58 protein-coding genes (1 of these 58 cut by a window edge) are annotated in these 56,068 nt (G+C 58.8%); 22 read left to right on the forward strand and 36 right to left on the reverse strand.

What is annotated here, in order from left to right; genetic code table 11:
• The 7 genes from AC13QE_RS21885 to AC13QE_RS21915 all read right to left on the reverse strand — a co-directional run.
• Positions 1–183 (reverse strand): ACT domain-containing protein (locus AC13QE_RS21885; RefSeq protein WP_488485221.1); only part of this gene is annotated, 183 nt, incomplete at its 3' end.
• Positions 184–282: 99 nt separating this feature from the next.
• A complete protein-coding gene (glnT, locus tag AC13QE_RS21890) occupies positions 283–1,590 on the reverse strand; it encodes a type III glutamate--ammonia ligase (protein WP_488485222.1) in 1,308 nt (435 codons plus the stop codon).
• Positions 1,591–1,667: 77 nt separating this feature from the next.
• Positions 1,668–2,996, reverse strand: coding sequence for an FMN-binding glutamate synthase family protein (locus AC13QE_RS21895; protein ID WP_132720335.1), 1,329 nt, complete (start codon positions 2,994–2,996; stop codon positions 1,668–1,670).
• 15 nt (positions 2,997–3,011) lie between these two features.
• Positions 3,012–3,698 carry a GltB/FmdC/FwdC-like GXGXG domain-containing protein gene (locus AC13QE_RS21900; protein ID WP_132720334.1) on the reverse strand — a complete coding sequence of 229 codons (687 nt, stop codon included), beginning with the start codon at positions 3,696–3,698 and terminating at the stop codon, positions 3,012–3,014.
• 31 nt (positions 3,699–3,729) lie between these two features.
• Positions 3,730–4,638: a class II glutamine amidotransferase gene (locus AC13QE_RS21905; protein ID WP_488485223.1), complete on the reverse strand. Its 909-nt coding sequence runs from the start codon at positions 4,636–4,638 to the stop codon at positions 3,730–3,732.
• A gap of 92 nt (positions 4,639–4,730) precedes the next feature.
• Complete coding sequence (locus AC13QE_RS21910) at positions 4,731–5,414, reverse strand: helix-turn-helix domain-containing protein (protein WP_015343856.1); 684 nt, start codon at positions 5,412–5,414, stop codon at positions 4,731–4,733.
• A gap of 77 nt (positions 5,415–5,491) precedes the next feature.
• Positions 5,492–6,451: a GlxA family transcriptional regulator gene (locus tag AC13QE_RS21915; RefSeq protein ID WP_488485224.1), complete on the reverse strand. Its 960-nt coding sequence runs from the start codon at positions 6,449–6,451 to the stop codon at positions 5,492–5,494.
• Between the two features lie 88 nt (positions 6,452–6,539).
• Here AC13QE_RS21915 and AC13QE_RS21920 point away from each other — a divergent pair, with 88 nt between their 5' ends.
• The 4 genes from AC13QE_RS21920 to AC13QE_RS21935 are packed head-to-tail and all read left to right on the forward strand — an operon-like array spanning position 6,540 to position 11,531.
• On the forward strand, positions 6,540–7,790 hold the full coding sequence (locus AC13QE_RS21920) for a sarcosine oxidase subunit beta family protein (protein WP_488485225.1): 1,251 nt from the start codon (positions 6,540–6,542) through the stop codon (positions 7,788–7,790).
• A 12-nt stretch (positions 7,791–7,802) separates the two neighbouring features.
• The gene (locus AC13QE_RS21925; protein WP_488485226.1) at positions 7,803–8,081 is read left to right on the forward strand and encodes a sarcosine oxidase subunit delta; all 279 of its coding nucleotides are present in this window, start codon (positions 7,803–7,805) and stop codon (positions 8,079–8,081) included.
• On the forward strand, positions 8,078–11,011 hold the full coding sequence (locus tag AC13QE_RS21930; protein ID WP_488485227.1) for a sarcosine oxidase subunit alpha family protein: 2,934 nt from the start codon (positions 8,078–8,080) through the stop codon (positions 11,009–11,011). The genes AC13QE_RS21925 and AC13QE_RS21930 overlap by 4 nt, the downstream gene beginning before the upstream one ends.
• A complete protein-coding gene (locus tag AC13QE_RS21935) occupies positions 11,004–11,531 on the forward strand; it encodes a sarcosine oxidase subunit gamma (RefSeq protein WP_488485228.1) in 528 nt (175 codons plus the stop codon). Before AC13QE_RS21930 ends, AC13QE_RS21935 begins: the two co-directional genes overlap by 8 nt.
• 234 nt (positions 11,532–11,765) lie before the next feature.
• Here the strand turns inward: AC13QE_RS21935 and AC13QE_RS21940 are convergent, their stop codons facing one another.
• The 13 genes from AC13QE_RS21940 to AC13QE_RS22000 form a co-directional block, all read right to left on the reverse strand.
• Positions 11,766–12,092: a YrdB family protein gene (locus tag AC13QE_RS21940; protein WP_488485229.1), complete on the reverse strand. Its 327-nt coding sequence runs from the start codon at positions 12,090–12,092 to the stop codon at positions 11,766–11,768.
• A 146-nt stretch (positions 12,093–12,238) separates the two neighbouring features.
• A complete protein-coding gene (locus AC13QE_RS21945; RefSeq protein ID WP_488485230.1) occupies positions 12,239–12,973 on the reverse strand; it encodes a haloacid dehalogenase type II in 735 nt (244 codons plus the stop codon).
• Positions 12,974–13,087: 114 nt separating this feature from the next.
• Positions 13,088–13,837, reverse strand: a complete 750-nt coding sequence (locus AC13QE_RS21950) for a helix-turn-helix transcriptional regulator (RefSeq protein WP_488485231.1) — start codon at positions 13,835–13,837, stop codon at positions 13,088–13,090.
• Positions 13,838–14,039: 202 nt separating this feature from the next.
• Positions 14,040–14,414, reverse strand: a complete 375-nt coding sequence (locus AC13QE_RS21955; RefSeq protein ID WP_132720321.1) for a GFA family protein — start codon at positions 14,412–14,414, stop codon at positions 14,040–14,042.
• Positions 14,415–14,675: 261 nt separating this feature from the next.
• Complete coding sequence (locus AC13QE_RS21960) at positions 14,676–15,071, reverse strand: DUF1236 domain-containing protein (protein ID WP_132720320.1); 396 nt, start codon at positions 15,069–15,071, stop codon at positions 14,676–14,678.
• A 355-nt stretch (positions 15,072–15,426) separates the two neighbouring features.
• Positions 15,427–15,741, reverse strand: a complete 315-nt coding sequence (locus tag AC13QE_RS21965; RefSeq protein WP_488485232.1) for a thiamine pyrophosphate-dependent enzyme — start codon at positions 15,739–15,741, stop codon at positions 15,427–15,429.
• 179 nt (positions 15,742–15,920) lie between these two features.
• Positions 15,921–16,523, reverse strand: coding sequence for a DsbA family protein (locus AC13QE_RS21970; protein WP_488485233.1), 603 nt, complete (start codon positions 16,521–16,523; stop codon positions 15,921–15,923).
• Between the two features lie 58 nt (positions 16,524–16,581).
• Positions 16,582–17,157 carry a TetR/AcrR family transcriptional regulator gene (locus AC13QE_RS21975; protein ID WP_488485234.1) on the reverse strand — a complete coding sequence of 192 codons (576 nt, stop codon included), beginning with the start codon at positions 17,155–17,157 and terminating at the stop codon, positions 16,582–16,584.
• Between the two features lie 38 nt (positions 17,158–17,195).
• Positions 17,196–18,239: a ketopantoate reductase family protein gene (locus tag AC13QE_RS21980; protein ID WP_488485235.1), complete on the reverse strand. Its 1,044-nt coding sequence runs from the start codon at positions 18,237–18,239 to the stop codon at positions 17,196–17,198.
• Positions 18,236–19,480 carry an acyl-CoA dehydrogenase family protein gene (locus AC13QE_RS21985; protein ID WP_488485236.1) on the reverse strand — a complete coding sequence of 415 codons (1,245 nt, stop codon included), beginning with the start codon at positions 19,478–19,480 and terminating at the stop codon, positions 18,236–18,238. The genes AC13QE_RS21980 and AC13QE_RS21985 overlap by 4 nt, the downstream gene beginning before the upstream one ends.
• A 139-nt stretch (positions 19,481–19,619) precedes the next feature.
• Complete coding sequence (locus AC13QE_RS21990; protein WP_132720315.1) at positions 19,620–20,720, reverse strand: LLM class flavin-dependent oxidoreductase; 1,101 nt, start codon at positions 20,718–20,720, stop codon at positions 19,620–19,622.
• A 142-nt stretch (positions 20,721–20,862) separates the two neighbouring features.
• Positions 20,863–21,867, reverse strand: a complete 1,005-nt coding sequence (locus AC13QE_RS21995; protein ID WP_112401074.1) for an inorganic phosphate transporter — start codon at positions 21,865–21,867, stop codon at positions 20,863–20,865.
• Positions 21,867–22,484, reverse strand: a complete 618-nt coding sequence (locus AC13QE_RS22000; protein ID WP_488485383.1) for a DUF47 family protein — start codon at positions 22,482–22,484, stop codon at positions 21,867–21,869. Before AC13QE_RS22000 ends, AC13QE_RS21995 begins: the two co-directional genes overlap by 1 nt.
• Positions 22,485–22,784: 300 nt before the next feature.
• On the opposite strand from AC13QE_RS22000, the gene ku (AC13QE_RS22005) reads away from it, so the two are divergent.
• Positions 22,785–23,672, forward strand: a complete 888-nt coding sequence (gene ku, locus AC13QE_RS22005) for a non-homologous end joining protein Ku (RefSeq protein WP_488485237.1) — start codon at positions 22,785–22,787, stop codon at positions 23,670–23,672.
• A 2-nt stretch (positions 23,673–23,674) separates the two neighbouring features.
• Positions 23,675–26,251: a DNA ligase D gene (gene ligD, locus AC13QE_RS22010; RefSeq protein WP_488485238.1), complete on the forward strand. Its 2,577-nt coding sequence runs from the start codon at positions 23,675–23,677 to the stop codon at positions 26,249–26,251.
• Between the two features lie 141 nt (positions 26,252–26,392).
• Here the strand turns inward: ligD and ku (AC13QE_RS22015) are convergent, their stop codons facing one another.
• The 4 genes from ku (AC13QE_RS22015) to AC13QE_RS22030 all read right to left on the reverse strand — a co-directional run bounded on the left by ku (AC13QE_RS22015) (position 26,393) and on the right by AC13QE_RS22030 (position 30,740).
• The gene (gene ku / locus AC13QE_RS22015) at positions 26,393–27,199 is read right to left on the reverse strand and encodes a non-homologous end joining protein Ku (RefSeq protein ID WP_488485239.1); all 807 of its coding nucleotides are present in this window, start codon (positions 27,197–27,199) and stop codon (positions 26,393–26,395) included.
• A gap of 76 nt (positions 27,200–27,275) precedes the next feature.
• On the reverse strand, positions 27,276–28,883 hold the full coding sequence (locus AC13QE_RS22020; RefSeq protein ID WP_488485240.1) for a DHA2 family efflux MFS transporter permease subunit: 1,608 nt from the start codon (positions 28,881–28,883) through the stop codon (positions 27,276–27,278).
• Position 28,884: 1 nt separating this feature from the next.
• Positions 28,885–30,030, reverse strand: a complete 1,146-nt coding sequence (locus AC13QE_RS22025; protein WP_488485241.1) for an HlyD family secretion protein — start codon at positions 30,028–30,030, stop codon at positions 28,885–28,887.
• A 65-nt stretch (positions 30,031–30,095) separates the two neighbouring features.
• Complete coding sequence (locus tag AC13QE_RS22030) at positions 30,096–30,740, reverse strand: UdgX family uracil-DNA binding protein (protein ID WP_488485242.1); 645 nt, start codon at positions 30,738–30,740, stop codon at positions 30,096–30,098.
• Between the two features lie 144 nt (positions 30,741–30,884).
• Here AC13QE_RS22030 and AC13QE_RS22035 point away from each other — a divergent pair, with 144 nt between their 5' ends.
• A complete protein-coding gene (locus tag AC13QE_RS22035) occupies positions 30,885–31,238 on the forward strand; it encodes a hypothetical protein (RefSeq protein WP_488485243.1) in 354 nt (117 codons plus the stop codon).
• 226 nt (positions 31,239–31,464) lie between these two features.
• On the opposite strand, the gene AC13QE_RS22040 is transcribed toward AC13QE_RS22035, so the two are convergent.
• The 3 genes from AC13QE_RS22040 to AC13QE_RS22050 form a co-directional block, all read right to left on the reverse strand.
• A complete protein-coding gene (locus AC13QE_RS22040; protein WP_132720308.1) occupies positions 31,465–31,740 on the reverse strand; it encodes a DUF982 domain-containing protein in 276 nt (91 codons plus the stop codon).
• A gap of 229 nt (positions 31,741–31,969) precedes the next feature.
• A complete protein-coding gene (locus AC13QE_RS22045) occupies positions 31,970–32,464 on the reverse strand; it encodes a sigma-70 family RNA polymerase sigma factor (protein ID WP_488485384.1) in 495 nt (164 codons plus the stop codon).
• A gap of 228 nt (positions 32,465–32,692) precedes the next feature.
• On the reverse strand, positions 32,693–33,034 hold the full coding sequence (locus AC13QE_RS22050) for a hypothetical protein (protein WP_488485244.1): 342 nt from the start codon (positions 33,032–33,034) through the stop codon (positions 32,693–32,695).
• Between the two features lie 14 nt (positions 33,035–33,048).
• On the opposite strand from AC13QE_RS22050, the gene AC13QE_RS22055 reads away from it, so the two are divergent.
• The 3 genes from AC13QE_RS22055 to AC13QE_RS22065 all read left to right on the forward strand — a co-directional run bounded on the left by AC13QE_RS22055 (position 33,049) and on the right by AC13QE_RS22065 (position 34,726).
• Complete coding sequence (locus tag AC13QE_RS22055) at positions 33,049–33,375, forward strand: oxidoreductase (protein WP_488485245.1); 327 nt, start codon at positions 33,049–33,051, stop codon at positions 33,373–33,375.
• Entirely contained in the window at positions 33,372–33,692 is a 321-nt protein-coding gene (locus AC13QE_RS22060; RefSeq protein WP_488485385.1) for a hypothetical protein, read from the forward strand. Before AC13QE_RS22055 ends, AC13QE_RS22060 begins: the two co-directional genes overlap by 4 nt.
• 68 nt (positions 33,693–33,760) lie before the next feature.
• On the forward strand, positions 33,761–34,726 hold the full coding sequence (locus AC13QE_RS22065) for a DUF72 domain-containing protein (RefSeq protein ID WP_488485246.1): 966 nt from the start codon (positions 33,761–33,763) through the stop codon (positions 34,724–34,726).
• 10 nt (positions 34,727–34,736) lie between these two features.
• Here the strand turns inward: AC13QE_RS22065 and AC13QE_RS22070 are convergent, their stop codons facing one another.
• Positions 34,737–35,006 (reverse strand): hypothetical protein, encoded by a 270-nt coding sequence (locus tag AC13QE_RS22070; RefSeq protein WP_488485247.1) that lies wholly within the window; start codon positions 35,004–35,006, stop codon positions 34,737–34,739.
• Positions 35,007–35,338: 332 nt separating this feature from the next.
• On the opposite strand from AC13QE_RS22070, the gene AC13QE_RS22075 reads away from it, so the two are divergent.
• On the forward strand, positions 35,339–35,542 hold the full coding sequence (locus AC13QE_RS22075; RefSeq protein WP_015343887.1) for a cold-shock protein: 204 nt from the start codon (positions 35,339–35,341) through the stop codon (positions 35,540–35,542).
• Positions 35,543–35,664: 122 nt separating this feature from the next.
• Here AC13QE_RS22075 and AC13QE_RS22080 read toward each other — a convergent pair whose 3' ends face one another.
• Positions 35,665–36,963, reverse strand: a complete 1,299-nt coding sequence (locus AC13QE_RS22080) for an NRAMP family divalent metal transporter (RefSeq protein WP_488485248.1) — start codon at positions 36,961–36,963, stop codon at positions 35,665–35,667.
• 223 nt (positions 36,964–37,186) lie between these two features.
• Here AC13QE_RS22080 and AC13QE_RS22085 point away from each other — a divergent pair, with 223 nt between their 5' ends.
• Positions 37,187–37,771, forward strand: a complete 585-nt coding sequence (locus AC13QE_RS22085; protein WP_488485249.1) for a tyrosine phosphatase family protein — start codon at positions 37,187–37,189, stop codon at positions 37,769–37,771.
• A gap of 102 nt (positions 37,772–37,873) precedes the next feature.
• Here AC13QE_RS22085 and AC13QE_RS22090 read toward each other — a convergent pair whose 3' ends face one another.
• Both AC13QE_RS22090 and AC13QE_RS22095 read right to left on the reverse strand, forming a co-directional pair.
• A complete protein-coding gene (locus tag AC13QE_RS22090) occupies positions 37,874–40,948 on the reverse strand; it encodes an efflux RND transporter permease subunit (protein WP_488485250.1) in 3,075 nt (1,024 codons plus the stop codon).
• A gap of 9 nt (positions 40,949–40,957) precedes the next feature.
• A complete protein-coding gene (locus AC13QE_RS22095) occupies positions 40,958–42,079 on the reverse strand; it encodes an efflux RND transporter periplasmic adaptor subunit (protein WP_488485251.1) in 1,122 nt (373 codons plus the stop codon).
• On the opposite strand from AC13QE_RS22095, the gene AC13QE_RS22100 reads away from it, so the two are divergent.
• Positions 42,057–42,473 (forward strand): hypothetical protein, encoded by a 417-nt coding sequence (locus AC13QE_RS22100; protein WP_488485252.1) that lies wholly within the window; start codon positions 42,057–42,059, stop codon positions 42,471–42,473. The two genes, AC13QE_RS22095 and AC13QE_RS22100, sit on opposite strands and share 23 nt — an antisense overlap.
• Positions 42,474–42,592: 119 nt before the next feature.
• Here AC13QE_RS22100 and AC13QE_RS22105 read toward each other — a convergent pair whose 3' ends face one another.
• Positions 42,593–43,066, reverse strand: coding sequence for a VOC family protein (locus AC13QE_RS22105; RefSeq protein ID WP_488485253.1), 474 nt, complete (start codon positions 43,064–43,066; stop codon positions 42,593–42,595).
• Between the two features lie 215 nt (positions 43,067–43,281).
• On the opposite strand from AC13QE_RS22105, the gene AC13QE_RS22110 reads away from it, so the two are divergent.
• The 5 genes from AC13QE_RS22110 to AC13QE_RS22130 all read left to right on the forward strand — a co-directional run bounded on the left by AC13QE_RS22110 (position 43,282) and on the right by AC13QE_RS22130 (position 47,744).
• The gene (locus AC13QE_RS22110) at positions 43,282–43,818 is read left to right on the forward strand and encodes a GNAT family N-acetyltransferase (protein ID WP_488485254.1); all 537 of its coding nucleotides are present in this window, start codon (positions 43,282–43,284) and stop codon (positions 43,816–43,818) included.
• Positions 43,819–43,977: 159 nt separating this feature from the next.
• Complete coding sequence (locus AC13QE_RS22115) at positions 43,978–45,006, forward strand: ABC transporter substrate-binding protein (protein ID WP_488485255.1); 1,029 nt, start codon at positions 43,978–43,980, stop codon at positions 45,004–45,006.
• Positions 45,007–45,041: 35 nt separating this feature from the next.
• A complete protein-coding gene (locus tag AC13QE_RS22120) occupies positions 45,042–46,061 on the forward strand; it encodes a FecCD family ABC transporter permease (protein ID WP_112413131.1) in 1,020 nt (339 codons plus the stop codon).
• Positions 46,058–46,819, forward strand: a complete 762-nt coding sequence (locus AC13QE_RS22125; protein WP_488485256.1) for an ABC transporter ATP-binding protein — start codon at positions 46,058–46,060, stop codon at positions 46,817–46,819. The genes AC13QE_RS22120 and AC13QE_RS22125 overlap by 4 nt, the downstream gene beginning before the upstream one ends.
• Before the next feature lie 157 nt (positions 46,820–46,976).
• Positions 46,977–47,744 (forward strand): SDR family NAD(P)-dependent oxidoreductase, encoded by a 768-nt coding sequence (locus AC13QE_RS22130; protein ID WP_488485257.1) that lies wholly within the window; start codon positions 46,977–46,979, stop codon positions 47,742–47,744.
• Here the strand turns inward: AC13QE_RS22130 and AC13QE_RS22135 are convergent.
• From AC13QE_RS22135 to AC13QE_RS22145, 3 genes are all read right to left on the reverse strand, one after another.
• Positions 47,669–48,202 carry a PIN domain-containing protein gene (locus AC13QE_RS22135; RefSeq protein ID WP_488485386.1) on the reverse strand — a complete coding sequence of 178 codons (534 nt, stop codon included), beginning with the start codon at positions 48,200–48,202 and terminating at the stop codon, positions 47,669–47,671. The two genes, AC13QE_RS22130 and AC13QE_RS22135, sit on opposite strands and share 76 nt — an antisense overlap.
• Before the next feature lie 121 nt (positions 48,203–48,323).
• The gene (locus AC13QE_RS22140; protein ID WP_488485258.1) at positions 48,324–48,497 is read right to left on the reverse strand and encodes a type II toxin-antitoxin system Phd/YefM family antitoxin; all 174 of its coding nucleotides are present in this window, start codon (positions 48,495–48,497) and stop codon (positions 48,324–48,326) included.
• 69 nt (positions 48,498–48,566) lie between these two features.
• A complete protein-coding gene (locus AC13QE_RS22145) occupies positions 48,567–49,469 on the reverse strand; it encodes a LysR family transcriptional regulator (RefSeq protein WP_488485259.1) in 903 nt (300 codons plus the stop codon).
• A gap of 137 nt (positions 49,470–49,606) precedes the next feature.
• Here AC13QE_RS22145 and AC13QE_RS22150 point away from each other — a divergent pair, with 137 nt between their 5' ends.
• The 4 genes from AC13QE_RS22150 (at position 49,607) to AC13QE_RS22165 (ending at position 55,226) form a co-directional block, all read left to right on the forward strand.
• Positions 49,607–50,833 (forward strand): HlyD family secretion protein, encoded by a 1,227-nt coding sequence (locus AC13QE_RS22150; RefSeq protein WP_488485260.1) that lies wholly within the window; start codon positions 49,607–49,609, stop codon positions 50,831–50,833.
• A gap of 77 nt (positions 50,834–50,910) precedes the next feature.
• A complete protein-coding gene (locus tag AC13QE_RS22155) occupies positions 50,911–52,533 on the forward strand; it encodes an MDR family MFS transporter (protein WP_488485261.1) in 1,623 nt (540 codons plus the stop codon).
• Between the two features lie 48 nt (positions 52,534–52,581).
• The gene (locus AC13QE_RS22160) at positions 52,582–53,769 is read left to right on the forward strand and encodes an adenylate/guanylate cyclase domain-containing protein (RefSeq protein ID WP_488485387.1); all 1,188 of its coding nucleotides are present in this window, start codon (positions 52,582–52,584) and stop codon (positions 53,767–53,769) included.
• Between the two features lie 365 nt (positions 53,770–54,134).
• Positions 54,135–55,226 (forward strand): porin, encoded by a 1,092-nt coding sequence (locus AC13QE_RS22165; protein ID WP_488485262.1) that lies wholly within the window; start codon positions 54,135–54,137, stop codon positions 55,224–55,226.
• A gap of 176 nt (positions 55,227–55,402) precedes the next feature.
• Here AC13QE_RS22165 and AC13QE_RS22170 read toward each other — a convergent pair whose 3' ends face one another.
• Positions 55,403–56,068: the final stretch of an acetyl-CoA hydrolase/transferase family protein gene (locus AC13QE_RS22170; RefSeq protein ID WP_488485263.1), read on the reverse strand. It continues 669 nt past the right edge of the window; 666 of the gene's 1,335 nt are visible here — the last part of the coding sequence; the start codon falls outside the window, past its right edge; the stop codon is at positions 55,403–55,405.

Here is a 56,068-nt window from a genome sequence, read left to right on the forward strand (position 1 = left end):
CGCCGGGCCGCCCACGCCTTCTTCGGAGATGAAGGAGACGCGCATGAAGAACATGCCGGTATCGAGATCGTCGAACTGGCTGGAGTCGACGATGTTGCAGCCCTGCCCGGCCAGATAGTTCGAGATCGCCGCAACGATCCCACGCGTCGATTTGCACGCAACTGTCAATACATAGCTCGTCATGCTGATTTTCCTCCGCCGTCCGCGGCCAAAATTCCGCTGTTGTGCCGGGGGCTCGCGCCCCGGCACCTGAGCCCTTAAGGGCATCTTGTCGCTGCGCACTCAGATATCGAGCGTGCTGTCGCGCTCCCACTGCGTAAAGTGCGAGCAGTAGGCGTTCCATTCCTGATGCTTGAGCTTCAGATAGGCTTCGGAGAATTCCGAACCGATCGCCTGCTTCAGCCCCTCGTCCTCGTCGTAAGCCCGCAAGGCATCGAGAAGATTGAGCGGCAGGCGCGGCGCATTCTTCACCAGGTGACCCTCAGCATACATGTCGATATCGTGATGGGGGCCAGGATCGGCTTTGTTGCGCAGACCATCGAGGCCGGCGGCGATGATGACGGCCTGCAGCAGGTAAGGATTGACGGCACCATCGGGCAGGCGCAGCTCGAAGCGGCCGGGGCCCGGCACGCGCACCATGTGTGTACGGTTGTTGCCGGTCCACGTCACGGTATTGGGAGACCAGGTGGCGCCGGAGGCCGTGCGCGGCGCATTGATGCGCTTGTAGGAATTGACCGTCGGGTTGGTGATCGCTGCCAGCGACGAGGCATGTTTCATGATGCCGCCGAGGAAATGCTTGCCCTCGGCCGACAGGCCGAATTCAGCTTCCCTGTCGGCAAAGACGTTGGTCTTGCCGTCATTGCTCCACACGGAGATATGGCAATGGCAGCCATTGCCGGTGAGGCCCTTGAAGGGCTTCGGCATGAAGGTTGCTCGCAAGCCATGCTTCTCGGCGATCGACTTGACCATGAACTTGAAGAAGGAGTGCTTGTCCGCCGTCTTCAAGGCATCGTCGAATTCCCAGTTCATCTCGAACTGGCCGTTGGCGTCCTCGTGGTCGTTCTGATAGGCACCCCAGCCGAGCTCCAGCATATAGTCGCAGATCTCGGAGATGACGTCGTAGCGGCGCATGACCGCTTGCTGGTCGTAGCAGGGCTTTTCCGCTGTGTCGTATTCGTCGGAAATCTTGGAGCCATCGGCGGTGATCAGGAAGAATTCAGCCTCGACGCCGGTCTTGACCCGCTTGCCTGCGGCTTCCGCTTCTTTCACGAGCTTTGTCAGCACGTTTCGCGGCGCCTGGCCGACAAGTTCGCCCTCCATCATGCAATCCGCCGCGACCCAGGCAACGTCCTTCTTCCATGGGAGCTGGATGACGGAGGAAGCATCAGGTACGGCGAAAAGATCGGGATGGGCGGGCGTCATGTCGAGCCAGGTGGCAAAACCGGCAAAGCCGGCGCCCTCTTCCTGCATTCCGGCAATTGCCTGCGCCGGTACCAGCTTGGCACGCTGGCCGGAAAAAAGATCCGTATAACTGATCATGAAATATTTGATGCCTTTGTCCTTTGCAAAGGCAGCAAGATCCAGTGTCATTCTCGTTCCCCTTTGGATTTCTTCGAGACACTTCGATGATGCATGCAGCGGCCGGGCCTCTTAGCCCGGCCGAAATCTTAAAAGCCTCCCTTGCCCGGGTACCAATTCGTGCCGGCGAGCGGAATCTGCGCCATGGCGGCAGCTTCCATCGTCAGCGCACAGAGGTCCTCAGGTTCCAGATTGTGCAGGTGATTTTTGCCGCAGGCGCGCGCGATCGTCTGCGCCTCCAGCGTCATCACCTTGAGATAATTGGCAAGGCGTCGGCCCGCCGCAATCGGATCGAGCCGGCTTGCGAGCTCCGGATCCTGGGTCGTGATGCCTGCCGGGTCCTTGCCCTCGTGCCAGTCGTCATAGGCGCCGGCCGTCGTCCCGAGCTTCTGGTACTCTTCTTCCCACTTGGGATCGTTGTCACCGAGCGCAACCAGCGCCGCCGTGCCGATGGCAACCGCATCAGCGCCGAGTGCGAGCGCCTTCGCCACATCGGCCCCAGAGCGAATGCCGCCGGAGATGATCAGCTGCACCTTGCGGTGCATGCCGAGATCCTGCAGCGCCTGGACGGCGGGACGGATACAGGCTAGCGTCGGCATGCCGACATTCTCGATGAAGACGTCCTGGGTCGCGGCCGTGCCGCCCTGCATGCCGTCAAGCACGACGACATCGGCGCCGGCTTTGACTGCAAGAGCCGTGTCGTAATAGGGGCGTGCGCCGCCGACCTTGACGTAGATCGGCTTTTCCCAGTCGGTGATCTCGCGCAATTCCATGATCTTGATTTCGAGGTCGTCCGGCCCGGTCCAGTCCGGATGACGGCAGGCCGAGCGCTGGTCGATGCCCTTCGGCAGATTGCGCATGTTGGCGACGCGATCGGAAATCTTCTGGCCGAGCAGCATACCGCCACCGCCGGGCTTGGCCCCCTGTCCGACCACGACTTCGATCGCATCGGCCCGGCGAAGATCTTTAGGGTTCATGCCGTAGCGCGAGGGAAGATATTGGTAGACCAGCGTCTGCGAATGGCCGCGCTCCTCGTCCGTCATGCCGCCGTCGCCTGTTGTCGTCGACGTGCCGGCAAGCGTGGCGCCCCGGCCGAGCGCTTCCTTGGCGTTGCCGGAAAGCGCACCGAAGCTCATGCCGGCAATGGTGATCGGGGTCTTCAGCGTGATCGGTTTCTTGGCGAAACGGCTGCCGAGGACAACGGTCGTATCGCATTTCTCGCGATAGCCTTCGAGCGGATAGCGCGAGATCGAAGCGCCGAGAAAGAGCAGATCATCGAAATGCGGCACCTTGCGCTTAGTGCCGGCGCCGCGGATATCGTAGATGCCGGTCGCTGCCGCACGGCGGATTTCAGCGAGCGTATGATCGTCGAAAGTCGCCGACTTGCGGGGTGGCGTATATGGATTGTGGTAGCTCATGAGGTCCCCTTCGCCTTAGTACGCGTCGGCATTGTCGATATTGAAATTATAGAGCTTGCGGGCCGATCCGTAGCGCTTGAATTCCTCAGGCTTGACGCCGCGCACGCCGGCCTTCTCGAGAAGCTCGGCAAGCTTCTCCAGATGCTCCGGGCGCATCTCCTTTTCGATGCAGTCCGAACCGAGACTTTGCACTGAACCGCGGACGAAGAGCTTGGCCTCATAGAGGCTGTCACCGAGCGCATCCCCAGCGTCACCCAGCACGACCAGATGACCGGATTGCCCCATGAAGGCGGACATATGGCCGATATTACCGTAGACGACGATGTCGATGCCCTTCATCGAGATGCCGCAGCGCGACGCCGCATTGCCCTTGATGACAAGCAAGCCGCCGCGGCCGGTCGCGCCGGCATACTGGCTGGCATCGCCTTCGATGACGACGCTGCCGGACATCATGTTCTCGGCGACACCAGGACCGGCAGAGCCATGCACGGTGACGTTACCGCCATCGTTCATGCCGGCACAGTAGTAGCCAACCGAACCCCTGATATCGACAGTAACGGGCGCATCGATACCGGCGGCGACAGCATGATGGCCGCGCGGGTTGACGACTTCGAAGGCGAGATCGTTGGCGCCCGAGGGAAGGCCATGAAGGGCGCTGTTGAGTTCGCGTAGCGGCGTGACGGATAGGTCGAAAACTGGCATGTAAGATCTCTCTCGATTGCGGCGCTTCTGATCAGGCAGCCTTTTCGTGATCCCAGAAATAGACGGTCGCCGGCTCCGGCTCCCAGATGCGGGCATTTTCGATACCAGGCAGGTTGACTAGCGCCCGGTATTCCGAGCCGAAAGCGACATACTGATCGGTCTCGGCCATAACGGCCGGCTTGCAGGCGATGGGGTCGCGAACGACGCCGAAACCGGACTTGGTGCCGACGACGAAGGTGAAGAAGCCATCGAGATCGTCGACCGCGCCTTCCAATGCCGCGCCGAGATCCTTGCCCTTTGCCATTTCGGCCGTCAGATAGGCGGCCGCGACTTCGGTGTCATTTTCCGTCTCGAAGGTCATGCCGACGCGCTTCAGCTCGCGACGCAGGTTGTTGTGGTTCGAGAGCGAACCATTGTGAACCAGGCATTGATCCGAACCTGTCGAGAAGGGATGAGCGCCAAGCGTCGTGACAGCCGACTCGGTCGCCATACGGGTATGACCGATGCCATGCGTGCCGGACATGGCGGCGACGCCAAAGCGTGAGACTACATCCTTCGGCAGGCCGACTTCCTTGTAGATCTCGACGGTATCGCCGCTGCTCATGACCCGGATATTCGGGCGCAGAGCCGCCAGTGCTACTCTACCCTCGTCAAGCTTGTCCTTGGTGATGGTGATGACCGCATGCGTGCTCTTGACCGCGACGGATACCGGGACGTCCAGCGCGCGCCGGAGTTTGTATTCCAGACCGTCGAAATCCTTGGCCGGATCGGCTGACTGGACGGTTATCTTCGCCGTGTTGCCGTTATCGTTGCCGTAGATCGCAATGCCCGCGCTATCAGGTCCGCGATCGGTCATCGTGATCAGCATGGAGGACAGAAGCGCGCCAAGTTTCGGCTCCAGCGCCTTATCCTTCAAGAAGAGACCGACAATTCCGCACATGCCCAAACCCTCCGTTTTCGCATCTGCAAAATGGCTATCAGGTCTAATCCGGTTTTTCAACTCAAAAGAATAAATTTTTCTTTTTAGGCAAGTTAATCAGTCTTGCCCCGCTGTGGATAGCTGATGATCGACAGGTATTTCGCCGGCAGTTTCACCAGGACTTCTGGGCCATGCGGCGCATCCGCATCGAAGAAGAGGCTGTCGCCGGGCTGCATGGGATAGAGCTGGTCGCCATGACGGTACATCACCTCGCCCTCAAGCATATAGAGGAACTCCATGCCCTCATGCTGGAAAGTGGGGAAGACATCGGAATCGGCCGTCAGCGTAATGAGATAGGGCTCAACGATGACGCCGCTCGAATTGTTGTCGATATGGCCGAGCACATTATATTGATGGCCGGCACGCGTGCCGCGGCGTTCGAGTTCGACGCCCTGGCCAGCCTTGACGAAGACGGCGTTGCGCGGCTCTTCGTAACGACGGAAGAAAGCTGTCAGCGGCACGCCGAGTGCACGCGACAGCGATTGCAGCGTCGTCAGCGACGGCGAGATATTGCCGTTTTCGATCTTCGACAGCATGCCGAGCGAGATACCCGTCGCGGCGGCAAGATCTGTCACCGTGATGCCGAGCTTCTTGCGATAGGCGCGAACCTCATGGCCGATCGCCATCTCGAGATTGTTTTCCTTCGGCTCGCGCACCGCATGCGGATTTTGTGAGAAAGCTGACCGCCCGCCATGGGATTGGTCGTCGGCCGATATCTTGTCTGCCTTGGTTTTCATTTATGATCCTTTTTGCCGGCAGGGCTTGCTGCGGCGATCCTATCCTCCGAGTGAAATTTTCTCAACTGCGGCGAAAATCACGCCTGACGGGTGTCGCCGGGCGCAATCCCATAGAGAGAGCGATAGGCTCGGGCAAAATGCGCGCCGCTTGAAAAGCCGGTGGCGATGGCGATTTCGGAAATCGAAAGCGGGCTCTGCTCCAGGAGCCGCCGGGCATGCTGTAGGCGTATTCGCCGATACTGATCGAGGAAGGTCGAGCCGAGATGAACGGCAAACAGCCGGTCGAGATGACGCGGCGTGACCCCGGCAATCCGCGCCATGGCGGCACGATCGAGGGGCATCTCGATCGTTTCCTCCATTTTTTCGAGCACGCTCAGCAAACCCGGGTGATGGGCGCCATAGCGCTCGGCGAGCGAACCGCGTTGCGGCGCAGTCGGCTCACCCACCTCCGTATGCAGGTACCAGTCGCTGACGCGGCGAGCAAAATCGGCGCCCATGCGCTCTGATATCAAAACATGCATCATGTCGAGCGGCGCAATGCCGCCGCCGCAGGTGATGCGATTGCCGTCGATGACGAAGCGCGCTTGGCGCGGCGTAAGCGCCGGAAAGGCTTCGAGCAGGGCTGGCGCATGCTCCCAATGAATCGTGAAATCGCGCTCAGCCAAAAGCCCGGCGGCGGCAAGCAGATAGGGACCGCCGGAGATGCCACCGATGCGCACGCCGTCGCGTGCGAGCTGGCGCAGACAGGCAAGGACCGAAGGGTAATGCCAATCGCGTGGCGAGCCGCCGGCGCAGACGAAGACCGTGCCAAGACCGGATCCGCGACCTGGAAGAGGCTCGGCCGGCACCGGGACGCCGCCCGACGATACCGCCGGAGTGCCGTCCGGCGAGAAGGTCGACAATCGATAGATTTCCCGCCCGGCCAGGAGATTGGCGGCCCGCAATGGCTCGCTTGCCGAGGCAAAGGACATCAAGGCGAACCCTGGGATCAGGATGAAACCAATATTCTGGCTATTTTTGCTATCGATCGCCGTCATGTCCTTTTTTTATCGAAAAAGGTCCTAATTAGGCAAGTCGGCATTTGCCGCTCTGTCATCATGAGCGCAATTCAAACCGGATCCAACCATGCGCTATTCGGCTTTCTCTGTTTTTCTCAACGGCCTTCGCGGCAATACCGGCTGGGTCCCCGCCTGGCGCCAGCCGCAACCGAAGCCGCATTACGACGTCATCATCGTCGGTGGCGGCGGCCATGGTCTTGCAACTGCCTATTATCTCGCCAAGACCTTCGGCATCACCAATGTCGCCGTTCTGGAAAAGGGCTATCTCGGCTCTGGCAATATCGGCCGCAATACCACGATCATCCGTTCGAACTACCTGCTGCCCGGCAACAATCCCTTCTACGAGCTGTCGATGAAGCTCTGGGAGGGGCTTGAGCAGGATTTCAATTTCAACGCCATGGTCTCGCAGCGCGGCGTGCTCAATCTCTTTCATTCGGATGCGCAGCGCGATGCGTATACGCGACGCGGCAATGCCATGCGCCTGCACGGGGTCGATGCCGAATTGCTCGACCGCAAGGCCGTTCGCAAAAAGCTGCCCTTCCTGGATTTCGAAAACGCACGATTCCCGATCATGGGCGGCCTGTTGCAGCAGCGCGGCGGCACGGTGCGCCACGACGCGGTCGCCTGGGGCTATGCCCGCGGAGCCGATGGCCGTGGCGTCGATATCATCACCGGCTGTGAAGTCACAGGCATCCGCACCGACCAGGGCCGCATCACGGGTGTCGAAACCACCAAGGGCTTCATCGGCTGCGGCAAGCTGGCACTGGCGGCAGCAGGTAATTCCACCGTCGTCGCCGATATGGCGGGTCTGCGCTTGCCGATCGAAAGTCATGTTCTGCAGGCGTTCGTCTCGGAAGGCCTGAAGCCATTCATCGATTGCGTCGTCACCTTCGGCGCCGGACATTTCTATGTCTCGCAATCCGACAAGGGCGGCCTTGTCTTCGGCGGCGATATCGACGGCTACAACTCCTATGCTCAGCGCGGCAACCTCGCAACCGTCGAGCATGTCGCCGAAGCAGGCGTTGCAATGATCCCGGCGCTGACACGGGTCCGCTATCTGCGCACATGGGGCGGCGTCATGGACATGAGCATGGACGGCTCCCCGATCATCGACCGGACCCATATCGACAATCTCTATCTGAACGCCGGCTGGTGCTACGGCGGCTTCAAGGCCACGCCGGCGTCAGGCTATTGCTACGCGCATTTGATCGCCCGCAACGAGCCTCATGAAACAGCGACGCAGCTGCGCCTCGACCGATTCCGGCGTGGCTATCAGATCGATGAAAAGGGCGTCGGCGCCCAGCCGAACCTGCATTGAGGACATGACGACATGGCAAGCCTGATTTCCTGCCCTCACTGCGGCACACGTCCCAAGGAAGAATTCACCATCAAGGGGGATGCAAATCTTATCCGCCCGAAAGCCGATGCCGGCACCGAAGACTGGTATGATTACGTCTACCTGCGCAACAATCCAAAGGGACTTCATAAGGAATATTGGCACCATTCCTCGGGCTGCCGCCGCTGGCTGATCGTCGAGCGCGACACCGTCACACACAAGGTCCATAGCGTCAGCGATGCGGCGCTTACCAAGCTTGGAGGCGGCGCATGAGCAGTTATCGCCTTTCCTCCGGCGGTCGGATCGACCGCTCCAAAACCATTGCCTTCAGCTTCGACGGCAGGAGCCTGGCGGGCCATCCCGGCGACACGCTTGCGTCCGCCCTCCTCGCCAACGGCATCCAGCTTGTCGGCCGCAGCTTCAAATATCATCGCCCGCGCGGCATACTGACGGCGGGTGCCGCCGAACCCAATGCACTCGTCACGACCGGCACGGGCGGACGCACAGAAGCCAACAGCCGTGCCACGATGATCGAACTTCACGACGGGCTGATCGCCCGCAGCCAGAACCGCTGGCCTTCGCTCAATTTCGATGTCGGCGCCGTCAACGGGCTGCTCTCACCCTTCCTGAGCGCTGGCTTCTACTACAAGACCTTCATGTGGCCTGCCGCCTTCTGGGAAAAAGTCTACGAGCCGCTGATCCGCAAGGCAGCCGGCCTCGGCAAGGCGTCCTATGAGGCAGATCCCGATTCCTATGAAAAGTGCTGGGCGCATTGCGACCTGCTCGTGATCGGCGCCGGGCCTGCAGGTCTTGCCGCGGCGCTGACGGCGGGACGCGCCGGAGCGCGTGTCATTCTGGCCGACGAAGGCTTCGCTCTCGGCGGCAGTTTGCTCTTGGAGCATAGCTCGTCCCTCAAGGATATGTTGGACGAACTCGACAGCCTGCCGAACGTGCAATGCCTGCCGCGCACAACGGTTATCGGCTGGTATGACGATAACGTCTTCGGCGCGGTCGAACGCGTTCAGAAGCATGTGGCAGCGCCCGACCCGCGTCAGCCGGTCGAACGCCTGTGGCGCATCATCGCTAAGCAGGCGATCCTTGCGACCGGCGCCGAGGAGCGGCCGCTTGTCTTTGGCGGCAACGATATTCCAGGCGTGATGATGGCTGGCGCCATGCGCAGCTATCTGAACCGTCAAGCTGTCGCTCCCGGCAAGCGCACGGTCGTCTTCACGACCAACAGTTCCGGCTACCGGACCGCCGCCGACCTCGAGGCCGCGGGTGTCGAAGTGATCGCCATCCTCGATACGCGCGCCGCCGGTGAACACTGGGGCGGCAAGGCCCGGGTGCTGACCGGTGCTTGCGTCCTCGATGCGGTCGGCACCAAGCAGCTCCGCGGGGTCAAGATTGCGAGCGGTTCGGGCACTCAGGAGATCGATGCGGACGCTTTGGCCATGTCCGGCGGCTGGAGCCCGATCATCCATCTTGCCTGCCATCGCGGCGCAAGGCCGGTGTGGTCCGAACGGCATGCAGCCTTCCTCGCGCCCGAAAGACAGGCGGGTTTGCTGATTGCCGGCTCGGCATCCGGCCTTGCCTCCATGGATAGCTGCCTTGGCGACGGAGCAATCAAATCTGCCGAGGCGCTGGAAACCATCGGCTTTGGCAAGGTCGTGCCCGCCTTTGCTTTAGCAGAAGAAGAAGTACCGGCTGTTGCCGCGCGGCTCTGGCAGGTCAAAGGGAGCAAAGGCAAAGCCTTCGTCGACTACCAGAACGACGTGAACCTGAAAGATCTGGGGCTCGCCGTGCGCGAAGGTTATGGCGATGTCGAGCTCGCCAAACGCTATACGACGAACGGCATGGCGACCGACCAGGGCAAGCTTTCCAACATCAACGCCATCGGCATTCTGGCCGAGGTCCGCGGCGTCTCGCCGGCCGAAGTCGGGACCACGACGTTCCGGCCCTTCTATACGCCGGTTTCCTTCGGCGCCCTGACGGGTACTTCGCGGGCTAAGCACTTTCAACCGGCGCGCAAATCTCCCTTGCATGAATGGGCAAAGAAGAATGGCGCAGTCTTCGTCGAAACCGGCCTCTGGTACCGCTCCTCCTGGTTCCCGCGTGGCGGCGAGAAGACCTGGCGCGAAAGTGTCGATCGCGAAGTGCTGAATATCCGGAAGAATGCCGGCATCTGCGATGTCTCGACCCTCGGCAAGATCGAGATCTTCGGCAAGGATGCGGCGACCTTTCTCGACCGCATCTATTGCAACGGCTTCGCCAAGCTTTCTGTCGGCAAGGCGCGCTACGGTATCATGCTGCGCGAAGACGGCATGATCTATGACGACGGCACCACCAGCCGGTTGAGCGAAGACCATTTCTTCATGACTACGACGACGGCGCTTGCCGCCGGCGTGCTCACCCATCTGGAGTTCTGCGCCCAGACGCTCTGGCCCGAACTGGAGGTCTATTTTGCGTCGTCAACCGATCAATGGGCGCAGATGGCGGTGGCAGGCCCGAAATCCCGCGCCATCCTTTCCGAGATTGTCGATGACGATATTTCCGATAAGGCTTTCCCCTTCATGAGCGCGCGCGCGGTCTCTCTATTCGGCGGCAAGCTCAAGGGTCGGCTCTTCCGCATCTCCTTTTCCGGCGAGCTCGCCTACGAGCTTGGCGTACCCGCCGCCTATGGCGAGTTCGTTGCCGATGCCATCATGCAAGCAGGCGAGAAGCATGGTATCTGCGCCTATGGCGCCGAAGCGCTCGGTGTTCTGCGCATCGAGAAGGGCCACGTCACCCATGCAGAGATCAATGGTACGGTAGCACCAGGCGATCTTGGCTTTGCCCGCATGGTTTCGACCACGAAACCCGATTTCATCGGCAAGGCGATGCTTCAGCGCGAAGGCCTCCAGGCCGCCGATCGGCCTCGCCTCGTCGGTGTCAAACCGATAGACCCGGCAACAAGCTTCCGCACCGGCGCCCATATCCTCGCTGAAGGTGCGGTGGCGACGCTCGAAAACGATCAGGGCTATGTCACCTCGAGCGCCTTTTCCCCCAATCTCGGCCATACGATCGGGCTCGCTCTCATCAAGAATGGGCCGGAGCGTATCGGCGAGAAGATCGTCGTCTGGAATGGCCTCAGAAACGAATACACGGATGCGGTGATCTGCAGTCCCGTCTTCATCGACCCTCAGAACGAGAAACTCCATGCCTGATTTGCCGACATCGAAGCCGGTCCTCGCCGGCAAGGCCGTTCTACAAGGCGAGACCATCCGGCTTGAAGCCTTGCCCGAGGGCCATCTGCTGCATGTAATGGGCGCGACGACGAGCGAAGAGCTTGCGGCGCATCTTCCAGCAGCCGGCCTCACGGACAGCTCCGTGCGTCCGGCCGGATACCGGCAATGGTTCATCGCCGGCAACGCGCAGCTCGCCGGCTCCCAAGAGCGGGTGCTTGCGGACGCTCTGGCGGGCGGAGCTTTCATCTCCGATCAAAGCCACGGGCGCATCCGTATCCGCATCTCAGGATCGAGCGCTGCCCGGATGCTCAACAGGGGTGCTGCTGTCGACCTGCATCCAGAGAACTTCCCGGAGGGAAGCAGCGCCATGACGCTCTTCGGCCATATCTCCGTGCAGCTCACGCGCCTAGGCATAGAGGATTTCGAACTGACTGTCCTGCGCAGCTTTGCGGAATCGCTGTATGAAGAGCTCGAAACGCTGGCCGCAACCATGTCATAGCTGATCGGCACGCTGCCGTCGCCGGCAGAGCAACTCCTCAGATAAGTCTTCAAATCGTCAGCCATACGCAAACACTTCCACAAGGGTTCGCCCAACTGCTGTGTGGTGACGGGATATCGCTTATTCTTTATGCCATAAGGTGGTGTGGTATTAAGGCTTCCTACCCGAACGCTGAAGAGGACAATCATGTCAGTGCCTCTAAGGCTCATGACTGGTTGAGATACTCAGGCTCAATCATGGAATGAGCGCAAGGGCAATCCGATTGGCAGCTGCGACGACGACCAGCGCGATCGCCAGCGTTGGCCAACCGAGGTGATTCAAAATCAAGGCTGTGATCAGGAAAATGCCAGCTTCGAGAACGAGCCGGCCGGCCGGGCCAACCTCGTATCTCCGCTTCGGGGAAAGGAATTTACCCCAAAAAGTGGCAACTGCTGCGCACAGCCCAAACCCCAACAGCACTTGTGCCATGATCGGTACGGCAAGATGTGCGGCCAACGCCGCAAGCGAAGCGAGTATACAAAGCTCGAGGGCAAATCTGATGCTAAGTGCTATCGCTTTCATCTTCCCTCCCAGCTGTAGAGCTGTGTTCATTCATTTTTGAAGAAGCAAGGTCATCAAGAAGCTCTAAGGATATCTGAATAGCAGTTTTTACTCGAAGTCCCGAGCCTTTATGTGGCCACACAGCGCGCTCGGCACAGCGAGTGCCTTTACCCGATTGCGCATTCAATTGCGGCTCGGTGTGCAGCGGCAAATTCCGACAGCGAACGGAAGTGACCAGCAACTTTCGGAGGATTGTCGAGGGTTTTCGTCGCCCCTTGCCCCGCTTTACCAAATCGCCTGTCAATCCATACACTGGTCAGGTCCATTTGCACGGCCGGCGCATGGTCGTGATATAAACTCTGCGCCACATGCAAAAGCTCGCTCTTTTGAACGCCTAGATCCTGCTGCAACCGCGAGAAAAGGAAATGGAAATTCTTCGGATCCGGCTTATAGCTCCCAATGTCCTCTGCGGTGTAGACAGCATCAAAGGAAATACCGAGCTTACGGTTTGAAGCCTCAAAGCTCTTGCGATCCACATTGGAAAGCACAACCAGATGATAGTGCCGCTTCAGATAAGCGAGTGCCTCAGCAGAATCAGGGAACGCCGGCCAATCAAGCACCGAGGCGCCGAAGCGCTCATGTAGGTCAGAGTGGACAGTTAAGCCCCAGTGCCGAGCAAGCCTTGCATGCACGACCGACAAGAGCGTGACGTAGTGCAAGGACGGCGTCTCAGCCTCCTGCGCCGTTTCAATCTCCCCGTAAGCTTTCAGCGCTTCCTCGCGCCCAATTTCACGACCTCCCGTGCTCAACAACGGCTGCAGGGCGTTCCAGATGCCGCTCTCCCAGTCAATCAGCGTACCGTAGACATCAAAAGAAAGGGCCTTAAAGCAGGTCAGATCCATGTCGTTCATCCTCTCGCGCAGATTTTCGTTGCGCTACACTAGCGCTTGCTGTGCCAGAAGAGATGAGCCTGGAATCTGGAAGACTATGCCAAAGCTACGATATTTAGCCGAGCCTCAGTCCACGCGACCAGTCAGACGAAATTCGCCTGGTGAAATCCCAAGGCGACGCTTGAATATGCGGTTGAACGCAGAAACATCCTCATAACCTGCCGCGTAGGCAATTTCCGCTATAGTGTTATTGGTGGTGATCAGGCACTCCATCGCTACATCAAGCCGCCGCTCAATATCATACTGTCTCGGAGAACTGCCGAACGTCGCCCTGAACAACGCATGGAAATGGCTTTGGCTAATGCCGGCCTCGCGCGCCATAGCGCTGATATTTGTTTTGCTGCCGCCTGTTCCAAGGTCGGCCGCCAGCCGCTCTATTCTGTTCGATGCTTTTGATTTTGTCTTAGTGGCCGAGGCCGGACGGATAAGATGTAGTCCGGTTAGCGCCAACATGGCTGCATCTTGAGCGCGATGCCCATCCGCATTGACCTCTGTGCCGATCTGGCGGAAGATTCGCCAAAGCCAGAGCTCCATGCGCGAGACCAAAGGGCTACCTCTGGTCAGTAGAACCGGTGCTTGTTCCGCATCGCTTTCGTGGAGTTTGAGATCTACGACCAACAGACTGCAATCCGCACTTGGGACAAAGTCATGGTAACATCCCGTCGGGATGACAGCGACTGAGCCGCCTGCGATAATGCCCGATCCGGCGTCGATGGAGATCTTCATCGCGCCCCGCAACGGAAATAGCACCTGGACGTGGTCGTGATAATGATAGCCGCGGCTATGATACTGTCTTGTCTCGAGATTGATGTCCACGGCTCTTGCTCCCAGGCAACCCAGTCTTGCGCTTATGAATCAGCTGGGCATACCCGTTTTTCGCGCGCGATGTTAATTTTCGCGGAGTTCTGGCTCAGATCGTAGTTTTCTGCTGGTCGGTCTGAACGTATCGAAGGCGTCGAGAAGATCAAGGTTGAATTTCTGGCGGCGTCAGCGCGAAGTGGAAATTGATCAAATCACCTCATCGCCGATCCTCCTCGTGCTGTTCCGCTCCCTCGATCGGAGAAAGCCAGGGTTCCCGCCGCTTGGTCCACAGCTCATAGGTGGGGCGGAGACGCGTGGGCGCCTCGCTCAGGATTCCGAGTTTGATCTCAACCTCGTTATCACCCATGGCAAAGACGCGCGAACCGCAACGCGGGCAAAACTCCCGTCCAGCAAACTCGCTTGTCTCGCCTTCATAGTGAAATTCACTTGCCGGCCACAGGCCGAAATAAGTGAAGGCGGATCCGCTTTCCTGTCGGCAATCTGTACAGTGGCAAATGCCGATATGAAGCGGCGTTCCGCGCACCGTCAGACGCACTTGCCCGCACCGGCACGATCCGGTCGATTCCGTCATGGTATGTCCTCATCATCGCTTACATTCCTGATGGGGCCTTGCCCACGGCTGACATGATCCGTCTGCGAGCGCCGATCAGACAGCTGGTAGCCGATTTCTGCATCCTCACCGCCCTGTTGCTGGCGGGCTGCAGCAGATTTGGCGGCCGCGAGCGCACTCTCATGGTCGGGAAAGGTCTCCGATCAGACATAAGCCAATCTTCAAGAAGATAGCCTCGGTCTTTTTCTGCCTTTCCCGAGCCTTGGGGTCACCCTTTCGGCATTATTCAAGGATGCGGACAACCGTACGCGTCTTCGGTTGGACAATGATACGTTTGTGGTTCACGACCGCGTAGGCATAGGTCGGGTTGTCCGGGACCGGTGTGACGACAACTGTCTCTGGGAGCGCGCGACCAACAACGATCTGGTCCTGGACGACTGCCTCGGATGGAGGCAGGGGCTGCTCCTGAACGTAAGTGATCACTTTCTCTGGTGGTGGATCGATCGCGGTGCCGGCAATCGCACCGGCGACACCTCCGACTGCAGCGCCGACAGGGCCGCCTACTACTGCTCCGGTCACCGCACCGCCTGCGGCGCCGGTTACGGTGGAAGACTGCGCGAAGGCCGAACCGGCCAGAAGGCCGAAGGCGGCCATTGAAACGACAAGTCTCGTTTTCATAGCATTCTCCTTTGATTCCAGCTCTTGTGAGCTGAAAGGAGAATTACTGAGCCAATAGAATGTTCCTCTTCGGTTACCATCGGAAGCCATCACGAGTTAGCCGCCTGCGACAAACTTCGTGATCGGTACGGAAGAGGCAGGTGCATCGACGAAGGATGCGGTAATAGCAACGCTCCCGACTGGATCTCATGTTCTGTCATGATGCCATGCCGCCCAGGGGACTTTGTCTCAGGCAGACGGTGGTCGTTATGATCTGTCTTAGCTTCGCCCTGCCGCTTCCAACCGATGCAGCAGCTGGTCACGCTTTTCGCCCCGCATGCGCTGAGGCCCTTATTGGGGATGGTCTTGTGTGGCGCTACAGATTGTCAGCTCGCGGATTTAGTCTCACGACCTGTTCTACATCTACCGGCACCTCGACCAAGATGGATGGCTGACCGAGGCTGTAGCTTTCGCGCATGATCTCGGCCAGGTCGCTGAGATCCGGCACCAGCTTCCGGCTTGTCCAGCCACATGCGCGCGCCATTGACCCAAAGTCGATGCGGTGGAGGTCACTGTGGTAGCGGTCGGATGAATAGTCTGGAATGACCACGGGAAGGCCCTGCACCATGATGCCGAGCGCGCCGTTGTCCAGCACGAACAGAACTAACCCCAATGATCGCGCTTCGGCCAACTAATCGTAGGCCTGCTCATCGAGCTCAATTAAACAGCAACCGTTAACCCACCGAAAACGTGACAACGCCTGATAAGATGTCATTACATGCGACTGCCCTCGCCCGAGCCATCCGGGCCGAACGATGGCAGCTCTTGCCTACGCGGCTTCCATAGCAGGTCGCTTTTTTCAGCCCTGTGTCACGCCACCAGCTTTTCACCCCTGAGATGACGCTCCAGGAAGGGAAGGCTGTCCTGTCCCCAATAGAGCTCGCCTTCGTGGCGGAAGGTCGGAAGGCCGAAGACGCCCGCCTCCTTGGCAACATCGCGATTGCTGCTCCAGAGTTCGGCAATATCGGGACGAGCCGCGCGCGCCTCGAGCGCAGCGCCGTCAAAACCTGCAGCTTCGGCAATCGCCTTTCGCACATCGGCATTGCCGATATCCGCAGCGGCGCCCCAGAAAGCATGTTGCAGCGCGCGGGCGAGAGCGGTCCAATCCTGCCCATCAAGCTGGGCCGCCAAGACAAGAAAGCCCGCGGGCGTCGGATCGGACAGCGCCGACCGGTTGGTAAAGTCGAGCTGCTTGCCGCGAAGAGCCGCCCAGCGCCGGAGATCCTTCATCCAGTAAGCCCGGCGCGCGTCGGGACGATCACGCGAGTAGATCGCACCATTTTCGACGATCAGCGGAATGAGATAAGGGCGGATCTCGGCGCCCGATCGCGCCGCGAGTTCGATAAACGCGTCGAAGCCGATATAGGCCCAGGGCGATCCGATGCCGAAGAAGTAGTCGATGGTTTTGGTCATAAAGTTTTCCTCCCGACGGGATCAAATGTGAAACAGATCTAAATTGCTGGAGCGACCTTTACGCGTCACACGCGACGCCGGATGCTGTGGTCGCCATATCGAAAACGGACAGCGCGCAATCACGCGCGATCAGAACAGACCGGGGGTCGCGGCCGACAGCGACCGTAGCTAAAGCGCCTTCGTAAAGCAGAGACAGATGCGCAGCCGCCTGCTCGGTCGGACACCTCGCCGCCGACATGACGGAACGGAAGATCTCTCGCACCGCATTCTTATGCTCGCGGGCGATAGTGACGACCCGCTGGGAATCGCCATGCTCGGCGACCGCCAATGCGAAAGCGCAGCCGCGAAACTCCGGACTGTCGGCCTTTTCGAACAGGCGCTCGAAAATCATGGCGATCTGGTCACGCGGCTGCAGGGTTGCGGTCGATATGACCTCTCTCAACTGGAGAAGGACGCGTTCGTGACGTTCGGTCAGATAGGCCGCGACAAGATGATCCTTGGATGGAAAGTGCCGGTAGAGGGTGGCTTTTGCAACATCGGCTTCATCGATAATGCGATCGATGCCAACGGCGCGAATGCCCTCCCTATAGAAAAGGGTACCGGCGGTGGTCAGGATATGGTCTGAAATTTTCATTGCGTCGGTCCGGATGCCTTCACCGCACTAACTCGGAACTAGCCCGCCAGGTGCGCCTTCGGCCTCGAATGAATGGGAGTGGAGAAAGACAGGTAGTTCTCGGCAAGCTCACGCAGACTAGCGAAAGGAAGGAGCCCCGTGAAGCCACCCTGTTGCGCCGCCGATCCGGCAATTTCCTGGGCGGCACGATTATGGGGTGTCGCTATCGCATACAGACGCCCGAGAAGCACGATTTCTCCGTTCAGATAATCGACTTCGCTCGAGGCGCCGCGCGTGAAGCTCTGCCACGTCGATTGCTGACCGGGGCGAATACCGGCATTCTCGGCGATCTTCCAGTGCGCTATGCTGATCGTACGTTCCGAGGGAGATGCTAATCCATAGCCCGCGGCCTTGAGAACGGTTTCGGCCTCCTCGACAAGGGCCGCGCTGAACGTTGCTCTTTCGTCGTCCGCGCCATCGAAAAGCTCCAGCACATTTCGCACATTGTGAAGAAGCTTCGCCGCCTTCCATCGCTTGATATCGTGTGTTGCCTCGGCAATGTAATCCGACCGGCTAAGATCCGCGACGATCTTGGCAGCAGTCTCGTCCGAGCCTTGCGGATAGCGACCGATGGTGACGATCGCCACTTGCGGATCGCCCCCGACCACGACGTGGCCGACTTCCGTAAAGCGAGCTGGTGTCAGGATGCTGGCGCCGTAGACATTCGGAAATAGCCTAAAAGCCGCCGCTTCCGTCGCCAGGCCATTCTGAAACGTGACGATCGGCAGGGCGGAGGCGGTCAGTCCCTCGGTATGTTCGACTGGCCGCCAGGCCCAAAAGGCAAGAGCTTCGGCGGCATCCTGCGATTTCACCGTCAGCAGGAGGATGTCTCCCTGCCTCAACGGCGGCGGTTCAGTCGTGTCGAAGGCTTTCAGCCGGATTTGCCGGGTGCCGGCGGGCCGCTGATAGACGAGGCCATGATCGACGATATGCCTGATCTGGGCGCCGCGTCCGACAAGGGCGTAGTCTATCCCCGAAAGCTCAAACTGCGCGGCAAGGCTCGCACCGACGGCGCCCGCTCCGATGATGATATAGCGTGTCATGCTCGCCGCCCGGAAATTGCATTCAGGAGCTCCCGCGCGTCTTCTGCATGCCGGAAACTGGGGGAGACAGCTGACGCCTTTTCAACCGCGAAAAAATGAGGCGATTCCTCTGCCTTTCGGCTCCATCTGTCACATGCCGAGCGTCCGAGAATGGAAACAGACGTGTCCTCCTGGGGCGCGTGGACGAGAACCGATTGGATGTCGCGGAAATGCCGTTCGATCCCGAGATCGCCATTGAGACCGGGATTGCCGAGCGTGCGAACGGCAAGCTGAACTGCGTCGCGTATGTTGCGGGCCGCAAGAAGGCGCGCCCTGATGAGCGCTTCAGGTTCATCCAGCGAATGGTCGAGCGCATTGAACAGGATCTGTCTCGCGCCGCCCACGAGCAAGTCGATTTCACCGGCTGCGGAAATGAACCTTTCCGTTTTTGCGATCGGAACGCCGAGATTGGCGGGGATACGTTCATGACCGAAACGGATAAAAGCCTCCTGGGCAGCTTCCGCAGCTCCGAGATATATGGCGGTGAGCGCGACGTTAGCGGCGGCATGGGCACGATTGTCCTGCGTGCCGACGGAAACATCGACAAGATCGAGGACGTCCTCAAGCGGCACCTCAACATCCTTGAATTCGACGTCGTGCGAGCCGCTGGCCCGCATTCCCAGGCTCTTCCAATTCTCGATCACCTTGATGCCGGAAAGGGTCGACGGAACGACGAAAGTGCCGACGCGCTGCGGTGTCTCATCGGTACGCGCCCAGACGAGGAAATGGGTCAGGCCAAGCGCACCCGTCACGAAACGCTTGCGCCCTGTGATCACCCATCCACTGGCGGTGCGGCGCGCCAATGTGTCGGGAAGGCCGCCTCGGGCGGGAGAACCAAGCTCGGGCTCGACGCGGGCCGCGTTCAGCAGGATCGGGCGATCGCGCGCGTCGTCGAGCAAACGTCGATAAAGCGGCTCCGGCCATTTGTTGCCTGCCGCCTGTCCGAGATGGGTGAATATGGTCATCGCACTGATCAGGGCGACCGAAGGATCGCCGCGACCAAGCGCGACCAGAATGCGCCCGACATCGGCAAGACCAGCACCTTTTCCACCGAACCTTGGCGCCACGGTGCTTTCGAGCAGCCCAGCCGCATGAACGGCCTCGATGCCGACCCAGGGGAAGGTGCCGGATTCATCTGCCGCCGCAGCTGCGGCGGCAAGCTTGCGGGTCACATCCGTCAGATCGATGGTGTTAAAGGACACTTTGCATCAGCCTCTTTGAAGCGGTGAGGAGTGCCATGCGCGGACTTTGCCGCGCGATGGCCTATCTTTGCGAACACAACCCGAATGGCATTCGCCAATTCTGTTTGTCGGTGCGTGACAATGTGGGATCAGGGTGGGATCAGGCGACGGCTTGCTGCGGCGCCTCTCTTGCCGCCAAATCCGCCCTGACGAGCGGCAGAATATAGCGGCCATAATCGATGGCATCGTTCAGGTTGTCATAGCCTCGGATCGAAATCAGATCCGCGCCGAGATCGACGTAATCGAGAATGGAGTCCGCAATCGTTCTTGGCGAGCCGACCAGGGCGGTGGAGGCGCCACGCGCATTCGTCGCCGTCACCGTCGGATACCAGAGAGCCCGATCATGGACATCGCCGCGCGAGGCGATCTCAAGCAGGCGCTGCGAGCCGATATTCTGCGGAGAAGGTGCTGCGGGTGGCACCTTGCCAAGGCCCTTTGCGCGATTTTCCTTCAAAAGGTCGAGGGTGTGATGCGCCTTAGCCCAGGCAAGCTCGTCGGTCTCCGCAACGATCGGACGGAACGTCACCCAGATCCGCGGGCGATCCTTGCGCCCGGCGCGCGCTGCTTCAGCATAGATCCGGTCGATTTGCTGTTTGGTTTCCGCCAGCGGCTCACCCCATAGGCCGAAGATATCGGCAAGCGCGCCGCCGATGCGATAGGCGTCGTCCGACGATCCGCCGACCGACACCGGAATGGTGCCGTTTACCGGACGCACACGGCTGTGGAACTGCTTGAATTGATAGTAGCGGCCGTCGAAGTCAAAGGGTTCACTCGACTGCCAGACGCGTCGCAGAATGCGGATATACTCCTCCTGCCGTTCGTAGCGCTGGCGCTTGTCAAGAAAGTCACCTTCCTTGGCCTGCTCCTCATCGCTTCCGCCGGCAATGAAGTGAACCACCACACGCCCGCCGCTCAGCTGATCGAGCGTGGCGAGCGATTTTGCCGCGACCGTCGGATAGATCGTGTTCGGACGAAGGGCGATGATGATCTTGATATTCTTCGTATGCGCCGCAACCGTAGCGCCGATGGTAAAGGGGTCGAAGGACGCGCTGTCATAGGGAATGAGGGTGTAGTTGAAGCCATAATCATCGAGCGAACGGGCATAGCGCTCTAGGAATTGCGGGTCGAGCGCGGGGTTTTCCAGAGGATTGAGCTCGGTCGAGGCATTCGGAAAGGTGACGCTGATGAATTCGGTCGGCATATCGATGTCCTATGGTTTCCTTCATCGGATTTGGACAGAATGCTAGCGTGACCCTCCGGCCTCAGAAAGACAGGTCGTTCTTTTTCTACTAAATTTGTAGAATATTCGTGCTTAGGATGTCTTCAATCCTGAAGGCACAGTTCTATCCGACCCAATTCGTCATCCAATAGGTGAGTGCGGAGATAGCAGCCGCCGCCGGAAGGGTTATTACCCATGCGATGACAATATTGCCCGCCAATCCCCAGCGGACTGCGGAGACGCGCCGGGCGGCACCGACGCCGATGATAGCGCCCGTGATCGTATGGGTCGTCGAGACCGGGATGCCGAGCCATGTCGCGGCAAACAGTGTCAAAGCACCACCCGTCTCGGCGCAGAAACCCTGCATTGGGTTGAGCCTGGTAATCTTCGAACCCATCGTATGCACGATCCGCCAGCCGCCAAACAGCGTCCCGAGCGCCATCGCGGACTGACAGGACAATACGACCCAGAGGGGGACATGGAACTCCGCTCCGGTATGCCCCTGGGAATAGAGCAGAACGGCGATGATCCCCATCGTCTTCTGAGCGTCGTTTCCGCCATGACCGAGGGAATAGAGGGAGGCGGAGACAAATTGCAGCACACGGAAGGTGCTGTCGACGGCGAAGGGCGTCTGGCGAATGAATATCCAAGTCACGCACAGCACGAGGAAAAGCGCGAGAACGAAGCCCAGTAACGGAGACATGACGATGGCGCCGGCCGTCTTCAGCAAGCCCGACCAAACAATGGCGCCCATGCCGATTTTAGCCAGGCCAGCGCCGACGAGGCCACCGACCAGTGCATGCGACGAACTCGATGGAATGCCGAAAACCCAGGTCACGATGTTCCAGACGATCGCTCCCATCAGGGCGGCGAAGATGACTTGTGGCGTGACGATATTGGGATCGATGATGCCAGTGCCGAGGGTTTCGGCAACGTGAAGCCCAAAGAACAGGAAGGCGATAAAATTGAAGAATGCAGCCCATAGCACCGCATATTGCGGCCGCAGAACCCGTGTCGAGACGATGGTAGCAATGGAATTGGCGGCATCGTGCAGCCCGTTCAAAAAGTCGAAGAACAAGGCCACCGCGATGAGACCCGCCAGCAGCGGAAAAGCGAGGGTGGCCTCCATCAGACGTTCTCGATCACAATGCCGCTGATTTCATTGGCGACATCTTCGAACCGATCGACAACCTTCTCCAGCTCACCATAAATCTCGCTGCCAATGATGTAGGCCATGGGGTTCGTTGCGCCATGGCGGCGAAAGAGATCCTTCAGCCCCTGCTCATGGAGTTCATCGGAACGCTCTTCGACATGAACAATTTCTTCCGTGAGCGCGCTGAGGCGGGAGGAATTGGCACTCATACGATCGAGAAGAGGAATTGCATCAGCCACCAGTTTTGCCGCCTGAACGATCGCGCCGCCCATTTCCTGCATACCGGGATCGAAGCTATCCTGCTCGAATAGGCGGATTGTCTTGACCGTCTTGTGCATCATATCGATCGCATCGTCCATCGACATGATGAGATCCTTGATATCGCCACGGTCAAAAGGCGTGATGAAGCTGCGCCGTACCGCAAGCAAAACTTCGCGCGTGATGTCATCGGCCTCGTTCTCAAGTTCGACGATGCGTTTGCAGTGCTGCTCGGTATCTTTGCCGCTCAGCAGTTCGTTCAGGGCTTCCGCGGCGCTGACGATTGTACGGGAATGCCGCCCGAACAGATCGAAAAAGCGATCTTCCCGGGGCATCAATTTACGGAACCAGTTCACTCTCGGCGCTCCGAACGTGTGTTGTCATAAATCCGTCATAAATGATGGAGGCCACCATGAAAAGCCAATGTGCCCGCGAAACCACGGTCTTCGACAGTCTCGCAAGAGTTGGGACGTCGATAGAGGTGCCACACCGAGACCTGGGCGATACGTAAGAACCGTATAGAGCGGGTCAAAATCGCCATGCGCTTCTATCGGCTTCCCCAACAAAACAAGGACAACAGGGAACAATGACCGCCAGGTCCCGTTTGTTTCCTGTCGTCGATATGGAGTCCGCTGATGAGTGCGCGTGCGCAATGGAAAGGATATCTGAAGTTCGGGGAGGTCGGCTGCGCTGTTGCGCTCTATACGGCAGTTTCCACTTCCGAGCGGATTTCCTTTCACACGCTGAACCGCGCAACCGGCAATCGCGTCCGACGGGAATTCATAGATGCTGCGAGCGGAAAGCCGGTATCGCGCGAGGATCAGGTCAAAGGCTACGAACTCAACAAGGACGATTACATCGTTCTTGAGCCTGAGGAAATCGCCGCGGCGGTGCCGGAAAGCGACAAGGTCTTGCAGATAAAGGCCTTCATGGCATGCGACGACATTGATGACGTCTATTTCGACCGTCCGTATTATCTCGCCCCTTCCACTCCTGCGAGCGAAGAGGCATTCGCACTGATCCGCGACGGAATGCGCAAGAAGCAGGTCGCTGCCATTGCCCAAACCGTTCTGTTTCGCCGCCTGCGAACCGTCATGATCCGTGCCCACGGCAAAGGGCTGATCGCGACGGTATTGAATTTCGACTACGAGGTTCGCTCGGCAAAAGAAGCCTTCGAGGATGTGCCCGATATGAAAATCAAGGGCGAAATGCTCGATCTCGCCAAGCACATCATCACCACCAAGAAAGGCAAATTCGACCCGAGCGAATTCGACGATCGCTATGAGGCCGCGCTTGCAGAACTGGTAAAGGCCAAGATCGAGGGCAAGAAGATCCCGCAACGCAAGCCAGCAAGGGTCGCCAAGGTGACCGATCTCATGGAGGCTCTACGCCAGAGTGCCGGCATGAGTGGCCAAGGTAAGGCAAGCGCGAAGCAACCGGCCAAAAAATCGGGCGCGACCTCCCGCAAGACGGTAAAATCGCGAACAAAATCTTCTTCGCGGCCGCAACGCAAGGCGAGCTGACGATGGCATTGGAGACCTACAACCGCAAACGCGATTTCAGCAAGACCACCGAGCCGAGAGGGCGAGCCGGCAGAAAAAAGATCGCGGTATCCGGCAACAGCTACGTCATCCAGAAGCACGATGCGCGCCGGCTACACTATGATTTTCGCCTCGAATTGGACGGTGTTTTGAAGAGCTGGGCCGTGACCAAAGGGCCGAGCCTAATAGCCGGCGAAAAGCGGCTGGCGGTTCAGACCGAAGATCATCCGCTGGAGTATGGTGACTTCGAAGGCACGATTCCCAAGGGAGAATATGGCGGCGGAACCGTTATCGTCTGGGACAGCGGCTCTTGGACACCGCTTGGCGACCCCCACAAGGGCCTTGCGAAGGGACATCTGGAATTCGAGCTCCACGGAAAGAAACTCGGCGGCCGGTGGCATCTGATCCGCATGGCGGGGAAGCCACGCGAGAAACGGGAAAACTGGCTGCTGATCAAAGGCGAAGACGAGGCGGCGCGCCCGGAAGGCGCTGCCGATATTCTCGAGGAACGACCGGAATCGGCAAAAACGGGGCGTGTCATAGACGAAGTCGAGAACGAAAAGCCGGGCTGGTCCTCGAAGACGGGGAAGATCCGTCGCAGGACCGTCCGAAAGAGGGATGATGCCGCCAAGGAGGAAGCCGGCGAAACCGCAACGCAAACGGACGCAACGCCTGTTGATCCCTCGTCTTTGAAGGGCGCACGCAAGGCCGCTCTGCCATCCTTCGTCGAACCTGCTTTGGCGACATTGGTATCCAAGCCACCTTCAGGCTCCCGGTGGCTTCACGAAATCAAATTCGATGGCTATCGGCTCGAGGTCCGCATCGAGGCAGGTCGCGTCAAGCTGCTCACGCGCAGCGGCCTCGACTGGAGCCAGAAATTCGGCAAGGAGATTGTCAGCGCCTTCCGGGATCTCCCCGTCGGCACCGCAATCATCGACGGCGAGCTGGTCGTTGAGCCGGCGGCCGGCGCTTCCGATTTCTCTGCCCTGCAGGCGGATCTCAGCGAAGGCCGTAGCGACCGCTTCGTCTTCTATGCTTTCGATCTTCTCTATCTCGATGGCTACGACCTGAAGGCCTCGCCGCTGATCGGCCGCAAGGAATTGCTGCGGAAGATCATCCCGTCCGAAACCGGGATCCTTCGCTTCAGCAGTCATTTTGATGAAAATGGTGACCTGCTGTTGTCGCATGCCTGCAGGTTGAGCCTGGAAGGGATCGTATCGAAGATTGCCGATGATCCATATCGCCCCGGCCGCGGCAAGACATGGGTGAAATCAAAATGTTCCTCCCGGCAGGAATTCGTGATCGGCGGCTGGGTTCCCTCGACAACGTCGCGTAAGGCCATCGGCTCGCTGGTGCTCGGCGTCTATGAAGACGGCAAGCTCGAACATGTCGGCCGCGTCGGTACGGGGTACACGCACACTGTCGCCGAGCAGCTCTTCAAAAGGCTGGGCCGCCTGCAAGTGAAGGAAAATCCTTTCGCAACCAAGCTGACCGCGGAAGAACATCGCGGTGTCCGCTTCGTACGGCCTGAACTGGTTGCGGAAGTCGAATTTCGCGCCTGGACGGCAGACGGCCATTTGCGCCACGCATCCTTCCGCGGATTGCGAGAGGACAAGAATCCGCTCGAGATTGTTCGCGAAACACCGAAATCCACGAAGGAGTCCGCGGCTGAGAAGCCCGCGCGCAGCAGCGTATCCTTGACCCACGGCGATCGCCTCTATTGGCCTGACGAAGGTGTTACGAAGGCGGGGCTTGCGGATTATTATACCGAGGTCTGGCGCTATATGGGGCCTTTCGTCGTTGGCCGGCCGCTCGCGCTGGTACGCTGTCCCAATGGTATTGCCGGCCAGCATTTTTTCCAGAAGCATGCCTGGAAGGGCATGAACAGGAACATCGCCTTGGCGAAAGACCCCCAGGATGAAGAACCCTACGTCAGCATCGATGACCTGAATGGCCTGATCGGCCTCGTGCAGGCGGCAGTCCTCGAAATCCATCCCTGGGGATCGATGATCGGCAATTGGGAAAAGCCTGACATGATCATCATGGACCTCGATCCAGGTCCCGGCGTCGCCTGGAGCAAGGTCATCGCCGCCGCGGAAGAAACGGCTGAGCGGCTGAGGCAGACGGGGCTCGTTCCTTTCGTGAAGACCTCCGGCGGAAAAGGGCTACACATCGTCTGCCCACTAGTAGCCAAAGCGGAGTGGCCTGCCGTCAAGGCCTTTACCAAAGGTATCGCCGACGCCATGGCCGCCGACAGCCCAGATCGCTATGTTTCCACCATCACCAAGTCGAAACGCCGAGGTAAGATCCTGATCGATTATCTGAGAAATCAACGCGGCTCGACTGCCGTCGCGCCTTACTCCACCCGCGCACGGCCGGGCGCCGCGGTCTCGATGCCTTTATCATGGGAGGAGTTGAGCCCTGCAATAGGGCCGGACTATTTCACCGTGCTCAATGTGCCGACGCGGCTTGCCGCGCTTCGTTCGGATCCCTGGGCGGACTTCCGGAAAGCCGCCGAACCTTTGCGCGAGGAGTCCGCGAAGGCCAAGCGTAAGTCTTGACGAACAAATTTCTTCCTGACAGCGAAAACCAGCAGGTGACTAGCGCAGTTCCAGGAAAAGTGCGAAGCGGTTTTGCGTCCGGAACTGCGTAAAAACAAGAAGATAGAGCGCTTTCGCGATTCGAAGAAAAGCGGAAATGCTCTAGCGTCTCCTTGCGCCCTTTTCCTGCGAAAGGCTCTTGCGAAGGGCATCCATGATGCTGATGACGTTGCTGGGTGCTGCGGCTTCTTCCACCTTTGCCTTGGCGGGCCGCCTGCGCCCTTTCTTCTTGGCGGCGATGATATCGAGCAGCTTTTCCTGAACTGGGTCCGAAACCATCGCCGGGTCCCACGATTTCGTTCGTTCATCTATCAGCTCGCCCACCAGCTTCATCAGCTTGCCGTCCACCGGCTCTGATCCGATATTTCCAAAATAGTTCCGTTCATCACGCACCTCGTCGCCGAAGCGCAGGGTCCAAAGGACGATCCCCTTACCTCTGGGCTCGAGCATGACGGCACGTTCGCGGCGATACATGACGAGCCGGGATATGCCGACCATGCGGCTCGCGGCCATCGCATCGCGGATGACGCAGTAGGCCTCCTCTCCGACAGTATCGTCGGGCGTGAGGTAATGCGGCGTATCAAACCAGATCCATTCGATGCTGTCGCGCGGCACGAACATCTCGATGTCGATCGTCCGGGTGCTTTCAAGGCCGACCGCATCGAGTTCCTCATCCTCAAGCATGACATAGTCATTCTCCCCGCGCTCATAGCCCTTCACTTCATCGTCCTCATCCACCGCCTTGCCCGTGACGGAATCGACGTATTGGCTGACGATGCGATTGCCTGTCTTTCTATTGAGCGTGTGGAAACGAACCTTTTCATTATCACTTGTCGCCGGCGCCATGGCGACCGGGCAAGTCACCAGCGACAGCTTGAGATAGCCTTTCCAGAAAGAACGTGGAGCCATAATTTTCTCTCCAATAGGAAGAGAACGATCTCCGGCATTTCCTGGTTCCCTGGCATGATGCTATTGCGGCCGAGACTCAATGCATGCCACCGCCGCCGCCCTCCTTGAGATCGACATTGCTGAGGATCAAGGCGAGTGGAATGGCGCAGAGCACGATCAGCATCAACACATGGAATACATCGATATAGGCCAGGAAGCTCGCCTGGGTCTGCACCTGCTGGCCGACCCAGGCGGTCGCCTGCGCCTTCGCATCCGCCATGGTCGCTCCCTTCTCGGCAAAATAGCGTGTCATGGTTTGCAGCGCGTCGTGATAGGCGGGTGAAGATGGCGTGATGTGCTCGACGAGCCGGCTCTGGTGCCACTGCTCGCGATGGGCAAGCACATTCGACGCAATGCAGACGCCGATCGAACCGCCAATATTTCGGGCGGCATTGATCATGGCGGATGCCTGATTGGTTTGCTCCGGTCTCAGACCGTAATAGGAAGCCGAGGTGATCGGAATGAAGATCAGCGGTAGGCCAAGTCCTATATAGAGGCGCGACCAGACAAAGAAACTGAAGTTCAATCCCGGATAAAGCCTGGTCAATTGCCACATGGATGCCGCAATGATCGCCGCACCGACCGCAATCAGATATTTCGGTTGAATCACGGAATTGACGCGTCCGGCAACGAACATCATGACCATGGTAACAAGACCACCCGGGGACAATGCCAGCCCCGCCCATGTCGCGGTATATCCGTAGTTCTGCTGTACGACTTCGGGAATGAACTGCGTCGTTGCGATCAGGATCGCCCCGACCGCCATCATGACGATGAAACAGGAGCCGAATTGTCGTGTGCCGAGCAGCCAGCCATCGATGATCGGATTGGCCTTCGTCAGAACCCATGGAATGGCAAGAAGAAAAGATAGCAGGCAGATCGTCACCGTCAGGATGATGAAGTTGGAACCGAACCAATCATCGGTTTGCCCTCGATCGAGCGTAAGCTCCAGAGAACCGAGAAATGTCGCAACCAGCAGAAAGCCGACAATGTCGAAGCGCACGCCCTTGCGCCGAAACTCCTCGCGCATCTGCTTCGTCTTCGGCGTTTCCTTGAGCAGGGCATAAACGAGGATGAAGGCGAAGACGCCGACGGGACCGTTGATGAGAAAACACCAGTGCCAGGAAAGATTGTCCGAGAGATAGCCGCCCAGGGTCGGGCCGATGACCGGCGCGACGACCACGGCGACGCCGAAAAGCGCAAAAGCCTGCCCGCGCTTTGCCGGCGGGAAGGCATCCGCCAGGATCGCCTGCGATGTCGGCACCATGCCGCCGCCGGCAAAACCCTGGATCACCCGAAAGATCAGCAACGTCTCGAGGTTCCAGGACAACCCGCACAGGATGGAAGCGATGGTGAACGTTGCGAGGCACAGAAGATAAAACCGCCGTCGGCCGAACCGTTCCGCAAAGTAGCTGCTGGCAACGAGCACGATGGCATTCGAGACGAGATACGTCGTCACCACCCAGGAGGCTTCATCGGAACTGACGGCAAGGCCGCCGGAAATGTAGCGCAACGCCACATTGGCGATTGTAGTATCCAGCACCTCCATGAAGGTCGCGAGCGACACGACGATGGCAATGAGCCAAGGGTTCGTGGCACGCTCGGATGAGGCCGCGCCTCCATTTGCCGTTGCTGCGCCGCTCATCTCAGTTCCTCGGCCGGACCGTGACCGTCGGCACGACGGACATGCCGGGGCCGATGGGAAGATCGGCGGGCCATTGGTCAACGACGATCTTCACCGGTACGCGCTGCGTGACCTTCACATAGTTGCCGGTCGCATTTTCCGCCGGCAAGAGTGAAAAAGCGGTGCCGGAGCCTGGCTGGACGGAGGCCACCTTGCCGTGCAGCGTATGATCCGGATAGGCGTCGATCGTCACATCCACCGGCTGATCCGGACGCATGTCGGTCAACTGCGTTTCCTTGAAATTCGCTGTGATCCAGATCTCATCCGGGACGAAAGTCGCGATCGCCTGGCCGGCATCGATGAACTGGCCCTTTGCGCCGGTGAGACGGACGACACGGCCGGGCTGCGCAGCGGTTATCGTCGTATAGCTGAGATTTTGCTGGGCTTCTTCGGCCTGCGCCTGCGCCTGCTTGAGGCTTGCCAGCGCGCTCGATTTCTGCGCCTCGGCCACAGCCCTGTTCTTCAACGCGGATGTCACGTTCGCCTGCATTTGGGCGAGACTTGCCTGGTCCTGCTGCAAGGTGGACGCTGCCTGCTGCACCGCCTGCACGCTGCCGGATCCGGATTTGACCAGCTGTTGCTGGCGATTGGCCTCCTGCTGCGCATATTGCAGGGCCGCGTTGGCCGAATTCAGCTGCGCTTTTGCCACATCGACGGAAGCGGCAGCCGCCTCGATCTGGGCGCTGGCGCTATCAACGGAGGCCTTGGCGGCCTCTATCTGCGCGTTTGCCTGGTCAAGCGCGATCTGGTAATCCCGCGGCTCGATCCGCAGGATGACATCGCCCGCCTTGACATGCTGGTTGTCGGTCACCGGCACGTGGGAAACATAGCCGGAGACCTTGGCGGCAACGGAGAAATTGCGAGCGTCAACGAAGGCATCGTCCGTCGTCTCGTAGGGATAGAAATACACCTTCCATGCGAACCATCCGGCGGCAATGAGAACGGCCAGAGCTACGGCCGCGAACAGGATCCAGAAGGGATGCCGGCGAAGGAAGGAGGGCCGCTTTGCTTTCTGTGGAGCCTCCGTCCGACGCTCGATTTCATCTGAAGCCTGGTGTGTCGGCCGGTCCGACCGGGTTTCCATGGTTGTGGATTGATTGTCAGCCATGACATGACCTTTGCTTTTGTCTTGCTCAATCTGACTTCGGCGGTTCAATGAAGAGGTGGTCAGCCCTATAGAAAGCGCGTGACCTTTTTCAAATCCTGGATGAAGGCGGCCCGGTTTCTTTCTCTCTCGTCAGCCTCCCTGATCCGCAGCAGCGCCGAGGGATGGATGGTCACGAGAACATCGAGCTTTGCGGACGAATGCAGGATATGTCCGCGATCGCGCATGACCTTCACCTTCGTCCCCAGCAGGGAAGATACGGCGGTTGCGCCGAGTGCGACGACCAGTTTTGGCTGCAGCAGCTCGAGTTCCGCGCCTAACCACCAGGCGCAACGTTGTATCTCTCCGGCATTCGGCCGAGCGTGCAAACGCTTCTTGCCGCGCATCTGATATTTGAAATGCTTGACGGCGTTGGTGACATAGCAGCGATCGCGATCCACCCCCGCCTCAACAAGGCATTGATCCAGCAGCCGGCCCGCAGGCCCAACGAAAGGCCGAGCAGCCTGATCCTCCTTGTCGCCGGGTTGCTCGCCGACGAGGACGATTTCAGCGGTGCGAGGCCCTTCGCCGAATACAAGATGAGTGGCGTTGCGATAAAGGTCGCAGCGTTGGCATGATTGCGCATCGTCACGCAGCTCGTCGAGTGTTTCTGCGTCTGCATGTTCATACGCTAACGAAGGGCCTGCGCCGGCCAAAGCAAATCTCTCGAGCATTGGGGGCTCGCAATGGTTCCAGATTCTCCAACGATCAACTAATCGCCCTTCTGTTTGTTCCATCACTACGACCGTGGTCCTGCGGGGAACCCAGGCAACCGACATTCGTTAGATCGATAGGGACATCCAAAAGGAGAAATCCTCATGAGCAATCAAAGCAAACCGGGCCCCCTCGCACTCAGTGCGTTCTTCGCTGACGAATATGATGCGGAAGCGGCGGCCCAGGAATTGATGGACGCCGGCATTCCGAAAGACGCGATCACGATGACGCCCGGTAATCGGCCTGACACAACACCAATCGATCATATGGGCTTTCTCGACGCGTTGAGGGGCATCTTCTTTCATGAAGAACAGCGCACAGCCTATGCGGCGGCGCTGGAACAGGGAGGAACGCTTGTCACTGTCCAGGAGATGGACGAGGCACAACACAATATCGCCCTGCCCATCCTAGCGGAGAAAGGCCAGATCGAGATCAACGAACGGGAAAGCGGGCGCTGAGGCAGGTCTCCGCCCTTGGCAATCACGTGCGATCAATTTGGCGGGTGGCCAGGCCTATGCTGATCACTGCGAATCTTCTGCGCATCCGTGAAGCCATGCGCCCATTGATCGCGCCGTTGATCGCCCTGTGGAAACGGATTGTTGTCGCTGCACGCCCCTTTCGCAAAGGCCCTTCTGCCGAGCTCATATGCATCGTTTTCGGAGTTCCTATCGTCGCTCCCGGTTTTCATGGCTGTACCTGCTCCAACACAAGGCGTGCATCGAGGCAGGCGGTCACGAAAGCAGCTCTTGATGCCTCGATGGGAACCCTGTGCAAAACGGCTGCTGCGCATTGTGCCTTCGCATTGATGTAAGCTGAGCTTCTTTCACAGGGCCATCGTCGTGACAGGAAATGAATTGCCTCTTCAGGCCCCCGGATCATCTGATCGTCTCGACCACTGGCTGCAAGGCGGACTGGCTTGGTCCAAAGCGTCGTAAATTCCACATCAATGACATCGTACATCCCATCCTCCCATCTCCTGCCTCTCGTTCTTCTGGGTGTCCGCTTCCCGTTGGATCGAACACTGGATATTGGCATTTGTTCCTCAACTCCTCCGATATAGAGCGGCCTTGCAGAGGTCTCCGCATCGGATCAGGAACCTCCATCTGACGGGCATACGCGGGAACAGATGGAAACCCACACAAAGCCGGAGGTCTCGCGGTGGAGGCAGGGTTGGTGGATAATAAGATCGTCAATAACCCTCTTCGCCGAGGCGCGCCGCCAATTGCTGGCGAGCACGGTTGATCCGGCTTTTCACCGTGCCGATCGCACAACCGAATCTTTCCGCGGCAGCATCGTAGGACCGCCCTTCGATGACAACGTATTGAAGCACCGAGCGATAATGCTCCGGCAATAGATTGCATGCCTCCTCAAGCTCTTTCGCCCGAATGGTCCATTCCTGTGATGGCTGCGCTACTCCATCGCCGGAAACGCATTTGTCGGCGCCGGGAGCTTCGCGCCTGTTGATACGGAATTTGGTGCAGAACGTATTGCGCATGATCGTGAACAGCCAGGATTTCAGTCTCGTGCCACAATCGAATTGGTCGAGATTGGCCAGCGCTTTCGTCAGGGTTTCCTGGACCAGATCATCGGCGTCGTTGACATTTCTGTGAAAGCTACGCGCAAAGGCGCGAAGAGCCGGAATAAGCTCAACGATTTCATCTTGCAGACCGGCCGTTCGGTACATATCGCTCACAAGCCTTCTCCTTGGGAAGCAGCGCATAGCGGTATCCGGCGGCATTGGATCGCAATGCCGGGACTCGCCTGCTGCCGAGGCGCGACGCGCGTCAGCACACTCAGGAGTCGTTGGAACAAAACGACCTGATGAGTTGTGCAGATTTGCTGCTCGCTATGCGCGGTGATGCATATCAGGATGCTTCGGAGCGTTTCCTACTCGGGATACCCCTGGCATCTTTCAAGGGAACGGTTGCATCCAGAGCTTGTTCCCAGAGAAACCAAATAATTGCAGAAGGTCGAAACAGGACGACAGGTCGCTATCGATCGCGCCCAGAAGCGGATCACCGCTTGGAGCCTGGCCGGGCTGCTGAAAGTCGCTGATAACAGGGCGATCTTTAAAGGAAGACATGAGGGGCCACTGGTAAAAAAGGGGCCACTGGTAAAAAGGAACCCCGCCTTTCATACGAACGGCTTGTTCCCGGCATTCGAACAGGTGCCCCCGATCCGCTCCCAACGGACGAAAAATCCAAAAATCCGGAAACAACGGCGCGGTTTCCGAGTTTGAAGGCAGCAAAGCCAAAAGAGGAAATACCAATGTTGACGAGAATGATCGCGGTATGTGCCCTTTCGATCGGCATGGCGACAGCAGCCATGGCGCAGCAATCGGGCTCCGGCGCTGCCGGCACCGGTAGTTCAGGCAGCGGTAACGGTGCCGGAACCAATTCGCAGAACGGAGCTACTCCCAGCGGAAATGGAGGTACTGGTAACAATACGATAGGAACCAATGGCACCCCAAATTCCAATGGTCAATCGCAGGATTGCAATGCCATGAAGACCGGCAAGAATACCGCGCAAGGTACGGATACACAAAGCAGCAGCCAGTCGAGTGACAGCACATCGAGCGGCAATTGCCCGCAGTGACAGCGGCTGGTGAGCGTAAAAAATGTCAGCTGAATTTCACTCCGCTCGTCGCCGGCATTCATAATTTGGATCGCCGGCGGCAGGTGGATCATTCCAGGAGCAGAATCATGATGAACAGTGCTCAAGAGCTCGCCGACGAATATCTGAGGCTCGGCGGCAAAAGACTGCTGGTAATGGATGACAACATCCTATCGACGAACAGTTGGGAGGCCGATCCGCTCGAAGCCGAAGCCTTCTGGAAAAAAGAGATCGAGACATTGCCACCCAGACAGCGCAGCGAAGTCATGTCATTCTTGCCTTCGATCAACGTCACTTGAGACGACAGGACGTTGGACATCGGCAATGTCCCGCATGAACGCAATCCGATGCAAGCGCAATAGATAACATGAAAAGAACTGGAACCATCCGTATCGGTATTTCAGGCTGGACTTACGCTCCCTGGCGCGGTGTTTTCTATCCGAATAACGTGCCGCAGAAAGGGGAGCTCGCCTACGCCTCCTCGCAGTTTCCATCCATCGAAATCAATGGCACTTTCTATGGCCTTCAAACTCCCGAGACTTTTGCCAGGTGGCGGGATACGACACCGGGTGATTTCGTCTTCGCGGTGAAGGGATCCCGCTACATAACCCATCTGCGCAGGCTGCGCGATGTCGAAGTGCCGCTTGCCAATTTCATAGCGTCCGGCGTGCTGCGCCTGGGAAAAAAGCTCGGCCCGATCCTCTGGCAATTTCCTCCGCGACTGCGCTTCGACCCTGTCTTATTTTCCTCTTTCATAAAGATGCTGCCGAAAGATACCGATGAAGCCGCCCACCTGGCCAAGCGGCACGACGAGCGGCTGAACGGTCGCGATTGGCTGCAGGCAGAAGAAAAAAGACCGCTCCGCCATGCCTTCGAAATCCGCAACGAGAGCTTCGTGGACGCCGACTTCATCGAACTCTTGCGGAAGCATAAAATCGGGCTCGTCTGCGCAGATACCGTCGAATGGCCTTTGCTCATGGATGTCACCGCAGACTTCGTCTATTGCCGCCTGCATGGCTCGGAGGAGCTATATGTCAGCGGATATGACGACGAGGCTCTGAAGGTCTGGGCAGAACGGATCGACGACTGGGCGCACGGGCGCGAGCCGACCAAGGCCAACCGTGTCCTGGAGCCGCTGAAACAGCCACAGCGTGGCCGCGACGTCTATGTCTATTTCGACAATGATGTGAAGGTACGAGCGCCGGCCGACGCCCGGCGACTGAACGAGTGCCTTGGACTAACCCCGCAAAAGGAGAGTGTAGCCCCTACGAAGCACCTGCGGCGGCATCGGCGGGAAATTCCAAAGTCCCGACCGCAACATCGGCCAGCGTAATCGACTCAGCTCATTCGAGCTGACCCCATGCCGGGTTCCAATTCACGCCTTCCGACAATTCGACGTAAATCGGCCGCATGATTTCGCCGGACATTTTGTTGCGGGTTGCCCGAAAAGCGTCATCGGGCTCCATCTCCTCGCCCGGAAAGATGGTGTCATCCTCACCGGGCGGCGTGACCTTGCGCAGGAATCCCCGGATCTTATCGCCAGAATGGTAGAACTTGACGACGATAGAACCGGACGGCACCGCGTTCTCGCGATATCGATGATAGATTTCCATCTTACACCTCCCTGAACTCGGTGGTCTCCCAGGCGGGGCAACGCCTTGCCGCTACAAGAGGACCATGCATTTCGTCCCGCACGCGTCCGACCGACCGGTGACAATCCAAACCGTCCTCCTCCGCTTTGGTTCCCACATGAGAATCAAGCCGCGGCCCAAGGTGGCCGAGCGGGGCAATTGGGCGCAAAAAAATCTTCGACGCAATTCAGCGTACGGCGCGTTCAGTGGTCTGATCATAGGCATTTTTAGGTAGCTGGAGCAGATATGCTTGATCTGACAGCGGTTGCCCGCTAGGTTGCCGCCGCAATCAAACGCAAAGATATGGGGATATCATGCCAACTGGCACGGTTAAGTTTTTCAATACAGACAAGGGCTTCGGCTTCATTACGCCGGAAAGTGGAGGACCTGACGTTTTCGTTCATGTCTCCGCCCTGCAATACGGCAACGTGCTTCGGGAGGGACAGTCCGTTTCCTACGACCTCGGTCAGGATCGGAAGACAGGCAAGACAAAGGCGGAAAACGTCAGACCGCTCTGACGATTATAAATATGTCACTACCCGACATTTCGGGTAGTGCACTCGGCCGCTATGGGGCATCTGCCGACGTTTCGCCTGAACCATCGTCAGCCGAAACGGCCATTTGCTTCGTCCGATCGTTCCTACATAAATGCGGTCACGGCCATGCCGATCACGGCAACGAACATGCTAGCGCAGGCGATCCAGCCAAGCGCTTTCAACCCGCCCCGGATGACGAACTGTTTCATGACGTCGCGATTGGTGGCGATCAGCATCAGGATTACCATAACTGGAACCGCGACGACACCGTTGATGACGGCACTCCAGAACAGGGCTTTCATCGGCGGGATGGGCGTAAAGTTCAACAGCATGCCCACCACCGTCGCCAAGCCCACCGTCGTATAGAAAGCCTTCGCCTCGCTCGGCTCGCGTGACAGCCCGACCTTCCACCGCGCCGCCTCCCCGACAGCATATGCAGCCGACCCTGCGAGAACTGGAACAGCCAGAAGGCCTGTTCCGATAATCCCTGTGGCAAAAATGATCTTGGCAAATTGTCCGGCCAACGGCTCGATCGCCTTCGCTGCATCGACGGAACTCTCGATGCTTGTCGCACCGGCCTTGTTAAGCGTGGCTGCTGTAGTCATGATGATCGCGAGCGCGACGATATTGGATGCCGCCATGCCGATGAGGGTGTCCAACGTGATGCGAGTGTCCGCCCTTTTCGCCTCCTGAGGGTGTTTCACAAGCGGTTCCTGCTGTGGCTTCTCCTTCAGATCTTCGGCCTCCTGGGACGCCTGCCAGAAAAACAGATAAGGGCTGATCGTCGTTCCGAAAATTGCGACGATCATGGACCAGTAGTTCGGATCGGTCTTGAAGGTCGGCAGCAGCAGTCCGCGGGTGAAAGGCGACCAATCGATATGCACCACGAACAGGGTCGCGATGTAGGATAAAAGCGCCAGGCTCAGCCATTTCAGGACTGCAACGTAACGCTTATATTTGAGAAGCACCTGCAGAAGGATGCAAATGATGCCGAAGGCAGCGACGTAAATCAGCGAATTGCCGCTCAGCAGCAAATGCGCGGCATCTCCCATCGCACCGAGATCGGCGCCGAGATTGATGACATTGGCGATCAGGAGCGGAAAGGTGATGCTTATCCCCACCCATCTGGGATAACACTTCGCCATGCTGCCCGCCAAACCTCGTCCCGTAGTCCGGCCGATGCGCGCGCTGATCATCTGCACGGCAGCCATCAGCGGATAGGTCAGGAGTAGGGTCCAACTCGCGATATACCCGAATTGCGCTCCGGCCTGCGAATAGGTCGCGATCCCGCTCGGGTCGTCGTCCGAGGCGCCGGTGACCAAGCCCGGCCCCAGGATTTCAAAAATTCTCGGCTTTGACGGCTCGACGACCTCACTTTTGTCATCTATTTGATAGTCGCTCATGACTGCCTCCCAGCAGAAACCGGCACAGCGCATCATCGTGCCGTCCGGTGCGAGCGAACCGCACTTGCAGGCGTTTTGTTCCCGAGAAGCAGATTGCCGGAATGGAATCCGCTCCAGCCCTGGGGCGGGGCTAGCAGGGAGTAAAAAGCGCTTTCACTTCAGAGCGATGGCACTTATCGTATCGCGAACAGCGGAATCGCCAGCTGATTTGAAGGATATGACAATGAGCGTGCTTCTTTCTCCCGAACTCACGGTTTGTGGCATTGAGGAGCTGCCCGATCAGCGCGTGCGAAACGTCACCCACGTGCTTTCCCTCCTCGATCCGGAATATCCCGAGCTCGACGTCTTCCATTCCTATGCCGAACACCATCGCACGACGTTGCGTTTTCACGACATCATAGCGTCAGCGCCCGGGCGCGTGATGCCGCAGCCGGAACATGTCGAAGCGATCCTGAAATTCGGCGCCGAGTTTCAAGCGCAGCAAGACGCTGAGGCGCCGAGCCACCTGCTGGTGCATTGCCACATGGGCGTGTCGCGCTCGACCGCAGCCATGCTCTCATTGATGGCGCAATCAAACCCCGAAGAATCGGGGGAGAGCCTCTTTGCTCGCCTGATTGCCATCCGCCCGCAGGCCTGGCCGAACTCTCAAATGATCGGCTTTGCCGACGAGCAACTCGGCAGGAACGGCGACTTGAAGGCGGCACTTGCCCGCCATTATGGCCGGCAGATCAAGGGACGGCCGGACTTTGTCGAATGGATGACCCGCCTCGGACGCCAGGCGGAACTCGATATGGCAATCCCGGCGTAAAGAGCATGCCTCCGGCCTTACAAGGGCCAGTCTGCACGAAGCTTTTAGCCGCTCGAGCAGACAGCCGGATCATCGCAACGGCCGCCTCGGCGGCCGGCACACTCAATGTGCAGGAGCCGGCTCTGCCTCGGGCGCAGCCTTCTTGTGATGGTCGGCTGCGAGCAGCATATAGACCGCAGGCACGACGAAGAGCGTGAACAGCGTTCCGATGGCAAGACCGGCGGCGATCACAAGGCCCATGTTGAAGCGGGCGACAGCCCCTGCTCCCGTCGCCAGGATCAGCGGCGCGACGCCGAGAACCATGGCGCCTGTCGTCATCAGGATCGGCCGCAAGCGGATGGCGCAAGCGCCTTCGATGGCTTCGCGCTTAGTCTTTCCTTCGGCCTGCAGCGTGTTTGCCACCTCGACGATCAGAATGCCGTGCTTGCTGATCAGCCCCATCAGCGTCACCAACCCGACCTGGGTATAGATGTTCATCGACGCGCCGCCGATGCCGAGGCTGATGAAGGCGAGCGCGCCTGCGATCGACATCGGCACGGACACGAGGATGATGAACGGGTCTCGGAAGCTGTTGAACTGCGCCGAAAGCGCCAGGAACACGATGATCAGGGCGAGCGCGAACGTCGTCGCCATGCCGCTCGATTCCTGCACATATTGGCGCGACTGTCCGCCGTAGTCGACCGAGTAGCCTTGCGGCAATGTCCGCGCCGCAATCGACTTCAGCGTGTTGAGCGCATCGCCGACGGCAACCCCGGGCGCCGGCACGCCGGAGATGGTGGCCGAGTTCAATTGCTGGAAGTGCGCAACCGAGCGCGGCGTCGCCTGGAGTTTCGCCGTCGCGATCGCCGAAAGCGGGATCTTGTTGCCGTTCACGTTTGCGATCGGATAGTTCATGATCTGATCGATGGTCTGGCGTGACCGTTGCTCGACCTGCGGGATGACCTGATAGGAACGGTTGTCGATACTGAAATAATTGACATAGCCGCCGCCCAGCATGGAGGCCAACGCCGAGCCGACATTGTTCATGGACAGGCCGAGGGCCGAGGCCTTGCTGCGGTCGATCTGGATGGAATATTGCGGATTATCGACGTAGAGATCCTTCGTCAGGAAGATGAACTCGCCGGATTTCTGCGCTTCCTGCAGGAAGGCGGTGGAGACCTCGTTGAGCTGTTCGAAGCCGCTGGTGCTGCCGATGGCGAACTGCACGGGCAGACCGCTGGCGCCAGGCAGCGGCGGTATCTGGAAGACGACGGACTGTCCGCCGGCGATCTTTGCCAGATCGGCCTGAACCAGCGGCTGCAGCTGATCGGCCGTTCTCGTACGCTGATCCCAGGGCTTCAGCACCATGCCTTCGAAGGATGTGCCCGGCACCTCGACCTGCAACGTCTTGTCGGTTTCGGGGAAACTGCGGAAGATCTTGGAGACCTGGTTGGAATTGAGCAGCTTCTGCTGAAGCGTTGCATTGGGAGGGTTCGTTACCTGCGCGGCCAGGAAACCCTGGTCCTCGTTAGGTGCCAGCTCGCTCTTGGCGCTGGTATAGAGGAAATAGATGCTGCCAAGCACGATCACGGCAAAGACCAGTGCCACCGGCACGGTGTTCAGGCTGCCATGCAGCATGCGCACATAGGGCCGATGGATCTCCGAAAAGCGGCGATCGATGAAGTCGGAAATACGCTCTTCCCAGCCGCTGCGATCGGTCAAATGCGGCTTCAGGATGCGCGAGCACATCATCGGCGTCAGCGTCAGCGCAATGATCATGGATACGGTAACGGCGCCGACCAGCGTGAAAGCGAATTCCGTAAACAATGCGCCCGTCAGGCCGCCCTGGAAACCGATCGGCACGTAGACGGCGATCAGCACCACCGTCATAGCGAGGATCGGCCCGACCAGTTCGTGCGCCGCGTCCAGCGCCGCCCTCATGGGTGTCGATCCCTCTTCGATGTGGCGGTTGACATTCTCCACCACGATGATGGCGTCATCGACGACGAGGCCGATCGCCAGAACCAGGGCGAGCAACGTCAAAAGATTGATAGAGAAGCCAAAGATCAGCATCATCGCGAAAGTGCCGACCAGCGACAGAGGGATGGCGACGACGGGAATGGCGACCGATCGCGGCGAACCGAGAAAGGCGAAGACCACGAAAATGACGATCACAAGAGCTTCGACCAGGCTCTTTACGACCTCATCGATCGAGGTGGTGACGAAGGTGCTGGAATCGTAGACGATGTAGCCTTCGAGCCCCTGCGGCAATTGCTGCTGGATGCTCGGAAACACCGCGCGCACACCGGCGATCACGTCGAGCAGGTTGGCGGTCGGGGCGATCTGGATGCCCATGAACACACCGTCCTGCCCATCGAAACCGATCTGGACGTCAGGGTTCTGGGATCCGAGCGCCACGGTCGCGACATCCTTCAGCCGCACGATCGTGCTGCCGATCTGCTTGACCACCATTTCCCTGAATTCATCCGTCGAATGCAGGTCGGTCCTGGCCGTCAGCACCGTCTGCGTCATCTGTCCGCGCGTGGTGCCGATGCCGGAGATATAATTGTTGGCGCTGAGCGCGGTCCAGACATCGCCGGCCGACAGGCCATAGGCGGCAAGCTTGTCCGGCTGCAGCCAGGCTCTCAGGGCGAACGTTCGCGCGCCGAGGATTTCGGCCGTCTGAACGCCGTTGACCGCCTGCAATTTCGGCTGGACCACGCGCGTCAGATAATCAGTGATCTGGTTGCTGGCCAGAACGTCGCTTCGGAAGCCGATATACATGGCATCGATCGACTGGCCGATGGAAACCGTCATGATCGGCTGTTGCGTTCCCGTGGGCAGTTGATTGAGAACGGAAGATACCTTGGCGTTGATTTCGGTCATCGCCGCATCGGCGCTGTAGTTGAGCCGTAGGTTGACGGTGATGGTCGACGTGCCGCTGGTGCTCGTCGAGGTCATGTAATCGATGCCGTTGGCCTGCGCGATGGCGTTTTCGAGCGGCGTCGTGATAAAGCCGGCAATGACGTCGGGCGCCGCACCGGGATAGGTGGTCGTCACCGTGACGACGGCGTTCTGCGTCTGCGGATATTGTCGCACGGTCAGCGAGCGGAACGACTGATAGCCGATCACGATAATCAACGCGCTGACCACGAGAGCAAGAACGGGGCGCTTGATGAAGATATCGGTGATATTCATCGCCACACCTCAGTTGGGGTTCGCCGGGTTCGCATTGGGATCGTTCGACGGCTGGACTTCGTTGTTGATGATGACAGGCGAGCCGTTGTTGAGTTTCAGCTGGCCTGACGTGACCACCACTTCGCCCGCATTCAAGCCCTTGGTCACGGAGATCTGATCACCCCGCGCCTGCCCGGTGCTGACGAACTTCTGATTGGCGACAAGCTGCGGCTTTCCATCCGCCCCGTTGCCCTTGTCGGTCACCACATAGACGACGTTGCCGTAAGGATTGATGGTGACGGCTGTCTGCGGCAGGGAGATGTATTCCTTCGGCTCCCCGACCACCACCGTTATGTTGCCGAACATGCCCGGCAGCAGCTTGCGATCGGAATTGGGGAAGGTTGCCCGGATGGTGATGTTGCGGCTCTGCGTATCGACGAGCGGGCTGATCGCCGTGATCTTGCCGTCGAAAGTCTGATTCCCATAGGCATCGACCGTCGCCGTTACCGCTTGGCCGACCTTCAGCTGTGACAGAGCCTGTTGCGGCATCGAAAAATCGAACTGGATCGGATCGAGCGACTGCAAGGTGACGACCGCGGTTCCAGCCGATAGGTACTGACCGAGGCTGACCAGCCTGATGCCGAGATGGCCATCGAAGGGAGCGCGGATCGAATATTGATCGATCAACGCCTGCTGGGAGGCGACCTGCGCCTGCGCCGCCTTCCATGTCGCCAGATCACTGTCGACCTGGCTTTGCGCGATGGTATTCGCCTTGATCAGCTTGGAATCGCGGTCATAGGCGATCTGAGCATTGGCCATCGTCGCCTTGTATTGTTCAAGCGTCGCGATCTGCTGATCGGCAAGCAGCTGCACGATGAGATCGCCCTTCTTGACGTCCTGGCCGTCTTCGAAGCCGATCTTCTGGACGATGCCCTGGACCTGCGCCGAAAGATTGGCGCCTTCGACGGCATTGAAGCTGCCGATCGATTGCAGCGTCGTCTGCCATGGGCTCGCTGCCGCGGTGATTGTCGAGACGGTCTGCGGTGGCGCCTTGAGATTAGCCAGGTAGGCCGCAATCATGCGATTCTTGAATGCCTGGAAGCCGAAGATCCCGCCAAGGATCAGGCCTATGACGATCAGCATGATGATCATGCGTTTTATCATGAGTGTCAGCTCTACTCTTCGGGAACAGGTCGGGAGAAATTCTATTGGTGTCGGCGCGACGGGATTTCACGGCAATTCTATCAAAAACCCGCCGGCGCCGAGACAGTCGCAAGCATATGGCAGCCTGTGGCCAATCTCTGTATGGAAAGTAGCCTTTATCAAGGCTGACAGGTTCGATCAGCCAAATTCCTTGGCTGCTGCGCCGGTCACGCGGATTTCGCCCGCTGAAGACGACACTGACCTTGCAATGATTCCAGCTGGCGGCGTTTCGTGCGGCCATCCTCTGCAAACCTCACCAGTCAAACGCCAACGGCCACCGCTTCATTTGATCAAGGATAAGTTGCCGATATCCGATCTACAACAGCCGGCTGCATATTCCTGAAACCATATTTAATGGAGTCTTGAATAAAAGCAATCATGGCGTCGACGCCGCCGCCTTCGCAAATTGCCGCGGCATCGGCGATCTAGATAAAGGATATATTTGAGGAAGGGCTTCGCGCGTCAGCCTCGGCGTGCTGCTTCGATCGCGGCCACATCGATCTTCCTCATGGTCATCATCGCGTCGAAAGCCCGCTTTGCCTGATCGCCGCCCTCGCGCAGCGCCTCCATCAAAACACGCGGCGTGATCTGCCAGGAGACACCCCATCTGTCCTTGCACCAGCCGCATTCTCTTTCCTGGCCGCCGTTGCCTACTATGGCGTTCCAATAACGATCCGTCTCTTCCTGATCTTCGGTGTAGATCTGAAATGAAAAGGCTTCGTTGTGTTTGAACATCGGACCGCCATTCAAGCCGACGCAGGAAACACCCGCAACCGTGAACTCGACGACCAGCACATCGCCTTGCTTGCCCTCCGGATAGTTTCCCGGTGCGCGGATGACGGCACCCATGGCACTATCTGGAAAAGTCTCGACATAAAAATTGGCGGCGGCCTCTGCGTCCTTGTCGTACCACAGGCAAATCGCGTTCTTTGCCATTGTTCTACTCCTCCTTCTCTCCAACTCCCGGATTGGTGAAATAGGCCCGAGATCACATTTCTCCACCCTGATCGGCACTATTTCCGGTTAGCGACTACTGGCTTACCATCATAACCCTGCCACTCGGTCAGCGTGAAAACGTGCGCACTCTGCAGCAAAGTCGGCCTATGGCCCAATCGCTTTAAGAAGGACTCGAATATGGAAAGCGAAATCATATGAGAAACATCGGATCGCAGATCGAAACGCCGCGGCTGCTGCTCCGTCCTTCGCGGCTGTCCGATACTCCTGCTCTGTTCGAATTTCTGGGCGACAAGGAGGCCATGAAGCATACGCATGCGGACGTGACGCCTGGCGAATGCCGTCGCAGGATCGCGGTTCACGAATGGTGCCGGCGGCGCGATGGATATGCACCCTGGACCGTTGTCAGAAAGAATGACGCAAGAATCATCGGCTGGGGCGGCTTGTACGATGATCCGTTTGACCCAGGCTGGGGCTGCGAACTCGGATACTTTTTCCGTCGGGACGCCTGGGGATATGGCTACGCATCGGAATTGGTCGCCGCGGCACTACATTTTGCCGACGGGGAGCTGCGGCTTGGCGAAGTCCGCGCCTTTGCCCATCCTGAAAACACAGCTTCCAGGAAGATCCTGGAAATGGCGGGTTTCGGGATCGTTCGCTTCGTTCCTGAGATGAATCGCCTGCTCCTTTCCAGAGCCCGGCGTGAGGACAACATAGTAGATCGAGACCGATGAGAATTACGTCTTCTCTCGAGAATGCATGGCGGGCAAGTTTATAAACGCGCGTCGTATAAATAATATGACTTTTTTTATCTTGTTTTGATCCGGTGACACGTCTATATCGCGCACGCGCCTTCGTTCGATCTCGTCGACAATAGTCATCAGGATATTTTCGTGACCATATTGAAATCAGTTTTGACCGTTTCAGCTCTTTGCGCGACCCTTGGGTTCACCACGGCGGCAGCCACTGCCGCTTCGACCAGCTATCCACTGACCATCGATAATTGCGGCGTCAAGGTCACGTTTCAGAAGGCTCCGGAGCGCGCGATCGGGCTCGGCCAGAATAGCGCCGAAATTCTTCTCCTGCTCGGCCTCGAAAACAAAATGGTCGGCACGGCGTTCTGGCCCAACAAGGTTCTGCCGCAGCTTGCGGAAGCCAATTCCAAGGTCAAGCTGCTGACGGTCGAGTTCCCGACCTTTGAATCGATCCTCGCAGAAAATCCTGACTTTGTCACTGCCGCGCTCCCAACCCTGATAGGACCGAGCAGCAAGGTGGCAAAGCGCGAGGACTTCGAAAAGCTCAATATTCCGACCTATGTTTCCCCCAGTATGTGCCCAGCCCAGGGAGCCTCTCAGGACAAATACGGCTATGCCGCCCGTAGCCAGATCTGGAACATGAGCACGCTCTACCAGGAAATCGACGAGCTCTCGCAGATTTTCGATGTCCGAGACAAGGGCGAGGCGCTGATCACGGATCTGAAAAAGCGGGAAGAGGCACTGCGCGCAAATGTGCCGAAGGATGGCAAGAAGCTCTCCTATGTCTTCTGGTTCTCCAGCCCATCCCCGTCTGCAGATGCCTATGTCGGCGGAAAAAACAGCCCGTCTGGCTATATCGCCGACCTTCTCGGCGGAACCAACGCCATCAAAACCGATGCGGAATCGCCGCAGCTCGGTTGGGAAAGCATCATCGCTAGCAATCCCGACGTCATCGTGGTCACGCAGGTCGACCGCAATCGCTGGGAACTCGACAAAGTCCAGGCGAAGATCAAGTTCCTAACGACCGATCCGGCGACCAGCCAGATGACGGCGGTGAAGAACAAGGCCATGGTGATCATGCCCGCGCAGGCAATGAATCCGAGCGTGCAGACAATTTTCGGCGCCGAACAGGTGGCTGAGCAGCTGAAGGCACTCGGCCTCAGGTGAGCATCGTGGCGGAAACCAGTAAGTCCGGTAGCCTTTTGCCGCGGGTCGCCGCCCCTGCCGGACTTTTTCTGGCGTGTCTTGCAGCGATCGCGCTGGTGGTCGGCATCAGTGTGGGGATCGGCGACATGCCCATCCCGCTTTCCACGACCTATTTCGCCATCACGAACAAGTTGGGCTGGACCTCGGTCGAGCTCAATCGCATCCATGAAACCGTCATCTGGGAATATCGGCTGAGCCGCGCTTTGGTCGCCGTATTCTGCGGCGCGGGTCTCGCGCTTTGCGGTGCGATCATGCAGTCCATGCTGCGCAATCCCTTGGCCGAGCCTTACGTGCTCGGCATCTCCGCCGGCGCCTCCACCGGCGCGGTTGCTGTCGTTATTCTCGGGATCGGAGCTGGCGCCGTTTCGCTCTCCGCCGGTGCCTTCGCCGGTGCTTTTGCGGCCTTTATCCTCGTCGCAGTGCTTTCGAACGGAGCACGCGGTGGCCCGGACAGAACGATTTTGGCGGGAGTTGCCACGTCGCAGCTATTCAATGCAGCGACATCCTACGTCGTCACCACCTCCGGCAATGCCCAGCAGGCGCGCGACGTTATGTTCTGGCTGCTCGGAAGCTTCAGTGGTGTGCGCTGGCCGGAATTTGCCCTGGTGTCGATTGTCGTCGGATTGGGTCTGATCGTCTGCCTGTTCTATTCGCGTCTGCTTGACGCTTTCGCTTTTGGCGACGAGGCGGCCGCCTCGCTCGGCGTAAATGTCGGCCGCACCCGCATCATTCTGTTTGCGCTGACCGCGGTCATCACGGCAACCATCGTCAGCATGGTCGGCACGATCGGCTTCGTCGGTCTGGTCGTCCCGCATGCGGCGCGCTTCGTCGTCGGACCGCTTCACATCCGGTTGCTGCCTGCCTGTGCAATTACCGGCGCCATCTTCATGGTTCTCGCCGATATCGCCTCCCGCATCCTTATTCCGCAGCAGGTTCTGCCGATCGGCGTGGTCACGGCGCTGGTCGGCGTTCCCTTCTTCTCCATCATTCTCTACCGGCTCCAGCGGGCATCATGAGCATAAAGGCCGACAATATCACCTGGAAAATCGGCGCGAAGACCGTTCTCAACGGCGTCTCTTTCGAGGCGCCTGCAGGCACGATGCTTGGTCTCCTCGGGCCGAACGGCTCCGGCAAGACCTCGCTTCTGCGTCTGCTTGCGGGGCTGAAACGGCCGAACTCCGGCCGCATCACCCTGCAAGAGAAGGATCTGCAGCAGATGTCCCGCCGCTCGATCGCAAGGCGTGTCGCCTTCGTCGAGCAGCACAGCACAACCAATGCCAATCTCAGGGTCATCGACGTCGTCAAGCTCGGTCGGTTTCCGCATCGCTCGATGTTCTCAGGCTGGACATCGGCAGATGATGAGGCCGTGGAAGACGCTCTCGAGCGCGCCGGCATGAAGGAGAAACGCGAGGACCGATGGCAGAGCCTGTCGGGCGGCGAAAAACAGCGCACTCACATTGCGCGGGCTTTGGCACAGTCGCCGAAGGAACTGATCCTCGATGAGCCGACCAACCATCTCGACATCCAGCATCAAATCGGTCTGATGCGCTTGGTTGCCGGCCTGCCCGTCACCAGCATCATCGCTCTCCACGATCTCAACCACGCCGCGATGTTCTGTGATCAGCTGATCATCATGCAACAAGGCGGGGTCGTGGCCTCCGGAACCCCGGAAGACGTGCTGACGGAAGATTTGCTGAGAAATGTCTTTGCCGTTGAGGCAAGGATCGAGACCTCTCCTCACCACGCCCGGCCGCACATTCACTATCTGCGCTGAGGGGAAATTCAGAATCTGTCCCCTGATCATCCTTGCCTCGAACTGCAACCGAGCGCATCTTTCGCAATGACCCTCGGCATCTCCGAGAGTTTTGATTGGCATCGGCAAAGGGTCGCATCGGCATCGATTTTGCGCGTGTGGCGGATGGGGGAAATGCGTGACGGATAGGCTCAAGGGCAAGATTGCCATCATTTCGGGCGGCGCCACCGGCATGGGCGGTGCAGCGTCGCGCCTGTTTGCGGCGGAAGGCGCCAAGGTGGCGATCATCGACAGAAACGGCGATGCGGCGGCTGAGACCGTGCGCGAAATTCGCGATGCCGGCGGCATCGCCGATCATTGGGTCGCGGATGTTTCGGATGAAGCGGCCGTCAATGCGGCGGTCAAAAGCATCGAAGACCGCTTTGGTGCGGTAACGGTGCTCTTCAATCATGCCGGCACCATCGTCATCAAGCCGTTCCTCGAAACGACGCTTGAGGAATGGGAATGGCTGCATGGCGTCAACGTCCGCTCGATGTTCCTGATGACCAAGGCTGTGCTGCCGGGCATGATCGCAGCCGGCGGCGGTTCCATCGTCTGCACCTCGTCGATCTCGGCTGTTGCCGCAACTCCGATGGAAGTGCTCTATGACACGACGAAGGGAGCGGTGCACATGTTTGCCCGCGCTATCGGTGTCGAGTTCCGCGATCGCAATATCCGCTGCAATGCCGTCTGCCCCGGCTTCATCCGCACGCCGCACGGGCTGCGCGAAGTGGCGGAGTTGCAGGCTCTGGGCGTCGATGTTTCGGATGCGGCAATCGCGGCCCAGCAAGGGCGGATCGGCGAACCCGAGGATGTGGCGCGGGCCGCCCTCTATCTTGCTTCCGACGAGTCCAACTTCGTCAACGGCATCCATCTTTTCGTCGACAACGGCTTTACCGCCATCTGATCACTGACACAGCGGTAAAGACACCAAATATTCTGTCGAGACGGCGTCAGCGCCCCACCTGATCCGGTGACTTGACGGCTACGCCGAAGGGCAGGAAGTGTTTGAGATTGGCGGTGATCACGGTCAGCATTGTGAATGCTTGCCGTTCCCGCGATCATCGCATCCGCCGTGCAGGGACTATGCCCGGCGATGACTGCTTTCGCCTCGAGCCTCCCGGATTCAAGAGCGATGTCCTTGTCGACGGGCAGGATGTGATCACCATAGCCGGCAATCAATCCCTGCAGCCAGGTATGAATTCCCGCAGCCTTTGCTTTGGCGCCTTTTGCTTCCAACAATCGCACGCCCTTTTCGATCTCGTGGATCGTCAGGGCTGAAAGGTAGATCGCATCCTGCCGATCCTGTTCATCCACCCATTCGGCAAACGTATTCGATGCGCTGGCTTTGGACGGAGCGAACATGGAGATCGCGTTGGTGTCGAGAAGAAAGCTCACAAATCGACCTCGGGAGATGGAGCGGGATTTCTGGAGAAAACATCCTCGGTAGGATTGAGATCAGCGGGAAAGGTCTTCAGGTATTGAACTAGGCTCGGTCGGCCCTTCCGGATCGCTTTTTTGCCTCTTCGGCTGCCTTCACGCTGACAACGACGGCTGCGGCACGCCCATGACGGGTAATTGTTACAAACTCACCGGCTACAACCTGATCGATGATATGGGAAAACGACGCCTTGGCATCCTTTAAGTTGATCATTGTCATGGCAGGCTCCTAAAAAAGGGGCACTTATGACCTTTTTTAGGAGCACATTCTTGCAAAATCAAGGCGCGTTCAGGTCATCCACTTGCGGTGCTCAACGAAACGCTCTGCCAAAAGGTCGATGAACAAACGCACTTTCGTCGGCAGATGACTGCGGTTGGGATAGATTGCGCTGATGGTGAATTCCACGGCGCGGTAGTCGGGCATGACACGCACGAGACGGCCGGCGGCGACCTCTTCGAAGACGATGAAGCTCGGGGCCAGAAAAATGCCCTGTCCGCTTGCCAAAAGAAAGCGGAGCGTCTCGGCATTGTTCGAGATGACATTGCCTGAGATCTTGACCCTCACTTGCTTCCCGTCAGCATCTTCGAAACGCCATTCGTCGCCGTAGGGATAATAGGTATATTGCAGGCAATTATGCTCCGCGAGGTCGGCCGGCACTTTCGGCATAGGATGCGTTTCACGATATTCGGGCGAGCAGACGAGCATATGGCGCCAAGGCGCGAGCTTGCGCGCGACGAGCGTCGAGTCCGGTGCCGGCAAGGTTCGGATCATCAGATCGTAGCCCTCCTCAACCATGTCGATCGACCGTTCGCCGACGTTGAAATCAAGCGAGATCGCCGGATATAGCGTCATGAACTCGTTGACGACGGGGAGCAGGAAACGCACGATGGCGCCGCTGGTATAGAGCTTCAGCGTGCCGCGCGGCATGGTGCTAAGCGCGCCCGCCGTCCGGTCGGCCTCCTCGAGATCGGCAATGATCTGCGAGGATCGCTCATAATAATATTTGCCGGTTTCCGTCAGGCTGACCCGGCGGGTCGTGCGGTTCAGAAGCCGCACGCCGAGGTGATCTTCCAATGACTGCACATGGTTGCCTACCATGGTGACCGACATGTTGAGGCGGCGGGCGGCGGCAGAAAAACCGCCACATTCCACCACCCGGCCAAAGACTGCGAGGCTGGTCAACCGATCCATATTGTCCTCGGATTATCCACTGTGACTTGATGATCCTTCCCGATTTGAGGAGATTATCAGAAGGATCGTTCGGACGCATCTTCATGGCATCAAAAATGACCCCAAACAAAGGGGTGGCGCACTGAAGGAAACGGACGATGGTCGAACTACCGCGCAACGAGGCGTTCAAGAACGCAAGCCAGGCCGATGCTGCTCCAGTCAACGAGGTCGCGAAATCTCCCGCCGCCGACGTTCCGCAAGGAAGAGTTGCCGAAGCGCCTGTCGCTGACGCCAGCCGCAAGGCAGATAGGAAGCTCATCAAGCGCGGCTTGTTGATCGCCGCGCTGCTAGCCGGCGTCGCGGTCGCGGCGGATTTCGGCTATCGCTACTGGACGGTCGGACGCTTCATCGAATCCACCGACGATGCCTATGTGAAGGCCGATTACACCACGATTGCGCCAAAGGTCGCCGGCTACATCAAGGAGGTGCTTGTCAACGACAATGACCATGTCAAGGCTGGCCAGCTGCTTGCCCGCATCGATGACCGCGACTTCCAGGCAGCACTTTCCCAAGCAAAAGCCGATTTAAAGGCCGCGGATGCAGCGATCGCCAATATTGATGCGCAGATCCAGCTGCAGCAATCGCTGATCGGGCAAGCCAAGGCAACGGTCGACGCGTCGCAAGCCTCTCTGGATTATGCTGTATCGGATGCCGCCCGTTCGGCTCGTTTGATTACCAACGGCGTTGGCACACAGTCGCGCGCTGAGGAGACGGAATCGGCCAGAAGGCAGGCAACGGCCGCTGTCGAGCGCGACCAGGCCGCGTTCGTCGCGGCTCAAACCAAAGTTCCCGTGCTGCAGACCCAGCGAGACCAGGCAGCCGCCCAGCGTGATCGCGCCGCTGCGGCCGTCCAGCAGGCCGAGCTCAATCTTTCCTATGCCAACATCGTCGCAGCCGTCGACGGCACGGTCGGTGCCCGCTCGATCCGCGTGGGACAATATGTGACGGCGGGTACGCAGCTGATGGCGGTGGTGCCGCTGCATTCGGTCTATGTCGTTGCTAATTTTAAGGAAACGCAGCTGACCTATGTACGTCCCGGCCAATCGGTCGAGATCAAGGTCGACAGCTTCCCTGACGTCACCATCAAGGGCCATGTCGACAGCCTCTCGCCGGCAAGCGGGCTCGAATTCTCGCTGCTGCCGCCTGACAACGCCACCGGCAACTTCACCAAGATCGTCCAGCGCATACCGGTTAAGATCGTCATTGACGACGATAATCTCGCCGGATTGCTGCGCTCGGGCATGTCGGTGGAGCCGGAAATCGATACCAAGGCTGCCCAGACATCGACAGCCGGCGCACAGGGATCATCCAGCCAGGCTGGATGATCCTTCCCGATTTTCGTCGATTATCACCTCAGCATCGTCATGAGATTGTTCCGGCATAAGCCGGAAGGAGACACGCCGTGGCCACTCTTCAGATCGCCGCAAACAACAATTCAGCCGCATCGCCGGGCGCTTCAACCGCTACCGTCGTCCGACCGGCCATGAGCCCGCTGCGTATGTGGACCGCCGTGGTCGGCTCCACGCTCGGCGCCTTCATGGCCGTTCTCAACATCCAGATCGTCAACGCCTCGCTTGCCGACATCCAGGGCGCGATCGGCGCCGGTACGGATGATGGCGGCTGGATTTCCACCTCCTACCTGATCGCAGAGATCGTCGTCATTCCGCTTAGCGCATGGCTTGCTCGCGTCTTTTCAGTGCGCAACTATCTGCTGACCAACGCTATCCTTTTCCTGCTCTTTTCAGTCGCCTGCGCCTTTGCCGCAAACCTGCAGCAGATGATCGTGCTGCGCGCCATCCAGGGTTTTTCCGGCGGCGTGCTGATCCCCATGGCCTTCACGATCATCATCACGCTGCTGCCGAAGCCCAAACAACCGATGGGTCTTGCCCTCTTTGCCCTTTCCGCCACCTTCGCGCCAGCCATCGGCCCGACCATCGGCGGCTATCTCACCGAAAACTGGGGCTGGGAATATATCTTCTACGTCAATCTCGTGCCGGGCGTCCTGATGGTCGGCATGCTCTGGATCTCGCTCGACCGCGCGCCAATGAACCTCTCACTGCTTGCCAAGGGCGACTGGCCCGGCATCATCACCATGGCGGTCGGCCTTGCAGCACTGCAGACCGTGCTCGAAGAAGGCAACAAGGACGACTGGTTCGGCTCACCCTTCATCGTCCGTCTATCCATCATCGCGGTCGTTTCGTTGACGCTCTTCCTCATCATCGAGCTTCGCGCTTCTCATCCGCTCCTCAATCTGCGTCTGCTGGTGCGCCGCAATTTCGGCTTCGGTATCGTCGCCAATTTCCTGATGGGCGTCGCTCTCTATGGCTCGGTCTTCATCCTGCCGATCTATCTGACGCGCATCCAGGGCTACAATTCCGAGCAGATCGGCATGGTGCTTGCCTGGACCGGCATTCCGCAGCTGATCTTGATCCCGCTGGTCCCACGGCTGATGAAGCGCATCGACGCTCGCCTGCTGATCATCGTCGGCTTCGCACTCTTCGCCGCCTCGAACTTCATGAACATCTACATGACGAGCAACTATGCCAGCGATCAGCTCTTCTGGCCAAATATCGTGCGTGCGGTCGGTCAGGCACTCGCCTTCACGCCGCTGACGGCGATCGCGACCGCCGGCATCGAACAGGAAAATGCCGGATCCGCTTCGGCGCTGTTCAACATGATGCGCAATCTCGGCGGTGCGGTCGGCATTGCCGCACTGCAGACCTTCCTCACCAAGCGCGAGCAGTTTCATTCGAACATCCTCACCAATTCAGTCTCGGTGTTCGAAGAGGCGACCCGCGCGCGCGTCGCCAACCTCACCAGCTACTTCATGAACCATGGAGTGAGTGATCAAGCGCTTGCAACGCATAAGGCCATTGTCGCAGTAGCCGCCAGCCTTCGCAAGCAAGCCAATATCATGGCTTTCAGCGACACCTTCTATCTGCTCGGCGTCGCACTGGTCGTTGCCCTGATTGCCAGCCTGCTTCTGAAAAAAGCCGGTCAACTTTCCGGCGGCGGCGCGCATTGAGCGCCGCACCTCGAAGAGGAGAAAATAACCATGACCTTGCTGTATGACATGCCAAATGCCGCAACAGCCGACCCCAAGACGCTCAGCGGCGGCATCGGTAACAGAGCAACACTGAGCCTCATCGAATGGTTGACCGGCGACGAATGCCATGCCCTCGACGAGGCGGGCCTTGTCGCAGGTCTTGGCCGCCGCCTGCAGGCCCTTGGCCTTCCCGTCGATCGATTGACGCTGCACCTGACGACGCTGCATCCCGAATTCATCGGCCGCACCTTCGCCTGGGCGCCCGGCGAACCGGTCGAGATCCATGATCGCGAACATGGCTCACGCCTCGCGCTTGCCAATACGCCGCTCATGAAGGCACAGGAGATGCGCGAGCCGCTCGTCGTCGGTCCGGGCGAAAGTCCGCATGGGCGCTGGCAGCATATCGACATATTTTCCGGCCGGGGGCTGGTGCAACTGATTGTGGCGCCGCTTTGCAACGCCGACGGACCGATCAGCTGCGCCGTTTTTGCCACGCGGCGGCCAGGCGGCTTCACATCCGGGGAGAAAGACCTGATCGAGCGCATCCTGCCGGCATTGCGCAACACCTGCGAACTCCGCGTCCTCAGACAATGCGAACTCAGCCTTCTCGATACCTATATCGGCCCGATGACGGCGAGCCGCATCCTTGCCGGACACATTCGTCGCGGCGAAATCGAATCGATGGAGGCAGCCCTTTTGCTGTGCGATCTGCGCGGTTTCACCGAGCTTTCCAATCGCCAGCCCGGCAGCACCGTCCTCGAACTGCTAAACGCCTATTTCGACAAAGTGATACCGGCGATTGCCCATGAAGGCGGTGAAGTACTGAAATTCATGGGCGATGCAGTTCTGGCATTCTTTCCAGGCGCCGACACATCCGGAGCTTGCGGTGCAGCGCTGACCGCAGCAAGGATAATCCTTTCCGAGCTAAGCGGTTTTGAATACAGCGGCATACCAGTCAAGGTCGGCATCGCGTTGCACTATGGCGAGGTGAGCTACGGCAATGTCGGCTCCGGCAATCGGCTGGATTTCACGTTGATCGGCCCTGATGTCAATATCGTTAGCCGCATACAGAACGTCTGCAGCGAAAGGAGCGAAGCGCTCCTGATGTCCGACGCGTTTCGAGATGAGGCGGGAATCAACGATGCAATCTCCATCGGCAGACAGAGGCTGAAGGGCTTTGCCGAGGCGATGGAACTATTCACGATCGCTTATTGAAGCGGCGGACAGGAGATGCAGCGCAGGGCACTATAAGGAGGCCGGCTCCTCTCCGGCCCGAATTTTCGCGCCTGGCATGTGTTGCATGAAATCAACAACCCTTTTTTCCGTTTCCGGATACTTCCGGAGCTAATTTACAAACAATCAGAATGTATATAGCTGTGTTCCCGGGAGCTAATTAGCTTGCGATCTGGTGGGATGTCGTTTCAGCCGCCAGCTAACGAGGTTCCAAAGGGGTGGGGATAATACCCGCAGTCGCTCGCAGATGCCTGGTGTTTGCTTCTTGTTGCAAGCAGTGTCGCCGGGAAGGTTCGTTGTGCTCGCTTCTTGGAATATGTACGACCCGCTACAATTAGGAGTTTATAATGAACATCAAGAGCCTCCTTCTCGGCTCCGCTGCTGCACTGGCAGCAGTTTCCGGCGCCCATGCGGCTGACGCGATCGTCGCTGCTGAGCCCGAGCCGCTGGAATACGTTCGCATCTGCGATGCGTATGGCGCTGGCTACTTCTTCATTCCAGGCACCGAAACCTGCCTCAAGGTCGGCGGCATGGTCCGTACCGAAGGCAAGTGGTACGACGCCTACAATGCCAACAGCCATAACGGCACTCTCTGGCATACCCGCGCTCAGCTGAGCCTCGATACCGCGACCGACACCGAATACGGCCCGCTGAAGACCAACACGGTCATCCGTTGGGACTGGCAGGAAGGCAACTCCACTTCCTCCAAGCTGCTGTTCGCAAACATCAGCCTCGGCGGTTTCCTCGTCGGTAAGGCTGACTCGCAGTTCAACTCGTACATCGGTTATGCCGGCGACGTCATCAACGACGACGTGATCTATGACGGTCCGTACGAACTCAACCAGTTGACCTACAACTATGACGCCGGCAACGGCTTCACGGCTGTGGTCTCGGTTGAAGACTCGAACTCCAGCGGTTCTGGCGCTTCCTATGGCTCCAGCTGGGCATCGGACGACAAGGCCAACCACTACGCTCCCGACGTCGTTGCCGGTGCTGGCTTCAAGTCCGGTGCATGGGGCTTCAAGGTCATTGGCGGTTACGACTCGATCAAGTCGGAAGGCGCTATCAAGGCTCGTGTCGATGCTGACTTCGGCGTCTTCTCGGCCTTCTTGATGGGCGGCTGGAACACCGACGGCGACAACCTGAACAAGTATGCCGGCACCAACCTGGCTCGTTCTTCTTGCCCGGCTAACGATGCATCGAAGTGCGGCTGGGGTGACTGGGCTGTCTGGGGCGGCGTTGGCGTTCCGATCAACGAAAAGCTGAAGTGGAACCTGCAGCTCGCCTATACCGACTCGAAGATCTTTGCCGCAACCACCAACGTCAAGTGGAACCCGGTCAAGAACCTGCTTATCGAGCCGGAAGTCTCCTACACCAACTTCGATTCTGTGAACCAGGATCAGTGGGCTGGTATCCTGCGCTTCCAGCGTAGCTTCTAATAGCGACCTACCTAGTCTCCTGGGACTAGGTACGGGAAGCCTGATGTACCGATCCATCAGGCTTCTCATAGCAATCGGTTGACCTCCGATCAAAGCCGGAAGGATCCGGTTTCCCTCCGGTTCCTTCTTATTGCTCCGACGAACCGATGACCGTCCCGCCATCAGAACCGGCGGCATCAGTCTGGCGCGTAGTATCCCGCCTGATGAGCGGCACGATCCAGCGCCTCCCGGAAATCGGGATGAGCAAGCGCGATCATCGCCTTTGCCCGCTCTGCCACCGATTTGCCCTTGAGGTTCACCCAGCCATATTCCGTAACAACGATATGGATATCGTTGCGCGAGGTCGTTACCGGACCTGTGAGGGTCGGAACGATACGCGAAAGCGTTCCCTTCGCCGCCGTCGCATGACAGGCAATGATCGAGCGGCCGCCACGTGAGGCGTAGGCGCCGCGAACGAAGTCCACCTGACCGCCGGAACCGCTGAACTGCCTTCCGTTGACGAATTCGGAATTGCACGCACCGTTGAGATCGATCTGCATCGTCGCATTCACCGACACCATGCGATCATTCTGAGCGATGACGAACGGATTGTTCACATAGTCAACGGGATGCGCCTCGACATCGGGATTATCGTTCAGGAAGTCGTAAAGCGGCTTATCTCCCAGCGCAAAGGTGAAGATGGTTCGCCCGACATGGATCTGCTTGCGGCTATTGTCGACCACGCCGGCCCTGACCAGAGCGGCAAGTCCCGATGTCATCATTTCTGTATGGATGCCGAGGTGACGGTGTTCTGAAAGACCGGCGCAAACTGCGTCAGGAAGCGCACCGATGCCCATCTGCAG

It is taken from the genome of Martinezella sp. CNPSo 3957, assembly GCF_057784395.1.

What these genes read in the sequence shown, in the direction of transcription:
- AC13QE_RS22030 (WP_488485242.1), bottom strand. Translation starts at nt 30,740, where the DNA reads ATGCTCGAGAGATTTGCTTTGGCCGGCGCAGGCCCTTCGTTAGCGTAT.
- AC13QE_RS21925 (WP_488485226.1), top strand. Translation starts at nt 7,803, where the DNA reads ATGGCAAGCCTGATTTCCTGCCCTCACTGCGGCACACGTCCCAAGGAA.
- AC13QE_RS22085 (WP_488485249.1), top strand. Translation starts at nt 37,187, where the DNA reads ATGAGCGTGCTTCTTTCTCCCGAACTCACGGTTTGTGGCATTGAGGAG.
- AC13QE_RS22035 (WP_488485243.1), top strand. Translation starts at nt 30,885, where the DNA reads ATGAGCAATCAAAGCAAACCGGGCCCCCTCGCACTCAGTGCGTTCTTC.
- ku (WP_488485239.1), bottom strand. Translation starts at nt 27,199, where the DNA reads ATGGCTCCACGTTCTTTCTGGAAAGGCTATCTCAAGCTGTCGCTGGTG.
- AC13QE_RS21955 (WP_132720321.1), bottom strand. Translation starts at nt 14,414, where the DNA reads ATGACGGAATCGACCGGATCGTGCCGGTGCGGGCAAGTGCGTCTGACG.
- ligD (WP_488485238.1), top strand. Translation starts at nt 23,675, where the DNA reads ATGGCATTGGAGACCTACAACCGCAAACGCGATTTCAGCAAGACCACC.
- AC13QE_RS21960 (WP_132720320.1), bottom strand. Translation starts at nt 15,071, where the DNA reads ATGAAAACGAGACTTGTCGTTTCAATGGCCGCCTTCGGCCTTCTGGCC.
- AC13QE_RS22025 (WP_488485241.1), bottom strand. Translation starts at nt 30,030, where the DNA reads ATGGCTGACAATCAATCCACAACCATGGAAACCCGGTCGGACCGGCCG.
- AC13QE_RS21975 (WP_488485234.1), bottom strand. Translation starts at nt 17,157, where the DNA reads ATGAAAATTTCAGACCATATCCTGACCACCGCCGGTACCCTTTTCTAT.
- AC13QE_RS22140 (WP_488485258.1), bottom strand. Translation starts at nt 48,497, where the DNA reads ATGACAATGATCAACTTAAAGGATGCCAAGGCGTCGTTTTCCCATATC.
- AC13QE_RS22020 (WP_488485240.1), bottom strand. Translation starts at nt 28,883, where the DNA reads ATGAGCGGCGCAGCAACGGCAAATGGAGGCGCGGCCTCATCCGAGCGT.
- AC13QE_RS22150 (WP_488485260.1), top strand. Translation starts at nt 49,607, where the DNA reads ATGGTCGAACTACCGCGCAACGAGGCGTTCAAGAACGCAAGCCAGGCC.
- AC13QE_RS21930 (WP_488485227.1), top strand. Translation starts at nt 8,078, where the DNA reads ATGAGCAGTTATCGCCTTTCCTCCGGCGGTCGGATCGACCGCTCCAAA.
- AC13QE_RS22055 (WP_488485245.1), top strand. Translation starts at nt 33,049, where the DNA reads ATGTTGACGAGAATGATCGCGGTATGTGCCCTTTCGATCGGCATGGCG.
- AC13QE_RS22000 (WP_488485383.1), bottom strand. Translation starts at nt 22,484, where the DNA reads ATGCCCCGGGAAGATCGCTTTTTCGATCTGTTCGGGCGGCATTCCCGT.
- AC13QE_RS21980 (WP_488485235.1), bottom strand. Translation starts at nt 18,239, where the DNA reads ATGACACGCTATATCATCATCGGAGCGGGCGCCGTCGGTGCGAGCCTT.
- AC13QE_RS21900 (WP_132720334.1), bottom strand. Translation starts at nt 3,698, where the DNA reads ATGCCAGTTTTCGACCTATCCGTCACGCCGCTACGCGAACTCAACAGC.
- AC13QE_RS21940 (WP_488485229.1), bottom strand. Translation starts at nt 12,092, where the DNA reads ATGAAAGCGATAGCACTTAGCATCAGATTTGCCCTCGAGCTTTGTATA.
- AC13QE_RS21915 (WP_488485224.1), bottom strand. Translation starts at nt 6,451, where the DNA reads ATGACGGCGATCGATAGCAAAAATAGCCAGAATATTGGTTTCATCCTG.
- AC13QE_RS22090 (WP_488485250.1), bottom strand. Translation starts at nt 40,948, where the DNA reads ATGAATATCACCGATATCTTCATCAAGCGCCCCGTTCTTGCTCTCGTG.
- AC13QE_RS22100 (WP_488485252.1), top strand. Translation starts at nt 42,057, where the DNA reads ATGACGATCAGCATGATGATCATGCGTTTTATCATGAGTGTCAGCTCT.
- AC13QE_RS22070 (WP_488485247.1), bottom strand. Translation starts at nt 35,006, where the DNA reads ATGGAAATCTATCATCGATATCGCGAGAACGCGGTGCCGTCCGGTTCT.
- AC13QE_RS22065 (WP_488485246.1), top strand. Translation starts at nt 33,761, where the DNA reads ATGAAAAGAACTGGAACCATCCGTATCGGTATTTCAGGCTGGACTTAC.
- AC13QE_RS21970 (WP_488485233.1), bottom strand. Translation starts at nt 16,523, where the DNA reads ATGACCAAAACCATCGACTACTTCTTCGGCATCGGATCGCCCTGGGCC.
- AC13QE_RS21945 (WP_488485230.1), bottom strand. Translation starts at nt 12,973, where the DNA reads ATGGATCTGACCTGCTTTAAGGCCCTTTCTTTTGATGTCTACGGTACG.
- AC13QE_RS22135 (WP_488485386.1), bottom strand. Translation starts at nt 48,202, where the DNA reads ATGTTCGCTCCGTCCAAAGCCAGCGCATCGAATACGTTTGCCGAATGG.
- AC13QE_RS22045 (WP_488485384.1), bottom strand. Translation starts at nt 32,464, where the DNA reads ATGTACCGAACGGCCGGTCTGCAAGATGAAATCGTTGAGCTTATTCCG.
- AC13QE_RS22075 (WP_015343887.1), top strand. Translation starts at nt 35,339, where the DNA reads ATGCCAACTGGCACGGTTAAGTTTTTCAATACAGACAAGGGCTTCGGC.
- AC13QE_RS22040 (WP_132720308.1), bottom strand. Translation starts at nt 31,740, where the DNA reads ATGTACGATGTCATTGATGTGGAATTTACGACGCTTTGGACCAAGCCA.
- ku (WP_488485237.1), top strand. Translation starts at nt 22,785, where the DNA reads ATGAGTGCGCGTGCGCAATGGAAAGGATATCTGAAGTTCGGGGAGGTC.
- glnT (WP_488485222.1), bottom strand. Translation starts at nt 1,590, where the DNA reads ATGACACTGGATCTTGCTGCCTTTGCAAAGGACAAAGGCATCAAATAT.
- AC13QE_RS21995 (WP_112401074.1), bottom strand. Translation starts at nt 21,867, where the DNA reads ATGGAGGCCACCCTCGCTTTTCCGCTGCTGGCGGGTCTCATCGCGGTG.
- AC13QE_RS22110 (WP_488485254.1), top strand. Translation starts at nt 43,282, where the DNA reads ATGAGAAACATCGGATCGCAGATCGAAACGCCGCGGCTGCTGCTCCGT.
- AC13QE_RS22105 (WP_488485253.1), bottom strand. Translation starts at nt 43,066, where the DNA reads ATGGCAAAGAACGCGATTTGCCTGTGGTACGACAAGGACGCAGAGGCC.
- AC13QE_RS21935 (WP_488485228.1), top strand. Translation starts at nt 11,004, where the DNA reads ATGCCTGATTTGCCGACATCGAAGCCGGTCCTCGCCGGCAAGGCCGTT.
- AC13QE_RS22095 (WP_488485251.1), bottom strand. Translation starts at nt 42,079, where the DNA reads ATGATCATCATGCTGATCGTCATAGGCCTGATCCTTGGCGGGATCTTC.
- AC13QE_RS21990 (WP_132720315.1), bottom strand. Translation starts at nt 20,720, where the DNA reads ATGCCGACCGAATTCATCAGCGTCACCTTTCCGAATGCCTCGACCGAG.
- AC13QE_RS22160 (WP_488485387.1), top strand. Translation starts at nt 52,582, where the DNA reads ATGCCAAATGCCGCAACAGCCGACCCCAAGACGCTCAGCGGCGGCATC.
- AC13QE_RS21895 (WP_132720335.1), bottom strand. Translation starts at nt 2,996, where the DNA reads ATGAGCTACCACAATCCATATACGCCACCCCGCAAGTCGGCGACTTTC.
- AC13QE_RS21910 (WP_015343856.1), bottom strand. Translation starts at nt 5,414, where the DNA reads ATGAAAACCAAGGCAGACAAGATATCGGCCGACGACCAATCCCATGGC.
- AC13QE_RS21905 (WP_488485223.1), bottom strand. Translation starts at nt 4,638, where the DNA reads ATGTGCGGAATTGTCGGTCTCTTCTTGAAGGATAAGGCGCTGGAGCCG.
- AC13QE_RS21920 (WP_488485225.1), top strand. Translation starts at nt 6,540, where the DNA reads ATGCGCTATTCGGCTTTCTCTGTTTTTCTCAACGGCCTTCGCGGCAAT.
- AC13QE_RS22080 (WP_488485248.1), bottom strand. Translation starts at nt 36,963, where the DNA reads ATGAGCGACTATCAAATAGATGACAAAAGTGAGGTCGTCGAGCCGTCA.
- AC13QE_RS22165 (WP_488485262.1), top strand. Translation starts at nt 54,135, where the DNA reads ATGAACATCAAGAGCCTCCTTCTCGGCTCCGCTGCTGCACTGGCAGCA.
- AC13QE_RS22125 (WP_488485256.1), top strand. Translation starts at nt 46,058, where the DNA reads ATGAGCATAAAGGCCGACAATATCACCTGGAAAATCGGCGCGAAGACC.
- AC13QE_RS22145 (WP_488485259.1), bottom strand. Translation starts at nt 49,469, where the DNA reads ATGGATCGGTTGACCAGCCTCGCAGTCTTTGGCCGGGTGGTGGAATGT.